At 36.5% G+C, this 57671-nt stretch carries 49 protein-coding genes (2 of these 49 cut by a window edge); 34 read left to right on the top strand and 15 right to left on the bottom strand.

The window, feature by feature from the left end:
• Positions 1-358, top strand: the 3' portion of a protein-coding gene (locus tag C8J95_RS02350) for a hypothetical protein (protein ID WP_107807450.1). Its footprint begins 119 nt before the window's first position; the window shows 358 of its 477 coding nt (coding positions 120-477); its start codon lies off the left edge, out of view; its stop codon occupies positions 356-358.
• Here the strand turns inward: C8J95_RS02350 and uvrB are convergent.
• The 6 genes from uvrB to C8J95_RS02380 form a co-directional block, all read right to left on the bottom strand.
• Positions 355-2346, bottom strand: a complete 1992-nt coding sequence (gene uvrB, locus C8J95_RS02355; protein ID WP_107807451.1) for an excinuclease ABC subunit UvrB — start codon at positions 2344-2346, stop codon at positions 355-357. The two genes, C8J95_RS02350 and uvrB, sit on opposite strands and share 4 nt — an antisense overlap.
• A 137-nt stretch (positions 2347-2483) precedes the next feature.
• Positions 2484-3968 carry a M56 family metallopeptidase gene (locus tag C8J95_RS19125; RefSeq protein WP_107807452.1) on the bottom strand — a complete coding sequence of 495 codons (1485 nt, stop codon included), beginning with the start codon at positions 3966-3968 and terminating at the stop codon, positions 2484-2486.
• The gene (locus C8J95_RS02365; RefSeq protein WP_107807453.1) at positions 3961-4347 is read right to left on the bottom strand and encodes a BlaI/MecI/CopY family transcriptional regulator; all 387 of its coding nucleotides are present in this window, start codon (positions 4345-4347) and stop codon (positions 3961-3963) included. The genes C8J95_RS19125 and C8J95_RS02365 overlap by 8 nt, the downstream gene beginning before the upstream one ends.
• Before the next feature lie 97 nt (positions 4348-4444).
• Positions 4445-5821, bottom strand: a complete 1377-nt coding sequence (locus C8J95_RS02370) for a tryptophanase (protein WP_107807454.1) — start codon at positions 5819-5821, stop codon at positions 4445-4447.
• 128 nt (positions 5822-5949) lie between these two features.
• On the bottom strand, positions 5950-6567 hold the full coding sequence (locus C8J95_RS02375) for a DUF502 domain-containing protein (RefSeq protein ID WP_107807455.1): 618 nt from the start codon (positions 6565-6567) through the stop codon (positions 5950-5952).
• A 3-nt stretch (positions 6568-6570) separates the two neighbouring features.
• Entirely contained in the window at positions 6571-7149 is a 579-nt protein-coding gene (locus C8J95_RS02380) for a tRNA-(ms[2]io[6]A)-hydroxylase (protein WP_107807456.1), read from the bottom strand.
• Positions 7150-7218: 69 nt separating this feature from the next.
• Here C8J95_RS02380 and C8J95_RS02385 point away from each other — a divergent pair, with 69 nt between their 5' ends.
• On the top strand, positions 7219-8073 hold the full coding sequence (locus C8J95_RS02385; protein WP_255412702.1) for a DUF4846 domain-containing protein: 855 nt from the start codon (positions 7219-7221) through the stop codon (positions 8071-8073).
• Positions 8074-8075: 2 nt separating this feature from the next.
• Here the strand turns inward: C8J95_RS02385 and C8J95_RS02390 are convergent, their stop codons facing one another.
• From C8J95_RS02390 to C8J95_RS02405, 4 genes are all read right to left on the bottom strand, one after another.
• The gene (locus tag C8J95_RS02390; protein ID WP_107807458.1) at positions 8076-8549 is read right to left on the bottom strand and encodes an SRPBCC family protein; all 474 of its coding nucleotides are present in this window, start codon (positions 8547-8549) and stop codon (positions 8076-8078) included.
• Entirely contained in the window at positions 8550-9644 is a 1095-nt protein-coding gene (locus tag C8J95_RS02395) for an acyltransferase family protein (protein ID WP_107807459.1), read from the bottom strand.
• 64 nt (positions 9645-9708) lie between these two features.
• The gene (locus C8J95_RS02400) at positions 9709-12105 is read right to left on the bottom strand and encodes a VWA domain-containing protein (RefSeq protein WP_107807460.1); all 2397 of its coding nucleotides are present in this window, start codon (positions 12103-12105) and stop codon (positions 9709-9711) included.
• 1 nt (position 12106) lies between these two features.
• Positions 12107-12640, bottom strand: a complete 534-nt coding sequence (locus C8J95_RS02405) for an RNA polymerase sigma factor (RefSeq protein WP_107807461.1) — start codon at positions 12638-12640, stop codon at positions 12107-12109.
• A 139-nt stretch (positions 12641-12779) separates the two neighbouring features.
• Between C8J95_RS02405 and C8J95_RS02410 the strand changes: the two genes are divergently transcribed.
• The 5 genes from C8J95_RS02410 to C8J95_RS02430 all read left to right on the top strand — a co-directional run bounded on the left by C8J95_RS02410 (position 12780) and on the right by C8J95_RS02430 (position 18701).
• On the top strand, positions 12780-14696 hold the full coding sequence (locus C8J95_RS02410) for an LTA synthase family protein (protein WP_107807462.1): 1917 nt from the start codon (positions 12780-12782) through the stop codon (positions 14694-14696).
• Positions 14697-14790: 94 nt separating this feature from the next.
• On the top strand, positions 14791-15189 hold the full coding sequence (gene rplU / locus C8J95_RS02415; RefSeq protein ID WP_045182615.1) for a 50S ribosomal protein L21: 399 nt from the start codon (positions 14791-14793) through the stop codon (positions 15187-15189).
• Positions 15190-15217: 28 nt separating this feature from the next.
• The gene (gene rpmA, locus C8J95_RS02420; RefSeq protein ID WP_016199026.1) at positions 15218-15475 is read left to right on the top strand and encodes a 50S ribosomal protein L27; all 258 of its coding nucleotides are present in this window, start codon (positions 15218-15220) and stop codon (positions 15473-15475) included.
• A 635-nt stretch (positions 15476-16110) separates the two neighbouring features.
• The gene (locus C8J95_RS02425; protein ID WP_107807463.1) at positions 16111-18228 is read left to right on the top strand and encodes a prolyl oligopeptidase family protein; all 2118 of its coding nucleotides are present in this window, start codon (positions 16111-16113) and stop codon (positions 18226-18228) included.
• A gap of 128 nt (positions 18229-18356) precedes the next feature.
• Positions 18357-18701 carry a hypothetical protein gene (locus tag C8J95_RS02430; RefSeq protein WP_107807464.1) on the top strand — a complete coding sequence of 115 codons (345 nt, stop codon included), beginning with the start codon at positions 18357-18359 and terminating at the stop codon, positions 18699-18701.
• On the opposite strand, the gene C8J95_RS02435 is transcribed toward C8J95_RS02430, so the two are convergent.
• Complete coding sequence (locus C8J95_RS02435; RefSeq protein ID WP_107807465.1) at positions 18698-20863, bottom strand: hypothetical protein; 2166 nt, start codon at positions 20861-20863, stop codon at positions 18698-18700. The two genes, C8J95_RS02430 and C8J95_RS02435, sit on opposite strands and share 4 nt — an antisense overlap.
• Before the next feature lie 20 nt (positions 20864-20883).
• Positions 20884-21675: a DUF2797 domain-containing protein gene (locus C8J95_RS02440; RefSeq protein ID WP_107807466.1), complete on the bottom strand. Its 792-nt coding sequence runs from the start codon at positions 21673-21675 to the stop codon at positions 20884-20886.
• A gap of 113 nt (positions 21676-21788) precedes the next feature.
• On the opposite strand from C8J95_RS02440, the gene C8J95_RS02445 reads away from it, so the two are divergent.
• The 11 genes from C8J95_RS02445 (at position 21789) to msrA (ending at position 37456) form a co-directional block, all read left to right on the top strand.
• A complete protein-coding gene (locus C8J95_RS02445; protein WP_107807467.1) occupies positions 21789-22832 on the top strand; it encodes a GDP-mannose 4,6-dehydratase in 1044 nt (347 codons plus the stop codon).
• A gap of 58 nt (positions 22833-22890) precedes the next feature.
• On the top strand, positions 22891-23112 hold the full coding sequence (locus tag C8J95_RS02450) for a DUF2795 domain-containing protein (RefSeq protein WP_002662059.1): 222 nt from the start codon (positions 22891-22893) through the stop codon (positions 23110-23112).
• Between the two features lie 92 nt (positions 23113-23204).
• On the top strand, positions 23205-26276 hold the full coding sequence (gene secA / locus C8J95_RS02455) for a preprotein translocase subunit SecA (RefSeq protein WP_107807468.1): 3072 nt from the start codon (positions 23205-23207) through the stop codon (positions 26274-26276).
• Positions 26277-26532: 256 nt separating this feature from the next.
• Complete coding sequence (locus C8J95_RS02460) at positions 26533-28716, top strand: TonB-dependent siderophore receptor (RefSeq protein WP_107807469.1); 2184 nt, start codon at positions 26533-26535, stop codon at positions 28714-28716.
• 82 nt (positions 28717-28798) lie between these two features.
• On the top strand, positions 28799-29059 hold the full coding sequence (locus C8J95_RS02465) for a hypothetical protein (protein ID WP_255412703.1): 261 nt from the start codon (positions 28799-28801) through the stop codon (positions 29057-29059).
• A 63-nt stretch (positions 29060-29122) separates the two neighbouring features.
• A complete protein-coding gene (locus tag C8J95_RS02470) occupies positions 29123-30319 on the top strand; it encodes a PepSY domain-containing protein (protein WP_107807470.1) in 1197 nt (398 codons plus the stop codon).
• Positions 30320-30332: 13 nt separating this feature from the next.
• Positions 30333-32450 (top strand): TonB-dependent receptor, encoded by a 2118-nt coding sequence (locus C8J95_RS02475; protein ID WP_107807471.1) that lies wholly within the window; start codon positions 30333-30335, stop codon positions 32448-32450.
• A 58-nt stretch (positions 32451-32508) separates the two neighbouring features.
• Positions 32509-33708, top strand: coding sequence for a PepSY domain-containing protein (locus C8J95_RS02480; RefSeq protein ID WP_078702264.1), 1200 nt, complete (start codon positions 32509-32511; stop codon positions 33706-33708).
• Positions 33709-33966: 258 nt separating this feature from the next.
• The gene (locus tag C8J95_RS02485; RefSeq protein WP_107807472.1) at positions 33967-36027 is read left to right on the top strand and encodes a TonB-dependent siderophore receptor; all 2061 of its coding nucleotides are present in this window, start codon (positions 33967-33969) and stop codon (positions 36025-36027) included.
• Positions 36028-36037: 10 nt separating this feature from the next.
• Positions 36038-36670 (top strand): HmuY family protein, encoded by a 633-nt coding sequence (locus C8J95_RS02490; protein ID WP_107807473.1) that lies wholly within the window; start codon positions 36038-36040, stop codon positions 36668-36670.
• 138 nt (positions 36671-36808) lie between these two features.
• A complete protein-coding gene (gene msrA, locus C8J95_RS02495; RefSeq protein WP_107807474.1) occupies positions 36809-37456 on the top strand; it encodes a peptide-methionine (S)-S-oxide reductase MsrA in 648 nt (215 codons plus the stop codon).
• A gap of 102 nt (positions 37457-37558) precedes the next feature.
• Here the strand turns inward: msrA and C8J95_RS02500 are convergent, their stop codons facing one another.
• Genes C8J95_RS02500 through C8J95_RS02510 form a run of 3 tightly spaced genes read right to left on the bottom strand, consistent with a single transcriptional unit; the run spans position 37559 to position 39396 of the window.
• Entirely contained in the window at positions 37559-38017 is a 459-nt protein-coding gene (locus C8J95_RS02500; protein WP_107807475.1) for a GNAT family N-acetyltransferase, read from the bottom strand.
• Positions 38017-38634, bottom strand: a complete 618-nt coding sequence (gene yihA, locus C8J95_RS02505) for a ribosome biogenesis GTP-binding protein YihA/YsxC (RefSeq protein WP_009090260.1) — start codon at positions 38632-38634, stop codon at positions 38017-38019. The genes C8J95_RS02500 and yihA overlap by 1 nt, the downstream gene beginning before the upstream one ends.
• Positions 38635-39396 (bottom strand): alpha/beta fold hydrolase, encoded by a 762-nt coding sequence (locus tag C8J95_RS02510; protein ID WP_107807476.1) that lies wholly within the window; start codon positions 39394-39396, stop codon positions 38635-38637. It abuts the gene before it with no gap.
• Between the two features lie 274 nt (positions 39397-39670).
• Between C8J95_RS02510 and mraZ the strand changes: the two genes are divergently transcribed.
• The 16 genes from mraZ to C8J95_RS02590 form a co-directional block, all read left to right on the top strand.
• Positions 39671-40138 carry a division/cell wall cluster transcriptional repressor MraZ gene (gene mraZ, locus C8J95_RS02515; protein ID WP_059322824.1) on the top strand — a complete coding sequence of 156 codons (468 nt, stop codon included), beginning with the start codon at positions 39671-39673 and terminating at the stop codon, positions 40136-40138.
• On the top strand, positions 40128-41021 hold the full coding sequence (rsmH, locus tag C8J95_RS02520) for a 16S rRNA (cytosine(1402)-N(4))-methyltransferase RsmH (protein WP_107807477.1): 894 nt from the start codon (positions 40128-40130) through the stop codon (positions 41019-41021). Before mraZ ends, rsmH begins: the two co-directional genes overlap by 11 nt.
• A 20-nt stretch (positions 41022-41041) precedes the next feature.
• On the top strand, positions 41042-41413 hold the full coding sequence (locus tag C8J95_RS02525) for an FtsL-like putative cell division protein (RefSeq protein ID WP_059322823.1): 372 nt from the start codon (positions 41042-41044) through the stop codon (positions 41411-41413).
• Positions 41394-43388 (top strand): penicillin-binding protein, encoded by a 1995-nt coding sequence (locus C8J95_RS02530; protein ID WP_107807478.1) that lies wholly within the window; start codon positions 41394-41396, stop codon positions 43386-43388. Before C8J95_RS02525 ends, C8J95_RS02530 begins: the two co-directional genes overlap by 20 nt.
• Positions 43388-44848 carry a UDP-N-acetylmuramoyl-L-alanyl-D-glutamate--2,6-diaminopimelate ligase gene (locus C8J95_RS02535; RefSeq protein WP_107807479.1) on the top strand — a complete coding sequence of 487 codons (1461 nt, stop codon included), beginning with the start codon at positions 43388-43390 and terminating at the stop codon, positions 44846-44848. The genes C8J95_RS02530 and C8J95_RS02535 overlap by 1 nt, the downstream gene beginning before the upstream one ends.
• Positions 44849-44855: 7 nt before the next feature.
• The gene (gene mraY, locus C8J95_RS02540) at positions 44856-46085 is read left to right on the top strand and encodes a phospho-N-acetylmuramoyl-pentapeptide-transferase (RefSeq protein WP_107807480.1); all 1230 of its coding nucleotides are present in this window, start codon (positions 44856-44858) and stop codon (positions 46083-46085) included.
• 34 nt (positions 46086-46119) lie between these two features.
• Complete coding sequence (gene murD, locus C8J95_RS02545) at positions 46120-47466, top strand: UDP-N-acetylmuramoyl-L-alanine--D-glutamate ligase (protein ID WP_185124587.1); 1347 nt, start codon at positions 46120-46122, stop codon at positions 47464-47466.
• Positions 47467-47478: 12 nt separating this feature from the next.
• The gene (locus C8J95_RS02550) at positions 47479-48705 is read left to right on the top strand and encodes an FtsW/RodA/SpoVE family cell cycle protein (protein ID WP_107807482.1); all 1227 of its coding nucleotides are present in this window, start codon (positions 47479-47481) and stop codon (positions 48703-48705) included.
• The gene (gene murG, locus C8J95_RS02555) at positions 48692-49819 is read left to right on the top strand and encodes an undecaprenyldiphospho-muramoylpentapeptide beta-N-acetylglucosaminyltransferase (RefSeq protein WP_107807483.1); all 1128 of its coding nucleotides are present in this window, start codon (positions 48692-48694) and stop codon (positions 49817-49819) included. Before C8J95_RS02550 ends, murG begins: the two co-directional genes overlap by 14 nt.
• 16 nt (positions 49820-49835) lie before the next feature.
• Complete coding sequence (gene murC / locus C8J95_RS02560) at positions 49836-51194, top strand: UDP-N-acetylmuramate--L-alanine ligase (RefSeq protein ID WP_107807484.1); 1359 nt, start codon at positions 49836-49838, stop codon at positions 51192-51194.
• 22 nt (positions 51195-51216) lie between these two features.
• Positions 51217-52116 (top strand): cell division protein FtsQ/DivIB, encoded by a 900-nt coding sequence (locus C8J95_RS02565; RefSeq protein WP_107807485.1) that lies wholly within the window; start codon positions 51217-51219, stop codon positions 52114-52116.
• A 29-nt stretch (positions 52117-52145) separates the two neighbouring features.
• The gene (gene ftsA / locus C8J95_RS02570) at positions 52146-53507 is read left to right on the top strand and encodes a cell division protein FtsA (RefSeq protein WP_107807486.1); all 1362 of its coding nucleotides are present in this window, start codon (positions 52146-52148) and stop codon (positions 53505-53507) included.
• A 63-nt stretch (positions 53508-53570) separates the two neighbouring features.
• A complete protein-coding gene (ftsZ, locus tag C8J95_RS02575) occupies positions 53571-55403 on the top strand; it encodes a cell division protein FtsZ (protein ID WP_107807487.1) in 1833 nt (610 codons plus the stop codon).
• 96 nt (positions 55404-55499) lie between these two features.
• Complete coding sequence (locus C8J95_RS02580) at positions 55500-55946, top strand: GatB/YqeY domain-containing protein (RefSeq protein ID WP_107807488.1); 447 nt, start codon at positions 55500-55502, stop codon at positions 55944-55946.
• Positions 55947-56193: 247 nt separating this feature from the next.
• Complete coding sequence (locus C8J95_RS02585; RefSeq protein ID WP_009090298.1) at positions 56194-56604, top strand: BrxA/BrxB family bacilliredoxin; 411 nt, start codon at positions 56194-56196, stop codon at positions 56602-56604.
• A 110-nt stretch (positions 56605-56714) separates the two neighbouring features.
• On the top strand, positions 56715-57671 hold the 5' portion of the coding sequence (locus C8J95_RS02590; protein WP_107807489.1) for a GH3 auxin-responsive promoter family protein. The gene runs 561 nt beyond the window's last position; only the first 957 of its 1518 coding nucleotides appear in the window; its start codon is at positions 56715-56717; its stop codon lies off the right edge, out of view.

Below are 57671 nucleotides of genomic sequence, written 5' to 3' on the forward strand. Positions count from 1 at the left end.
GAAATATATTCAAGGAGAGAATAATAAAAAACATGATAAAAAGGTAGAGGAACTGCTACAAAACGGAAAATCAATAATTATTGATCTGTCCGAAGCACTAGTTAAAATTATTGAAATAGAAAACGAAAATTATTATACTGATCCGTATGATCCGGCGGAGGACAGGATTGAAAAAAAATATCACAGCATTATTATTCTGAAATTTATAGTTGAGAAAAAAACATATATTCATGAAATCACAGTTCCTTTACGGGCTCTAATAATCCAGCATCAGTTCAAAGAACAGCAGAAAACAATCTTAATTTATGATTCTTATGATCCAAATCATTGTGTAGTAGATATTGGTTTTCTGGATTAACCTTTTAAAGCAGCTATTTCATCACGTAGTTTTGCGGCAGCAATAAAGTCTAAGTTTTTAGCGGCAAGTTCCATTTCTTTTTGTTTTTTGGAAATAATTTTTTCAATCTCATCGGATGAATAATTAGCCTGTACTTCGGCTACTTTCTGTAATATTTCTTTCTGAATATATTTTTGATCCGGGAAGTCTGGGTTACGTCTTACTAGGGATTCACTAATCTTTTTGTTAAGTGCCTGTGGTTCTTGACCATGTTCCTTATTGTAATTCATTTGCTTTTCACGGCGGTAGCTGGTTTCATCGATAGCGGCCTGCATACTTTTGGTGATTTTATCAGCATACATAATTGCTTTCCCGTTAAGGTTACGGGCTGCACGGCCAATTGTCTGTATTAGAGATCTTCTGGAACGTAACATACCCTCTTTATCAGCATCCAAAATTGCAACTAACGAAACTTCAGGAAGGTCTAATCCTTCTCTAAGAAGGTTGACACCTACTAAAACATCAAATAATCCGGCACGAAGATCCTGCATAATCTGTATTCTTTCCAGAGTTTCCACATCGGAGTGTATGTAGCGTGTACGGATCCCAAAGCGGGTAAAGTATTTGGTTAGCTCTTCTGCCATTTTTTTGGTTAGTGTTGTAACCAGTACACGTTCATCTTCTTCAGTTCTCTTCTGAATCTCTTCAATTAAATCATCAATCTGATTCTGGGTTGGTTTTATTTCGATAACAGGATCTAATAAACCTGTAGGGCGAATAATCTGCTCTACATATTCACCATCTGTTTTTTGCAGTTCATAATCTGCAGGAGTTGCACTTACATAGATCACCTGGTTCTGCAGCATTTCAAACTCTTCAAATTTTAATGGACGATTATCCATTGCTGCAGGAAGACGGAAACCGTGCTCTACCAAAACTTCTTTCCGACTTCTGTCACCACCATACATCGCATGAACCTGTGGTACTGTAACGTGGCTTTCATCAATTACCATCAGATAATCTTCTGGAAAATAATCTAAAAGGCAGAAAGATCTGGATCCGGCTTCTCTTCCGTCCATGTATCGGGAATAGTTTTCTATTCCGGAACAATAGCCTAATTCTTTTATCATTTCCAGGTCAAGCTCTGTTCGTTCCTCCAGTCTTTTGGCTTCATAAGGTTTTCCAATTTCCTGGAAAAAAGCGGTTTGTTTTACCAAGTCATCCTGAATTTCCTTGATTGCATTCTGCATTGTTTCAGGAGAGGTTACAAATAAGTTGGCAGGATAGATATTGATTTTATCAAAATTTGAAGTCACATTCCCGGAAACAGGATCAAAACTCTGAATTTTTTCGATCTGATCTCCAAAGAACTGAATACGGATAGCACTATCAGCATAAGCAGGATAGACATCGATAACATCTCCTTTTACCCGGAATGTTCCCCGAATAAATTCGTTTACACTTCTGGAGTATAATGAACTTACCAGTGTATGCAATAACTTGGTTCTGGATATAGGAACATCTACATCTAACGAAATTACTGATTTATGGAACTCAGTAGGGTTACCAATACCATAAATACATGAAACGGACGCAACAATCAGTACATCTCTTCTTCCGGAAAGCAATGAAGCTGTTGCAGAAAGACGCAGCTTTTCTACTTCCTCATTAATACTAAGATCTTTTTCAATATAAGTGTTGGTGGTAGGAATAAAGGCTTCTGGCTGATAGTAGTCATAGTAGCTTACAAAGTACTCTACGGCATTATCCGGAAAGAACTCTTTGAACTCCATGAAAAGCTGAGCTGCCAGTGTTTTATTATGTGCCAGTACCAGAGTAGGCTTTTGTATTTCCTGTACAACATTGGCAATCGTAAAGGTTTTACCGGAGCCAGTTACCCCGAGTAAGGTTTGGTATTTTTCACCCAATAAAAGACCTTTGGAAAGTTTGTCAATTGCCTGAGGCTGATCACCGGTTGGTTTGTATTCTGATTGTATCTGGAAATTCATGAGATAGGTATTCCTTACAAAAATACAAAATAGAGAAGAATATTACATAAGTTTCTGTAGTCTCTAAAATAGGTCTGTTTAGATATCTAAGATGCAAAAGCTCCGTTAGGTTTAGGAGCTTTTGTTGTATTAATTTTCTATAACTTTTTAGTTTCTTCAAAAGCCATGGTTATAGGAAAGCGAAAAAGAGAAGCAATATTTTGACCATTCAGTTGTGCCGGAATCCATTTTTTCTTTGCAACAATTGTTTCAATGGTTCTTTTTACTTCTGTATTGAAACTTTCATTAGGACCTATTGCAACTATATTTTTTACAGTTCCATCCTTATCGATAATATATGATGCAGTAGTTTTAATAATTCCTTTACCATCAATTTTACTATTATCAAAATTGTGGATGAAGAGATTCCGGAAGCCTTCGATACCATCTGGAAAGGCAGCTTCTTTATCTACTTTTGCATAAGCATCAGGTGATATCGGAGCTTTTGGTGGAGTAGGGGGAGCAGGTGGGGTTGCAGGAGGTACAGGAGGCACAGGTGGAGCAGGAGGAAAATCTGAATTTTTTAATTCCCCGGACTTATTGTACTTCTTGATAATTTCCGCCCGTTTTGTGGCTGTATCAGCATTAAGCTCTTTTATTTTTTTTGAAATAATCGCTTTTCGTTCCAGTTTTGTGGTATCGGACTTTGTAGAGGTTAACGCCAGAGTGGCGTCTGTAATTTGATCTAGTTTAGCCGTAAGAGAGGTTGTTACAGACTCTTTTTCTTTTGCATTCATACTTATTCCAAATGCGGTTGCGGCTATCAATAAAGTAGCGCCGGATAATTTTAAAAAGCGTACTTTGTTTTTGGATGTTTGCTTTGTCATCATAATGAAACGTTTTTTAGTGAGTAAAAAATTAAAATTACTTGCAAACTGGTTATGATATGGCGCCATTGTTTTTGATATAATCAATTTGCGGTAATGCTGTATATCTTTAGACAAACGAAGCGTATGCTCGTCTGCCAGAAATTCGTGATTAGCAGTAATAGATTGTTTAATAAGCCAGAAAAAAGGATTGAACCATGCGAATGCCAATACCAGCTGAATAAACATAACATCTAATGTATGTTTCTGAAAAAGATGAGCCTGCTCATGCTGTAATATTTCAGATTCGATGTTTTTGTGAAGAAAATCTTCTCCGGGAACAAATATATAATTGAGAAAACAATATGGAATTTGTTTATTGTCGAGTAGTATATAATGGATATTATCGACAGTTTTCTTTTTGTTTTTATAGACCCTGTGGGTAATTTGGAGTATACCAAGTATGAAACGAATAATAAAAAAAGCAGTTATTATGATATAACTATAAGTGACAATCTTATACCAGTTGAATGACGGCTGTGGTGCTTTACCAATGATAACTTCCTGAATATAGTAAAGGTTTACAGTTCGGGTAACCGGATTATTTTCTTGGGCAATGTCAATTTGTATAAACGGTATAACAAGACTAATAACGACAGCTCCTAAAAGAAAGAATCTGTTGAATACAAATAATTTATGATCTGCCAGTACCAATTTATAAATAAGCCAGCATAGGAATGAAATTCCTAAAAGCAGAATAATTTTAGAGCTATCCATCTTTTTGTTTTTTCTCTATTTCCAGATCTATCATATCACGCAGCTCTTTTAGCTGCTTTTCGCTAAGTTTTGCATTTGCAGTAAAGTAAGAAACAAACTGAGATACAGAGTTGTTGAAGAACTTTTTCATCATACTTTGCATTTCTCCACTGAAGTATTGTTCTTTTTTCACCAGAGAATAATACTGTCGCGAATTTCCAACTGTTTCGTATCCTATCAGGTTTTTGTCCTGCATACGTTTTAGTACAGTAGCTAAAGTTGTACTGGCTGGCTTAGGTTCGTCATAGGCCTCCATAATATCTTTCATGAAAGCTTTTTCTTTAGACCAAATGACCTCCATTATAAATTGCTCAGCTTCAGTTAATTTTATCTTCGACATTGTTTTTATTTTTAGTTGCTCTACAAATGTAGAATTTATTTTTAATATTCCAAATGAAAAATAAAAAAACTCATCTTTTCAGGATGAGTTTAAAATATTATGCTTCAGTAAGGTGAACAGTAAAGTGCCTTAGAATGTCGGGTTCCCAGGTGATTTTATAACCTTTTGTAATCTCATTTCTTCGTTCAAAAACATTTTTCAGAGCAGCGGCAATATAATCCATATGATTGTTGGTATATGTCTTTCTTGGAATTGCCAGCCTGAGGAGCTCCATTTTTGGATAGCGGTTTTCTCTGGTCTCTGGGTCTCTGTCGGCTAATAAGGTTCCTATTTCTACGCCGCGGATACCAGCTTCTTTATACAATTCTATAGCGAGAGTTTGTGCAGGAAACTCAGCTCTCGGGACATTTGGCAGGAAGGTAAGGGCATCTATAAAAACAGCGTGTCCTCCAATTGGTTTTTGAACAGGGATCCCATATTCAATGAGTTTATTTCCAAGATATTCAATCTGTGAAATTCTGCTTTCAAGATAGGTAAACTCTGTTGCTTCATCCAGTCCCTGAGCAAGAGCAGCCATATCACGGCCTGCCATTCCACCATAAGTAATAAAGCCTTCATAAATAATTGTAAAATTTGAAGCTTTCTGAAATACTTCATCATCATTAAGAGCAATAAAACCACCAATATTTACCAATCCGTCTTTTTTGGAAGACATGGTCATTCCATCCCCATAGGAGTACAATTCTCTTACAATTTCTTTAATGCTTTTATTGTGGTATGCTGCTTCTCTTTTCTTGATGAAATAAGCATTTTCTGCAAACCTTGCTGAGTCAAAGAATACCGGAATACCATATTGTTTGGACAATTCCCGAACGGCTTTTATGTTTTCCATAGAAACAGGTTGGCCTCCTGATGAATTACAGGTAATGGTAATAAGACAAAACGGTATTTTTTCTTTGCCATATTCCTGGTAAACCTTTTCCAGCTTATTGAGATCAATATTTCCCTTGAAAGGATAAAGATTATTAATGTCAAAAGCTTCGTCAATTGTACAGTCTACTGCATGGGCTTTACGAAGTTCAATATGGCCTTTGGTGGTATCGAAGTGTGAATTTCCCGGAATAACATTACCTTCTTTTACCAAAACAGAAAAAAGAACATTTTCTGCAGCACGCCCTTGGTGAGTTGGCAAAAGATGTTTGAATCCGGTAAGTTTATTAACGGTATTATAAAGTTGCTCAAAAGAACGGGAACCTGCATAACTTTCATCTCCAGTCATGAGGGCAGCCCATTGTTTGTCAGACATCGCTCCGGTGCCACTATCAGTTAGCAGATCAATAAAAACCTGTGAGCTTTTTAGGTTAAACAAGTTATAATGACTGTTTTTAATCCATTCCGCTCTCTCCTCAGGAGCAGATTGGTGGATTTCTTCTGTCATTTTTATACGATAAGGTTCAGCATAAGGAAGTTTCATGTTGATAATATTTAAGATTGAAAAGAATTTTAGAAATTGTAAACAAAGCCCCTCAAATACTATGGAAGGCAAAATGTTGCACTTGTAATACTTATACAAAAACAACAGACTCACAATTTTCTAAAGCATCATTCCGGTGCCTTAAATATATTTTCATCAGAATGGAAACCTGATACACCGCCACTAACGGCAAATTTCATGGCTTCTACAGAATTCATACCTTCAACTTCCCGTACATTATCGGGTTCGGTAAGGATTACCCAGCCAGAAATTGCATATGAATGGGGAAGGTAAACGGCAATTTTTCCGCTCAAACCTACAGGTGATAAATCGTGTTGCGTAAGGAAACCGATACGCCATACTTCCGGATTATTGTTGGTTTTTACCCATACAGGATTACTGAACTTCTTTTTATCGCCAACAAAAGAGCTCATTACATCCTTTAGTGAAGAGTAGATGTATTTAATCCCGGGAGTATGTTCCAGCAAATTATCCATAGCATCTACAAGGATACGGCCTAGTAGAAATTTGGTGCCAATAAAGCCGACAAGTGCGGTAACAATAATGACAGAAATAAATACAAGTCCGGGGAATCTCTCGGAAATGGACGGGATAATATTATCGATAGAGGAAACAAGATACCAGATCAGTCCAATGGTGGCACCAATAGGCCCAAGGATCACTAAGCCCTGTAGCAGCGATCTGAAGCATAAACCTATATAATAATTGATTCCTCTTTTTTCCATTAATTAGCCGTGGATGGTTTCTTTTTTTCCGTAAGACTGGATAATTTTGGACTCATATTCAAGCCATTCCTCCCAGCGTTGGTTTACTTTTTCAGGATCACCCAATTGTCTTGCGAATTTAATGAAAGTTGTGTAATGATTGGCCTCAGAAATCATTAAATCGTTATAAAAAACTTTTAGCTTTTCATCTTTTATATTTTCTGTCAGTACTTTGAAGCGCTCGCAGCTTCGTGCTTCAATCATTGCAGCAAATAACATTTTGTCTATAATAAGCTCGTCACGGGTACCCTGAACAATAAATTTAAAAAGATCATTTACATAATCGTCTTTGCGGGACCTGCCCAATGTAAAGCCTCTTTGTTTGATAATTTCATGTACCTGATTGAAGTGATCCAGCTCTTCCTGAGCAATAGCCAATAGTTCTGTTACTATTTCCGGATATTCCGGAAGCAGGGTGATAAGGGTAATGGCATTGGTTGCGGCCTTCTGCTCGCACCATGCATGGTCGGTTAATATTTCGCCGAGATTACTTTCTGCAATATTTGCCCAGCGTGGATCGGTTGGTAATTTTAGCCTGAACATGAATTATAATTTTTTACAAAATTAATGATTTGGAGGATGAAATCAGTTATATTTGATAAAATGAGTTCTATGAAAACAGTATTTTTATTAGGAGCCTTTGCAATACTTTCTTCCTGCCAGAAGAATGAAAACCTATCGGCAAAAGTACCCGCAGAAAATAATTCTGAAATTCAGGAGCGTTTTGTTGATGAAAAATCCAATACGCTGAAAGGCAGGCTTCTTGTTCCGAAGGGCTTTACCCGGGAAATAACAAATGAAAATACATGGGAACATTTTATTCAGAATCAGACATTGGGGAAATATGGTAGTCCGATACTGAAATATGACGGAACAAAAATATTGGATCAAAAACATCATGTTGGAACCCTGACTTATGATGTTGGAGAAAAAGATTTACAACAGTGTGCAGATGCTTTAATAAGACTCCGCGCTGAATATCTTTTTGGTCAAAAAAGATATAGTGAAATAGGGTTTAATTTTACCAGTGGAGATTACTTCTCGTGGAAAAGCTATGCAGAAGGGATGCGGCCGTTAATTAACGGAAATAATGTGAAATTCATAAAGAGAGCACCCGAGAATGCGTTAGGCTCTTACTCAGATTTTCGACAGTATTTAGATATTATATACAACTATGCAGGCACAATTTCACTTTCTAAAGAACTTAAAGATAGCAAGAGTAGTACAGAGCTAAACATTGGGGATTTGATTATAACTCCCGGAAGTCCCGGACATACGGTAATGATAGCTGACAAAACTTCTGATGGGAAAAATAAAAAATATGCATTGATAGAAGGATTTACTCCGGCACAGACTATTCATATTCTTTCCGTAAATGGAAATCCATGGTTTGATATCAGGCCTGGAGCCATTATTGAGACACCAAGATATACATTCCAGAATGCGGTTATAAAAAGATTTGAATAGGTTTACTTTAAGACCTTTTTCCACCCACCACTCTCTGCAAAATTTTTTATAATCTGATTTCTGTTCAATAAAAACTGCTTTAGATAGTTAGTTAAAACCAGCTTATTAAATAGCTTTCCTAAGATACCCAAAGGAGAATCAAACCTGAAAATATCAGTCATTATAGTCCCAGTATCTGTTTGTTCGAAATAATGATCGTGTTTGATGTATTTAAAAGCCCCTTTTAACATCTCATCCCGAAAATGAAAAGGTGGATCTAATGCAGTTATTTTTGATGTCAGAGTTTGTCTGATCCCAAAATGTGTTGCTTCCCATGTAACTGTTTCTCCATTGTTTATTAACCCCGAGGTGACTCCGGCAATAGCCTTTTCATGAGTTTTGACTGTAGAAATAGTATGCAGGTCAATACTTCTTGATAGGTCAAAGACTATCTGAATATCAGCATTTATATGGGTTTTTAACTCTATTACGGGCATTTAAACTCTTCTAGCAGTTAATTTTCTCAGTTTTTCCAAAATTCTCCAGCCTAAAGCATCTGCTTTTTTCAGTACTTCAGCAATAAGAATAGCCAGAATAACATTGATTACATATATCAGAACCATAAGTACTGCCCAATGGATATTATCTTTTAGCGGAACAACAATGAAGTATACCAAAGAAGAGCTGATACCTTGCGCAAAGTAGAAGAATATGGCATTCCGGCCAATATTATTGATGAAAGTATCTTTCGTAATTTTTAATCGGTTGTACAAAATAAAAACAGTAATCAGTGATAAGAAAGACCATACAATATAAGGGATCTGTGGTGGGAATTTCTGTTTGTTGATTTTATAATATATATCCGGTCCGTAGATGTAACCTATTATAATAATACTTATAGCTGCTAATACATATAAAACAGGAATGTAAGCTTTTTTTATAGTTTTTCCTTTTAACTGAAATCCAATAAGAAATACACCTAAATAATATACAACATAACCAACTTGTCCGGAAGGATAGTTGTTTGGATCAATATTGAAAATAAGAGTAAGGGCTACACAAAGAGCGATAAACCATAAAATGTGCTGCTTGAAAAAACGGAGAATTAGAACTCCTAAAATGGTAATAATATAATACACCTTAAGGTACCAGAAGCTACCCATAACCACAGGGAAGGTGTCGCAGTTGGTATAACTGTGCAGATACCAGTTGCCTAATTGAGCCCAGTCGATAGCAGCAGACGGGTTCTGAGGAATATATTTTCCTCCAAATGTGGAGTAGAAGCTTTTTAGCGTATCAATATCCCAAAAGGTAATAACGCCTACTTTGAAGATCCAGTCCGCAAAAAATAATCCAGTCACAAAGATCATATAGGTGATCTGTAGTTTCAGCAGACGGTAAAGAGTTTTCTCTATATTTCCTGAAGATGTAATTCCGCTTAAAGCAAAGAAAATAGGAACATCTATCAGAAGACTTAATACTCTGAACTCACTTGGAATATAAAATTGGCCGGACCAGAATGCAGTATGAATAAAAATAATACTAAGTGTAGCCAGCCCTTTGGCAAAGTCAATATAGAGATCTCGCTTCATGAATTTCTTTTTTCAAAAATAGAAAATAAAACAGCCGCTTAAAACTTTTTAAGCGGCCGCAGCATTATTTAACTAATTCTACGAGTTTTAGGAATTCATTCCGGTAGCCGTCCGGATCATATTTTATAGCTGATTTTCCAAGGTTTAAGATGCTTTTTGTTTCTTTATCTTTTAGATATTGAGAATCGCGTAATTTCATTCCGAACCATGCAACATCAGCAGCAAACCTGAAATCATCGGAAGTATTGCTTAGAGTAATATTTTTATTGTCAATATTTTTAATGATCTCAATACTTTTGTCTCCGTCAGGCTTTTTATATCGGAATTTTATGGTTGCCAATTCTTTTCCGAAACCGTTGCCTGTTTCCGTTTTTTTGGAATATTTCAGATTTATATTCTTTGGAGAAAATTCATCTTCTGTGCCTGCAGGTATAATTTCATAGAGAGCAGTAACTTGATGTCCTGCACCAATTTCTCCAGCATCTATAGCATCATTCACAAAGTCTTCATCTTTCAGCAATCTGTTTTCATATCCAATCAGTCTGTATGCCTGTATATTTTGTGGGTTGAATTCTATCTGGATTTTTACATCCTTGGCTATTGTATACATCGTTCCTGCAAATTCCTTTACCAGAAATTTATTAGCTTCCTGCAGGTTATCTATATATGCATAGTTTCCGTTTCCTGCTTTTGCAAGAGTTTCCAATGTGGAGTCTTTATAATTGCCCATACCATACCCCAGGCAGGTTAAGAAAACTCCGGATTTTCTTTCTTCTTCAATAAGACTTGTAAGATCTTTTCTGGAAGAAATCCCAACATTAAAATCTCCGTCAGTAGCTATTACTACTCTGTTATTTCCGTTTTTAATAAGATTTTCTCTTGCTATTTTATAAGCCAGCTGAATTCCGGCACCTCCAGCAGTACTTCCACCAGCAGAAAGCCTGTTGATAGCTTCAAGAATTTTCTTCTTATCACTTCCGGGAGTAGCCGGTAAAACAAGTCCTGCTGAACCTGCATAGGCTACCAAGGTTACTTTGTCCTCAGAGGTAAGTTTCTCTGTCATAAGAGCTAATGATTTTTTTAACAGAGGTAATTTGTTTTCCTGATCCATTGAGCCTGAAACATCTACTAAAAAAACCAGATTGGATTTGGGTGCCTTACCAAGGTCTAAATTTTTACCCTGTAAACCTATTTTCAAAAGTTTATGCTTCGGATTCCACGGTGCAACACTGTATTCTGTATTGATAGAGAAAGGGTGCTGATCTGTTGGCTGAGGATAGCTATAAGGGAAATAATTAATCATTTCTTCAATTCTTATAGCATCTTTAGGCACAGTTTGTCCATAATTAATCATTCTTCTGATATTGGAATAGGCAGCTTTGTCTACATCAATTGAAAAAGTTGAAAGAGGTGCTGTTGCAGGGTTCTCAAAACTATTTTCTGTGAATTCTGGATATTCCTCTTTTGAAACTTCAATTTTCGGTTGAGGAAGTGTAATTATTGGATTTTCTTTTTCTAATTTCCTCGCTTTACGCTTTATTTTTCTCAGTTCTCGTTTAGATAAATCTTTAGTTGTGATAATAATTACACCGTTTGCTGCTTTTGCACCATATAATGCCGCCGCTTTTTCACCTTTCAGGACATTTATAGATTCAATATTGTTGGGAGACAAGGCTTTTAGATAGTTATTATTTACAATTTCACCGTTCATTACATATAAAGGCTCGTTGGTTTGTGAGGGAGTAGATACTCCTCTAATAACAACATTGTTCATATCTGTATTAACTGGAGCCCTCTTGATTCCCATTGCAAGTAAAGAATTGCTTTCTTGTGAAACAATACTTTGCTTTTTTTGAGCTTTAAACCCAACAAGTGTAACTTCTTTAATTAAATTTCCATCAGCATTACTAAGCCTTTTAGCCTCTCTTCTTTCATCTTGCATGCGGGGCGCTTCTATATTTTTTCCGACTCCGGTATTAGCTGGTGGAGGTGATGAAGTATAGCTGGCAGAAGGACTTATTCCAATAGAGGGTGCTGCATAATAAGCTTCCGCTTTGGCAGGTTCCTGATATGCAATAATATCTTTAGGAGCATTTAGTTTCTTTTTCTCTTCTTTTATTTTTTCTACCTGACCCGTTGTAATATCGTTTTGTGCAATTGCTTGCGGTGGGGTAGGTTTCTTAACAGGAGAGTCTGCTACGTTTACAGATTCAGTCTTAGCCATTATCGGTGTTTGTCTGTCTGTAGGTTTGACAAACAGATAAGTAATTCCTGCAAACAGTATTACTGCAGCAGCGGCAAGCCATTTCCGATTGAGTAAAAACTCTTTTGTCTCTTTTTTAGCAGGCTGGTCCAGTTTGCTTTCCAGCATAGCCCATACCTTCTCTTTAGAAGAAAGGTCGTTAGATTCCGAATGGTCTAACTTTTTAAATATATCGTTAAGTGGATCTCTTGGGTTCATTTTAGTTGGTTTTTGAAAAGTAAAACTGATGTACCAATTTCTGTAGCTTGCTTTTTGCAAAGTTTAGTTGAGATTTTGAAGTTCCCTCACTTATTCCCAGTTGCTCAGCAATCTCTTTATGAGAATAGCCTTCAATAGCATACAGATTGAAAATGGTCTTGCTTCCCGTCGGAAGAGTGTCCATTAAGCGTAACAATTCTTCTTCATTATACGGGAAGTCCTGTATAACGGGATCCGGTATATTGAGTTCAAACTCATCAATAGAGATGGAGGCCAGCTCTTTTTTGCGTAGAAAACTAAGGCATTGATTAACTGTAATCCTTCTTGCCCAGGCATCAAATGCCAAAATTTCCTTTAGCTGTGGCAATTTGGAAAAGATACTGAAGAAGGCATCGGCCAAAACTTCTTCTATGTCTTCTTGAGACTTCAGGTATCTTTTGCAGACAAAATGCAACTTCGGATAGTAGGCATCATACAGCTTTCGCTGTGCAATACGATCGTTACCGATACATTGTTGTAGAATTTCCTCGTTCATTTTGGTGGTTTCTATTGATAAAGACTCTTTTTCTTTTCAAAAGGTTGGAAAAGATAACTAAGTTTTATCTTTTAAAAAACAGTGTCATGCTTTTCAGTATGAATTATTTGCTAATTTTGTCATTCTCTATTTACTAAAAATGATCAGGAATTTTAGAAAAAATGAATATCTGGCTTTAGCATATCGCTTATTTTTAGCCTACTTTTTTTATTTTGTAACCAGAGTTTTGTTTGCTGTTTTCAACTGGGATCTTTTAAAAATTGATTCAGTTGGAGAACTGCTGAAACTTTGTTTTCATGGGATAGCATTTGATACTACGGCAATTTTATATACCAATGCGCTGTTTATTTTGTTCTCAATATTACCCTTATTTGTCAACACAAGGAAAGGTTATCAGAAGTTCCTGATGATTCTTTATTTTGTATGTAACCTTGTAGCAATCTCTTTCAATTTTGTAGATCTTATTTACTACAAATTTACTTTCAGCAGAAGTGCAGTTAACATATTGGAAAGTGTTCAGCATGAGTCGAATAAAGGAAAGCTTTTTGCTGATTTTCTTAAAAATTATTGGTACGTATTCTTATTATACTTTGCATGTGCATTTTTATGGATTTTCCTATACACAAGAGTTAAGGTAAAAGAAAAAAAATACGAGAATAAAGGAATGTATGTGCTAACATCAATTATCGGTGTCTGCATAATCACTGTTTTGGCCGTTGGCGGAATTCGGGGAGACTTTAAAAAGAGTACAAGACCTATTAATCTGGTAGATGCCAATAAATTTGTAGATAAATATGTACAAGCCAATGTGGTTCTTAATACCCCATTTTGTATCATCAGAACAATTGGTACAACATCTTTCAAGAAGCTCACATTTATGCCTCAGGAAGAAGCTGATAAATTGGCTCACCCTGTAAAACAATATGAGAATAATGCCCCTTCTAAACCCAATATCGTAATCTTTATTCTGGAAAGTTATTCACGTGAATATATTGGTGCCTTTAATAAGAATAGCGGTATTAAGGATTATGTAAGTTATACACCATTTTTAGATTCGTTATCGCAGAAAAGTATGATTTTCACAAATGCCTATGCCAATGGCTATAAATCTATTCACGGGATGTCTTCTGTTCTGTCTGGTATTCCGTCGTTTAAAGATGCATTTACATCTTCTCCTTATCCTAATCAGACGATACAGTCTTTAGTTTCCATTTTAAACGGTGAAGGCTACGATACTTCTTTCTTTCACGGTGCTCCAAACGGATCTATGGGATTCTTAGGCTTTGGAAATATCCTGGGCTTCAAGCATTATTATGGTAAAACAGAATATAATAATGATGCAGATTTCGACGGAGTCTGGGGGATCTGGGATGAACCTTTCTTTCAGTATATGAATAAGACGCTTACTCAGAAAAAAGGACCTTTTATGTCAACAATATTCTCTGTAACCTCACATGAACCGTTCCAGGTGCCAGCTAAATTTAAAGGAAAATTCCCAATGGGTAAAGTACAGATGCACCAGGTTGTTGGTTATACGGATTATGCTTTGAAAAAGTTCTTTGAATCTGCATCGAAAGAGCCTTGGTATAAGAATACGATTTTTATTCTGACAGCTGATCACGATAATCAGAGTTACTATAAGGAATATCAGGAAGGCCTGAATAAGCAGGCGGTACCTATTATTATTTATAAACCGGACGGAAGTTTACAGGGAGTAAATGACGAATGGGCACAGCAGATAGATATCTATCCAACAGTTCTGGACATGATAGGTTATCAGAAACCTTTCCGAAGCTGGGGGGTAAGTTTGTTTGGAGATAAAAATCAGTTGCCTTTTACTGTAAACTATATGGATAATACATACCGTTATGCATCCGGAAGTTATATTTGTGTTTTCGATGGACATAAAACTTTAGGCTTTTATGATAAAAATGACAAAGGCTTGAAAAACAATCTTATCGGTCAGCGGAATGCAGAGATGAATCAATTAGAGCAGCAGTGTAAAGCATTCCTGCAAGATTATTTCCACAGAATAGTAGATAAGAAACTGAACTAATTGATTTTGTGTGCAAAAAATGTTGATAAACATATTGCTAATTGCAAAAAAATAAATATCTTTGCACCTCGAATAATTATAAAAAATATATACAATGTTTGCAATCGTAGAGATAGCAGGGCTTCAATACAAAGTTGAGCAAGACCAAAAATTGTATGTTAACCGTTTGAAAGGAGATAAAGGAAACAAAGTTTCTTTTGACAAAGTTCTTTTAACTGTTAACGGAGCAATCACTGTGGGCGCCCCAGCTGTAGAAGGAATCGCTGTAGAAGCGGAGATTATTGATCATGTTCAGGCTGATAAAGTAATCGTTTTCAAAAAGAAAAGAAGAAAAGGTTACCAGGTTAAAAACGGTCACAGACAGCAATTAACTCAAATCCAGATTACTTCAATCACAGGATTTGATGGAGCAAAGCCAGCTAAAAAAGCTGCTGCTAAAAAAACAACTAAAAAAGCTGCAGAAGAAACATCTGAAGAAGCTGCAGGAGAATAATATTTAACCCGAAAAAAGTTAAAATAAAATGGCACACAAGAAAGGGGTAGGTAGCTCCAAAAACGGTAGAGAATCACACTCTAAAAGACTAGGTGTTAAAATTTTCGGTGGTCAAGAAGCTATCGCGGGTAACATCATCGTTAGACAAAGAGGTACTCAGCACCACGCTGGAGAAAACGTAGGTATCGGTAAAGATCACACGCTTTTCGCTCTAGTTGATGGTAAAGTAGTATTTACTAAAAAGAGAGATAACAGATCTTATGTATCTGTAGCACCAGACGCTTAATTTTAGCGTTTTATAAAAATTAAAACCCCGACGAAAGTCGGGGTTTTTTGTTTTTACAGAATAATGTTATATTAGTAAAACCAAAACCTTATAAATATTACATTATGAAAAAGTTATCCAAAAGAGAACTTAAGACAGTTCATGGAGCAGCCGGCTTGTGCCCGGCACCAGCGACAACTTGTGGCGAATGGTGTGGGTGGACACCAACACAAAAAGCAAGATGCTTAAGTATGGTTGCTGAAATTTGTGAATGTTAGGACCTAGTCCCGGAACTTCTCCGGGATTTTATTTATCAATACATTAAACAATCTAAAATATTAATTATGAAGAAATTATCTAAAAAAGAGCTTCGATTTATTGAAGGAGGTTGTGGCGTAATTATTAACCCGCCAATGAATTGTGAAGAGTACTGTGACATTCAACGAAAATATGGTGGCATAGAAATATGCTATAACAATCCCCAGATTCCTTTGTCGTGTGAAGCATCATGTCAATAGATTAAAACCTCAGTATTTACTGAGGTTTTTTGTTTTAATAATCGTGAAACTGGAATAATGTTACAAGCTTTTAGAAATAGATTTAATTAGAATTCTTAGAATTAAGAAAACTTCCCTATTTTTGGTAAAACCAATTCTATGAAGTATAAAAAACTATCTGTGGCAGTTGCAGCTTTTGCTTTTGCAGCTGTTTCAGCACAAAATTCTAACTCATTGAAGTATCCTGAAACAAAGAAAGTAACTCATACCGATACCTATTTTGGTACTCAAGTAGCAGACCCATACCGTTGGCTGGAAGATGACAGAGCTGAAGACACCAAAGCATGGGTACAACAGGAGGTGAAATTTACGCAGGATTACCTTGCGCAGATTCCTTTCCGCGGACAGCTTAAAAAACAACTTTTAGATATCTGGAATTATGAAAAAATTTCAGCTCCATTCAAGAAAGGTAAATACACTTATTTCTATAAAAATGATGGGCTGCAGGCTCAGTCGGTAATCTACAGAAAAGATGTTGCTGGTAAGACAGATGTATTTTTAGATCCAAATAAATTTTCAGATAAGGGAACAACCTCTTTAGCAAGTCTTTCATTCAACAAGAAAGGATCCTTAGTAGCTTACAGCATCTCTGAAGGAGGATCCGACTGGAATAAGATTATTATTCTGGATGCGGAAACTAAAAAACAGATCGACGAAACGCTTATTGATGTGAAATTTAGCGGAATCTCCTGGTTAGGAGATGAAGGTTTTTTCTACTCCAGCTATGATAAGCCGAAAGACGGGAGTGTACTTTCCGGAATGACGGATAAGCACAAGGTATATTTTCACAAGCTTGGAACGAAACAGTCTCAGGATGAGCTGATTATTGGCGGTGATAAATTCCAGAGAAGATATTTAGGAGCATATGTTACAGATGACCAGAGGTATTTGGTAGTTTCTGCAGCTAATGCAACCAATGGAAACGAGCTTTATATTAAAGATCTTAAGAATAAAACAGACTTTATCCCAATTGTTACAGGTTTTGATAGCAATGTCGGTCTGGTTGATACAGATGGAGATACATTGTTCCTGCATACTGATAAAAATGCGCCTAATATGCGCATGGTAAAAACAACGATTCAGAATCCGAAGCCGGAAACCTGGAAAGATGTTATTGCAGAAACATCTGAGCCTATGCGTGTAAATTCTGGAGGAGGTTACTTTTTTGCAACTTATATGAAGGATGCACTTAGCCAGATTAAACAATATGACAAAACCGGAAAGCTGGTCAGAGAAATTAAGCTTCCTGGTAACGGAACTGCAGGTGGTTTTGGTGGTGAGAAAACAGAAAAAGAACTGTATTACTCATTTACCAACTATATTACGCCGCCAACAATCTTTAAGTTTAATGTAGAGTCAGGAAAATCTGAGGTTTATCAAAAGCCAAAAGTGAAATTCAATCCTGAAAACTATGTTTCGGAGCAGGTATTCTATACTTCTTCAGACGGAACCAAAGTTCCAATGATGATCAGTTATAAAAAGGGTCTTAAAAAAGATGGAAAGAACCCTACAATATTATACAGCTACGGAGGATTTAATATCAGCCTTCAACCGAGCTTTTCTGTTGTAAATGCTATCTGGATGGAGAATGGCGGAATTTATGCTGTTCCTAATATCCGTGGTGGAGGTGAATATGGAAAGAAATGGCATGATGCCGGAACAAAAATGCAGAAAAAGAATGTATTTAATGACTTTATAGCTGCCGGAGAGTATCTACAGAAAAGTGGTTATACATCTAAGGATTATATGGCGCTTTCAGGACGTTCAAATGGGGGATTGCTTGTTGGTGCAACTATGACGATGCGTCCGGATTTAGCAAAAGTAGCCTTCCCGGGTGTTGGTGTATTAGATATGCTGCGTTATAACAAGTTTACAGCCGGTGCAGGCTGGGCATATGATTATGGAACGGCAGAAGACAGTAAAGAAATGTTTGAGTACCTGAAATCTTATTCACCAGTACACAGTGTAAAAGCAGGCACATGTTATCCTTCTACAATGGTAATTACGAGTGATCATGATGACAGAGTTGTTCCTGCACATTCATTTAAATTTGGTGCAGAATTACAAGCAAAACAGGCTTGTAAGAATCCTGTTCTTATCCGTATTGAAACTAATGCTGGACACGGAGCGGGACGTTCTACCGAGCAGGTTGTTACAGAGAATGCAGATTTGCTTTCATTTGCATTATATGAAATGGGTATTAAAAACCTGAAATAGAATTTATTTTCAGTTTAGATATAAACAGACAGGCCAAAAGCTTGTCTGTTTTTTATTATGTTAAAAAGAGAACGGATAAGTCTTATTTGTTTGGAAATGCATAACTTTAGTAGACTAAATTACAGACAATGGAAAATAATGACATGACAACTCTGGTGCAGGTAATGAATACCCTGAAAAGAAGAGGTGTAGATAAGGAAATTCAGATGAATGAAAATAAAAAATTTGTTCTTCAGAATTCTGATAAAGAATACCAGCCGGAAGATCTTACAATTATTAAAGTTTATCGTTTCGAAGGCGATTCAAATCCATCTGATAATGCTGTGCTTTATTTGGTAGAAGATACTACAGGACAAAAGGCATATATTATAGATTCATATGGTGCTGAAAGTAACTATGCTGGAGCAGAATTTAATAACTTTCTTACAGGGATCGCTGTAGACGAGAGAGAGGGGAGAAATCTGAGTATTTAGTCCGTTGTTGTTTCTTTCTTTTTAAAGAGACCATTAAAAAGTCCTTTTTTAGCCTGATTCTTTTGTTTTCGGGCGTCAATCTTTTGCTTTATTTTCTCCTTTTTTTCTTTGATGTCATCTACTGTCTTTTCGATTTTGGAGGTATCACCAATCAGAGAACCTTTTAATCCGGATTCTATACCGCGCCATAATAAATTGAAAAGAGATCTTTTTTCGGTTCTGGTATAGTCTATATCAACTTGTTTAGGAGTATTACCCGTGTTATTTTTGATAAACCAGTTGGTCAGGAAACTCAGGAATTTTTTCTTTTTCTGGTTTTTCTCATCCAGAAGCTCTACCTTCAGATTGGTATTTGTCATAAGAAATGGACCTTTTATACCATATTTATTCCCTTTGAAATCAAAATCGACACTATTAATCATCCCACTGGTGCTTACATGCAAATAGGGTCTTATAAAATCATTGATTCGGGATGCATCCAGATTGATGATATTGGCTTTGAAGTTAAAGGCATCATGCGGATTTGCAACATCAAAGGTCCACAGAACTGTGGTTGGAGAAGTTCCGAAGAAACTGGTTTTTCCGTTTACGGTAACCATAGTATTCTTTCCTTTTAGTTTGGCTGTATTTATATTTTCAATGCCAACATTAAGGTTTGCAAAAGAAAGTTTTCCCGGGGCCAAAGCTCCTTTATCTGTTTCCTCATACTCCAGAAGGCTATTGATTATTTTCGTATGATGTATAGTCAATGGGAACTTAATTTTCCTGAATTTTTCTGAGAAAAAGGTTCTTGGAGTAGGATCTGGTGGCGGCAGACTACTGCTGAAAATATTCATGTACATCTGATGTACATTCAGATTGCTGACCTCTACTTGCAAATGGTTGTTTAGATTTGAGACTTTATATCCGGCGAGTTCTATTTTAGGAATCTTTACCGTATACAAATCTTCCTGTACCGGGATTGATTTGTTGAACTGAGCTCTGTTCATGGTCGGAAGAAAGCTGAAATTCGAAACAGTAATTTTATGATTGTCCAGAACAAAAGATGATAACGAGAGCTTGTAATATTTGCCAGGGTTATAGTGGAAATCATGTGTCTCGAATCTATAAGCGCCATATTTAAATGGGATTTCTCCTTTCGATGTTTCCTCATTCATCAGGATCTTATTCATATTGGCAGAAACTCTTTTTAACTGGAAATGTTGGCTCCCGTCTGGTTTCAGCATTAGGATATTTCCATTTTTTAAAGAGATGTTATCCAATTCAATATCATAAGAAAAGTTTTTCTGAGATTTAGGACTCTTCCCATTAGTTGACATAATTCTGATAACAGGGCTGTCAAACTTTACTTCTGCCAGAGAAATTTTGTTGTCTTTAAAGCTAATATCCTTAAATGTCATTTCTCTGGAGGTAACATCGAACAGATTTGTTTTATTGGGATATTTCTGGGCAAACTGCTGTTGGGTGAGTAAGGGTTTCATTTCAAAACCTTTAATACTCATCTGACCATTTTCAGTAGCAATTTTTTTTGCTTTATAATCATAGATGTTTTCGTCACGATAGATGAAGTTTTCTCCGGAAATGGAGTAGGAATCAAAAACAATAGGAAGTTTTTGTTTTACCTCCCTTTCTGTCATTCTGAAATTTGTTAATTCAAGATTCAGATTCTTTACTGTAATAAGAGAATCTTTATTAAACTTCAAAATATCAATATCTCCGTTCTGTACATGGATGTTTTTAAAAAGTATAGGCTGTTTGCTATTACTGCCAGTTTTTTCATCTTTTGCCTTTGCCAGTACAACTCTTAATTTCGGTTGTACAAATGTTACATCGTCTGTATTGATTACTTTATTGTATAAAGCGTCCCATATTCCGAGGCTGCTTATTTTTAGTTCTCCGATACTTCCGTCTAAACCTATTTCATTTTGGTTATTCGGTTTTTTATTGGAAATATTAATCTTTTTCGCGGTTATATTTCCTGTTTTAATATCTACATCCAGATGCTGGTATGTAATATTATACGGGGATCTCTTTTTAATGATCTCCGGCAGATTATTTTTTAGCCAGTAATTGAATCCATAAGAAGCAACAAAAGAAAGAATCGCTAATATACCGATACCAAAAGCAAGTATTTTTAAAAATCTTTTGTACTTTAATTTCATCCGTGTATTGTGTTTCCGGTTTATCCGGCCGAAAAATCTATTACATAGCCTTCATGACTTCGTACGTTGATAAAGTTTCCGCCTTCAAAGTAAAGATATTGGCCTTTTATACCTTTTAGTACTCCTGTAAATTCAGGTTTTTTATCTAATGTAAATACTTTTATATCCTTAGGCGCTTCATATGGATAATCCAGCCTCCAGATTTCTTCATTAGAAGAATAGAATTTTTGTGAATCTTTTGGGAAATACTCTTTTATTTTTTCTCGGAAATCAGCAAGATCAACATCCGATTCCAGTGTTTGCAGCATTTTTTTCCAGTTGGTCTTATCTGCAAGGTGATTTTTCATCTCTACCTCTATAACTCCCGCTTCATATCGGTTGTCAGTTCTTGCAATAGGAAGAGCAAATGTAGCTCCTTGATCAATCCATCGTGTCGGAACCTGAGTTTCCCTTGTTACACCAACTTTTACATCCCCGGTATAGGCCAGATATACAACATGCGGAACTAACTGAATTTCTTTTTCAACTTCCAAGTCCCTCTCTTCAATACCTAAATGGGCTGTTGACAATTCAGGGCGAAGGATTGTCTCACTGGCATACGGACTTTCAAAAAAACATTTTTTACAGAATCCCATGCGGAAAATAGGTAGATCCTGCCCGCAGGAAACGCATTGATATCCGATATGCTTTATGCTTATTTCTTTATCAAAAAGCTGATTCATACTAATTAAATCGCCCGAAAGATTAAGGTAATATTGTATTGGTTTACCATTTTCAGTGATCATTTTTAGTATTTGTCCAGAGAATTTCATTTGTATATAAATTATGTATATGTAAAAGTAAGTAATATTTCAGTAATTTATTTATTTCGAAATTAACATAAATGTCTATAGAAAAGGTTATTTTTGTTAGGAACAGGAAAAAGATGAATTATTTAGTAACAGGAGGGTCTGGTTTTATAGGATCGCATCTGGTAGAAAAATTATTGAGAGAAGGACATTCTGTCATAAATGTGGACAACTTTGATAATTTCTATGACTACCAGATAAAAGTTCAAAATACACTGGAATCAGTAGGTGATGACAGTGCTTTTGGTTTCGATCACAAGCTTACAGATATAGCTAAACTTATTGACAGAACGAAGTCCGAACAATACAGACTTTACTATCAGGATATCAGGGATAAAGACGGACTGGAAAAGATCTTTCAGATGCATTCCTTTGATATGGTAATACACCTTGCTGCATTAGCAGGAGTTCGCCCATCTATCGAAAGGCCTCTTGAATATGAGGAAGTGAATATCCGAGGTACCATGAATCTTTGGGAACTTTGTAAAGATTTTGGAATTAGCAAGTTTGTATGTGCTTCATCTTCAAGTGTTTATGGCAATAATGATAAGGTGCCATTTGCAGAAACAGATTTTGTCGACGAGCCTATATCTCCTTATGCCGCAACCAAGAAATGTGGTGAAATACTAGGGCATGTATATCATAGTCTGTATAAAATTGATATGATCCAATTGCGTTTCTTTACAGTATACGGGCCAAGGCAAAGACCGGATCTTGCGATTCATAAATTTGCTGATTTACTGCATCTTAACGAAAAAATTCCTTTTTACGGAGATGGTACTACTGCCAGAGATTATACTTTTATAGATGATATTATAGACGGTATTACCAAATCAATTAGTTATCTTCATAATCATGAAGATATTTATGAGATACTAAACCTGGGGGAGAGTGATGTAATAACCCTGCAGGAGATGGTTTCGATACTATCAGAAGAGTTAAATACAGTCCCTGTTCTTCACCGGTTGCCTATGCAGGCCGGAGATGTACAGAGAACAAATGCTGACATCCTGAAAGCAAAAACTTTAATAGGCTATCAGCCAAAGACTAAGTTCCAAAATGGCATAAAAATATTTGTGGAATGGTTTTTGAGAAAAAAAAACAAAAAAATAGTGAGTTAGAGGTGGAAAATTAATTAATATCCCACCTAATTTTTTACATTTGCAAAAAATTCAAAATATGTACTGGACATTAGAATTAGCTTCATATCTTAGTGATGCACCATGGCCAATGACTAAGGCAGAATTAATCGATTATGCTATTAGAACAGGCGCACCGATGGAGGTTGTGGAAAACCTTCAGGCTATTGAAGATGAAGGTGAAATTTATGAAAGTATCGAGGAAGTTTGGTCAGATTACCCGACCGATGAGGATTTCCTTTGGAACGAGGACGAATATTAATAAAACGTTTGGCTGATTGCATGGAGCTATCGGCTTTTTTTAATGATTAACTAATGCAATTAGCCAAATGCTATTTGCCAAATGCGATATAAATGGGTTTTTTAGACACGATTCTCAAGGGTTTTTTAGGTAACAAAAACGAAAAAGACCTGAAGGAAGTAAAAAAAGTAGTAGAAAAGATAAAAAAAACTGAGCCGGCTATTGGACAGCTTTCCGATGATGGGCTTAGAGAAAAGACCAGAGAATTTCAACAAAAAATTCAGGATGCTGCAGCTAATGTGCGTAAGCAGATAGAGGATATCCAAAGCAAAATTGAGACAACAGATAATGTTGACGAGAAAGAAGCGCTTTACGGGCAGGTAGCAGATCTTAATAAAGTTGCATATCAGCACGAAGAGAAAGTTTTAGGAGATCTTCTTCCGGAAGCTTTTGCATTGCTGAAAGAAACTGCAAGAAGATGGGCACAGAATGGTGAAATCCGAGTAACTGCCTCAAACAGAGACCGTGAACTGGCTGCAACAAAAGATTTTGTTGTAATAGAAGGGGATCAGGCGATCTGGAAGAGCGAGTGGGATGCTGCCGGTACTGCTGTGAAGTGGGATATGGTACATTACGACGTTCAGTTTATCGGGGGAACAATACTTCACCAAGGTAAAATTGCCGAGATGGCAACTGGTGAAGGTAAAACATTAGTAGGAACATTACCTATTTTCCTTAATGCCCTTCCGGGCCGAGGTGTACACGTTGTAACAGTAAATGATTACCTGGCAAAACGTGACTCGGCATGGATGGCTCCTATCTTCGAATTCCATGGACTTTCTGTAGATTGTATCGACAATCACCAACCAAACTCCGAGAGCAGAAGAAAAGCATACAAATCCAGTATTACATACGGAACCAATAACGAATTTGGTTTTGACTACCTGAGAGATAACATGGTAAACAGTCCTGAGGAATTAGTTCAGGGTGAGCTAAACTATGCGATTGTGGATGAGGTAGACTCCGTATTAGTAGATGATGCAAGAACTCCGCTTATTATCTCCGGTCCCGTTCCACAAGGAGACAGACAGGAATTCGACCTGCTAAAGCCAAGTGTTGACCGTATTGTAGAGGTACAGAAAAAGACCATTACGGGTATCTTTGGTGAGGCAAAAAAACTTATCGCAGCTGGAAACAAAAAAGAAGGCGGATTCAAACTTCTTCAGGCTTTCAGAGGATTGCCTAAGAACAGACAATTAATTAAATTCCTTTCTGAGGAGGGAAACAGGGCGCTTCTACAGAAGACTGAGGCGCAATATATGGCGGATAACAACCGCGAAATGCCAAAGGTAGATAAAGACCTTTATTTCGTTATCGACGAGAAAAACAATCAGGTAGACCTTACCGATAAAGGAGTAGAATATATGTCTCAGGGTAACTCAGATCCTAGCTTCTTCGTTCTTCCTGATATTGCAACTGAAATTGCAGAACTAGAAAAGCAAAACCTTCTTAAAGAAGAAGAATTTGCTGCTAAAGAAGAATTATACCGTGATTTTGCTGTAAAATCTGAACGTGTACACACTTTAAGCCAGTTACTAAAAGCTTATTCATTATTCGAGAAAGATGATGAATATGTAGTAATTGACGGTGAAGTTAAGATCGTTGACGAACAGACAGGTCGTATTATGGAAGGAAGACGTTACTCAGATGGTCTTCACCAGGCGATTGAAGCAAAAGAGAATGTGAAAATTGAAGCAGCAACCCAAACCTTTGCAACGATTACATTACAGAACTATTTCCGTATGTACAACAAGCTTGCGGGGATGACGGGTACTGCTGAAACAGAAGCTGGCGAACTTTGGGAAATCTACAAATTGGACGTAGTGGTAATCCCTACCAACAGACCAATCCAGAGACACGATAAACATGATTTGGTATACAAAACCAACCGTGAGAAATATAACGCAGTAATTGAAGAAATTGAGAAACTTACAGCTGCCGGAAGACCTGTATTGGTCGGTACGACTTCAGTAGAGATTTCTCAGTTATTATCAAAAGCACTTCAATTAAGAAAAATACAACACCAGGTACTTAATGCTAAGCTTCACAAGAAGGAAGCTGAAATTGTTGCCGGAGCCGGACAACCAGGAGTTGTGACTATTGCTACTAACATGGCAGGTCGTGGTACCGATATCAAACTTTCTAAAGAAGTAAAAGATGCAGGCGGTTTAGCAATTATTGGTACAGAAAGACATGATTCCAGACGTGTAGACAGACAGTTAAGAGGTCGTGCAGGACGTCAGGGAGATCCAGGTAGCTCTCAGTTCTATGTTTCTTTGGAAGATAACTTGATGCGTCTTTTCGGTTCAGAAAGAATTGCGAAAATGATGGATAAGATGGGGCATAAAGACGGAGATGTGATTCAGCACTCTATGATCAGCCGTTCCATCGAAAGAGCTCAGAAGAAAGTAGAAGAGAATAACTTTGGTATTCGTAAGAGATTATTGGAGTATGATGATGTAATGAACAAACAACGTGATGTTATCTATAAGCGTAGAAAAAATGCTTTATTTGGAGAGCATCTGAAGTTTGATATTATGAACATGATCTATGAAACAGCAGGATCTATTGTTAACCAAACAAAGGCAGATAATAATTTCAAAGAATTTGAATTCGAAATTATTAAAAACTTTACAATGGATGCTCCGGTTTCTGAATCCGAATTCAAAAATATGCAGGCACCCGCATTAATAGATAAAGTATACAATACAGCTGTAGAAGACTACAAGCAGAAGTTAGCTTTATTGAAAGAAAAAGCTTTCCCTATTATCGAGAACGTATACCAGAACCAAGGTAGTATGTTCAAAATGATTCAGGTTCCTTTCAGCGATGGTCACAGAACACTAACGATTGTTACTGACCTTCAGAAGGCTTATGAAACACATTGTGAGTCTTTGATTACAGATTTCGAAAAGAATATTTCTTTAGGTATTATCGACGAAAACTGGAAGAATCACCTTCGTGAAATGGATGACCTTAGAAGATCTTCTCAGGGAGCTGTTTACGAACAAAAAGATCCGTTAGTAATCTACAAGCAAGAATCTTTCTTCTTATTTAGTGAGATGGTAGATAAAATTAATAAAGAGATCGTTTCTTTCCTTTACAAAGGAGAGATCCCAGCTTAATAATCTTTAATTTAAATATTGTTGAAAACCGTCAGCCTTAGGCTGGCGGTTTTTTTTGTATCACATTACGGCATTAAAATATATGATAAATAATAGCTTTATGCATATGATCAGTATTTCACCTATTAGTGATGGTCTTTTATGACTAAGATCGCTCCATGTTATTTATATTTATAATAAATAAAAGAAATTTGATAGAAAAATAAAATTTATTTAGAATTGTTAAAGATAATATATTTGCAAAAAATTTGTTTACATGAAAAAAGCACTATTATGTGCCTCTCTATTAGGTTCCGTATTGGTTTTTGCACAGGAAAAAGACTCACTTAAGTCAAAAAGTATTAATGAAGTTATTATCAACACCTATATTAAGAAGGATAGTAACTATTCTAATAAAATGCCTTTGAAAGGAATTGAAAATCCACAAGTCTATTCTTCTATTGATAAAACTATCTTAGAAAACCAAGGAGTATATACTGTCGATGATGCTTTCAAAAATATCACAGGCTTACAACCTATGTGGGGAGCAAACGGAAGAGCAGGAGATGGAGGTGCCTATGTAAACTTAAGAGGATTTGTTGCGGCAAACTCCTTAAGAAATGGTGTGTTAGGAGCTGTAACAGGAACTATTGATGCTATTAATCTGGAAAAAGTAGAAGTACTGAAGGGACCTTCAGGAACCTTGTTCGGAAGCTTGCTAACAAGTTATGGTGGTGTGATTAACAGGGTAACGAAAAAGCCCAATGAGGTCTTTGGAGGCTTCGTTAATTTATCAGGAGGTAGCTATGATACTTATAGAGCCGCAGTAGATATAAATACACCTCTTACAAAAGATAAAAAATTATTATTCAGGCTGAATTCTGCTTATACTCATGAAGGTACTTTTCAGACAGAAGGTTATAAAAAGAATCTGGCAATTGCACCCAGTATTACTTATAACCCAACAGATAGATTAAATATCAACTTTGATATGGAATTATTCGACATGAAAAGTATGGGAGATCAAACCTTTTTTATGTACTCAGGTAATTACCTTAAGAAAGTTAATAATATTAGAGACCTGAATTTAGATTATAAAAACTCCTATTTAGGTAAGGGCTTAACAAATACAGGAAGAAGTATTAATTTTTTTGGACAGGTAAACTACAAAATATCGAATACAATCACGTCTTCTACTAATTTTAGTACATCCTCTAGTTATTCTGATGGGTTTATGCCTTACTTATATTTCTCGGGTGATGATCCGTCCAGTATGTACAGAAGTGATCAGTCAACCAGAGATAGCAGAAAAAGGTCACTCAATTTTCAACAAAATTTCAATGGAGATTTCCGTATCGGAGGTTTGAGAAACCGTGTTGTTTTAGGTTTCGACTATTTAAGAGTAAACAATAATCAGAACTTTTATGATGTTAATGGTTTTGACAGAGCTCCTGATGGTACTTCGATTCCGGTACCATTACACCAGCCTGGTTTTGATTATACCAACTTTAATGGTCCGGCATTACAGGCAAAATATAATGCAATGGCAGGTAACGAGACTCCGTATTTAGTAAAAGGAATACAGGATAATTATGCAGTGTATCTTTCAAACGTTTTAAATGTAACAGATAACCTGAATGTTCTTATGGCACTAAGAGTAGATAATTTTATTAATAAACCGGGAGTTACAGGAGCAGCAGATTCAGAAGCAAACAAAAAGTTAAATCAAACATTTTTTTCTCCAAAGCTTGGAATCGTTTATGAAGTCGTAAAAGATAAGGTTTCATTTTTTGGAAACTATCAGAATAGCTTTAAAAATCTTAATTACTATACAGATGCTACTGGTACAGCAAAGACTCCTGTACCGGAGCAGGCTAACCAGATGGAAGGAGGAATCAAAACAAGCCTGCTTAATGGTAAGATATCCTCTACACTAAGTTATTACAATATAAAAGTAAAAGATGTTCTTAGGAGTATGCCTAGTCCGGGAAATCCTAATGCACAGATACAGGACGGAACTATTGTAAGTAAAGGTATGGAACTGGAGGTCAATGCATATTTAGTAAAAGGTTTTACTGCTGTTGTTGGCTTTAGCTATAATGATTCAAAGTATACAAAAGCAGATAAATCTGTTTTGGACAGAAGGCCCAATACATCAGGTTCTCCTTATTTAGGCAATTTTTATACAAGCTATCAATTCTTGGATGGGAAGTTAAAAGGTTTAGGCTTTGGTATTGGTGGTAATTATGCAAGTGAGAATAAAATATATAATGCTGAAGATGGTGTTTTCTCCTTACCATCCTACTTTGTACTAAATGCCAATGTATACTATGATGCTAAGAAATTTAGAATTGGAGTTAAGGTTGATAATCTAACGAATCAGCATTACTGGATTGGCTACACCACAGCAAATCCTCAGAGATTATTAAATGCGGTTGGAAGCATTTCGTATAAATTCTAGATCAAAAAAAAATAATAAACACACTATAAAAAACAATGAAGATGCTAACACTTGGCTAAGTTATAGATTTGGAAATGGATTTTTGAAAAGATTTGGTCTTTCAGCAGACTATCAATACCAAGGAGGAAGACAATCCTGGTTTGAGTCTAATACACAATACGATCAGAGATTATCAGACTATTTTGATACTAACTTCGGAATCTCTTATGTGGCCAAAAAATTTGATGCTAACTTATTGCTGAACAATACGCTCAACAGAAAACTTTATAGTGGATACAGAGGAGGACAAGGAGAATATGCATGGACCTATAATGCTCCAAGAAACTTTAGAGATTATCAATAGGATATAAATTTTAAATAATGAAGAGATTAACCGGTGAAACTCCGCCGGTTAACTTTTTTTAGAATGAAGAAGAAACATCATCATAAAAAGAAGCCTGGATTTTTTAAAACATGGTCTGCCAAATTACATCTTTGGCTGGGGCTATCCGTTGGGTTTATTGTTTTCATAGTGTCCTTATCAGGGACTTTATTTGTTTTTAAAGACGAGGTACAGAACGTTCTCCGAAAAGAGGCTATTTATGTAAAACCACAGACTGTAAAGGCACAGGCTTTACCCATAGAGGTACTCCGTAAAAAGGTAATGACTCATGTTCCGGAGAAATATCCCGTGAGCGCTGTAGAAATCCCGTTAGATAAAAATAAATCCTATATGTTTTCTTACTATGAGAAGAGTAAGAAAGGATGGAATTACTTCGGTCAGGTAAAGGTCAATAAACTGATTTATGTGAATCAGTACACAGGGGATATACAAGCAGTATATAATGAGAAGTATGATTTTTTCATGCTAATGAAATATCTTCACTGGAGTCTTTTACTGAATTCTGAATGGGGAGCATATGTTATCGGAATTCCTGTTGTACTTTTTATTTTTATGCTGATTACCGGAATTGTATTATGGTGGCCCAAGAATAAAAAAGCAAGAAAAGGACGATTTAGCTTCGACTGGAAGAATGTGAAAACCTGGAAACGTAAAAACTATGATCTTCACAATATTTTAGGCTTCTATGCTTCATTTATTGGTTTAATAATGGCTGTTACCGGAATCTATTTCACTTACCCATATGTGAAGAATGTATTCAATTATACTTTGTCTGGATCCGCAGAGCTAAAAAAGGAGAAAGATATTAAATCACCAGATTCACTTACTATAAAGAACAGTTCTGTGTATGATCTTACAGCGCAGCAGACAAGGTTGCATTATCCCGGATCATCGAGTTTCAGAATTCCCTTAAGCGGAAAGAATAAGAAAGGAAAAGAACTGAAAAATATCCCCGTAACGGTCTATCAGAAGGAGGGTAGGTACAGTGATAGACATCAGATTATTTTTGATAAATATTCAGGGAAAATCCTTCTGAACAAATCTCATGAAAGCTTAAATGCAGCAGAGAAATATTCTAATGCCAATTATGATATTCATACCGGATCCTATTTTGGACTGTTTGGAAAGATCATCTGGTTTATTACAGGGCTTATATGCACATCTTTACCTGTAACAGGATTTTTGGTATGGTGGGGAAAACAGAAGAAAAAGAAAATATAAGCACACATTAAAAATGAATAAGGTCATACTAACCGCAGCATGCCTGGCTGCAATCAATATATTTGGGCAAAAAAATGACAGTCTAAATACCAAAAGTGTAGACGAGGTTATACTTACAGCTTCAAGAAAAAAAGAGAATATAAAGGAAGTACCAAGTTCCGTTACTATTGTAGGAGAAAAGCAGGTACAATCTCAGCTAACTGTAAACTCTGATATTACAAGTATCTTACAATATACGGTTCCCAGCTTAGGGCCTAGTGCCGGACAAACCTCCAATACAGGGCAAACCCTTAGAGGGCGCCAAGTGCTGGTTCTGATAGATGGTGTACCACAATCGACACCTTTGAGAAATGGAGGAAGAGATATCAGGGTAATAGATCCCTCTTCAATAGAGCGTATAGAAGTTATTAAAGGGGCATCCGCCATCTACGGAAACGGAGCAGACGGAGGTATCATTAACTATATCACGAGAAGAGGCAAATCGGACAAGAAAATATCTGGAATTTCTCAGGTTGGTTTTACAGGTCAGCCTTATGGCGGAACGCTTGGAGTAAGAGCAAGCCAGCTGCTTTCAGGTAAACTATCGGATAAATTCGATTATGTTGCCTCATTAGCCTATGAAAGAACGGGATATATGAAAGATGCTAATGGTGTAAATCTTAGCCCTTCTTATAGCACAGCAAAAATGGATAACTACAATGGGATGCTGAAGCTAGGTTATAATATTAATGAAAATCAGCGAATAGAAGCCTCTTATATTGGTTATGCCTCAAAATCCGATTTGAATTTGGGATTAAAAACCGGTAAATATGGTATTACTCCAACCATAGGAGAGGGTAAAGGTCTTGGATTGGAGACAACTCCACAAGGGACACCAAGAAATCACAACTATAAATTGAGTTACGATAACAGAAACCTCTTCAATGGTACTTCCCTGAATGTAAATCTTTATTATCAAGATTTCAGAACTGTTTACGGGTATAGTGATACTTTTCTGAATGGTGGACAATCCAATGTAATTTCAAAGAAAAAAGGTGCAAGAATAAATCTGGATACACAGTTATGGAATGCAGCAAATTCTCAGGCTGAAATTATCTATGGAGTAGATATTCTAAATGATCAGACGGTTCAGAAGCTAGAAGACGGACGCTATTGGACTCCGGATATGGATATGACAAACGTAGCCCCCTTTGCATTAATAAAAATAGATTTATTAAAAAAGCTGACGATAAAAGGAGGACTACGCTATGAAAATATGAAAGTAAAAGTAGGGGACTTTAATACCTTGTCTACACTTAAAAACGATGGTACCTTTACCAATAGTATATTTGTAAAAGGTGGAAATCTGGAATATAATGCACTTGTTGGGAATATAGGTGTACGTTATAATGTTCAGCCGTATATCAATTTATTTGGTAGCTTCTCACAGGCTTATTCTATAAATGAATTGGGCAGGATATTAAGAACATCCACAGCCAGTACAATTGCCAATCTTGAAACCAAACCAATTATTGTAAACAACTACGAGTTTGGTGCAACAGGACAACTTGCTAAGTGGATTAACTATGAAATTACATCTTATGTAAGTACTTCCAAACTGGGTGCAACATTTGTACAAAGTCCGGACAGGTCTCTTACCATACTCAGAGCACCGGAAGTAGTATATGGAGTAGAAGGATTCCTTCACTTTACACCAGCCCGATGGATCAACTTCGGAACCAGCTATAGCTGGATGGAAGGTATTACTTCTCTGAAAGATGATGGTGATTATTCTGCAAAGATTAATAACAGCAGAATCTCCGCACCCAAAGTTTTAGCTTATGTACAGGTTAGACCGATTCAGGCACTTTCTGTAGGGTTAGATATGATGCACTCATTTAAACAGGATCGTTTCCAACCAAACCCTAAAACAGGTCAATTTACATACGGCGAAGGTTTTGTTCCGGAATATACCATCTTCAATTTAAAGTCAAGTTATGAGGTAAATAAGAACTGGAAACTGTCATTAGGTATTGAGAATCTTTTTGATAAACTTTACCAGCCGGCGGTTGCTTGGTGGAATGCACGGGACAATGAATTTGTCAATTCTATGGGGATGAGAGGTACTTTTATGATTGAATATAAATTTTAATTAATCTAAATAAAAAAAGAAGCTTATCTTTGGGCGAATTTATTTTCACTGACAGGATATGAAAAAACATCATCATAAAAAGAAGCCGGGATTCTTCAAAAAATGGTCCGGAAAGCTGCACCTTTGGTTTGGTCTTTCTATTGGCTTTCTCATATTTATTATTTCTATAACCGGGGCTTTATATGTCTTCAAAGATGAGGTTGAAAACTATACCCGAAAAGATGTAATCTACCACAACGAACAGAATATTGAAAATAAGCAGATCCTTCCGATAAAGGTTATGGAAAAGCTGGTGGTAGAGCAGGTGAAAGAAAAGTATCCCGTTCACTGGGTAAATATCCCGATAGATAAGAAGCAATCTTACATGTTTTTCTGGTACGAGCACAATCCGAAGGCATGGAACTATTTTGATGAATTTCCTGTTTACAAGCAAGCTTATGTAAATCCATATACCGGTAAAGTTTTGAGGGTATATGATGAGAAAAACGGGTTTTTCAATATTGTAAAGATGATCCACTGGAGTTTCCTGCTAAAACAGGAATGGGGTTCTTATGTGGTAGGTATTCCCGTGATTATTTTTATGGTTATGCTAATTACAGGAATTGTCCTTTGGTGGCCTAAAAATAAAGCAGCAAGAAAACAACGGTTTTCCTTTAAATGGAAAAACATTAAAAGCTGGAAAAGGAAAAACTATGACCTTCATAATGTTCTGGGTTTCTATGCCTCTATATTTGCTCTGATCTTCTCCATTACAGGTTTGTTTTATGCGTTTTTCGTTGTTCAGGCAATGATCTATGTTGTTTTCTCCGGAGGAAATACAAAATATCCGGATTTTACACATATTAAAACCAAAGCTCCTGTTGAAATGAGAACAGACAGAACACTGGATAAGATCATTAATACTGTTAAAGAAAAGTACCCTGAGTCTTATGGTTTTGCATTAGATCTTGGACACGAGCACATGGACGATCATGAACATGCCAACTTTGAAGTTTATGTAAAGCATTTATCCTATTCTTATCATAAAAACAGCAGTCTTATTTTCGATGAAAATTCAGGTGAGTTACTTCATACACATGATCCTAAAGACAAAAACTTTGGAGAGAAGGTTGTGGGAGCTAATTATGATATCCATGTAGGAGCTATTCTAGGGTTGCCTACTAAGATTATAGCCTTTATTGTGAGTTTAATCTGTGCATCATTACCCGTAACCGGATTTATGATCTGGTGGGGCAGAAGAAAGAAAAAGAAAGCCTAAATTTTCAAAAGATTATAATAATTGACGAAGCCGGGACCTAAGTTCCGGCTTCTGTATTTCAGTATAGGATCATTGTTTACTGAATGTATATGCTTGTTTTGAATCAGTTTACTACTCAATTAAGTAGCCTGAATATAAACTATTTGTCTTCTTGAATTTTCATATATCAAAGTTATTTAAATTTAGTCTAAATAAAATATGATTAATTTCATGTCTTAATTTAGAATAAATAAATATAATTTTGCACAAAAGAAGATTATGAAAAAAGCTGTCTTGTTTTTCTGTCTTTCAGCTTCTACGGCTGTGGGTGCTCAACAACAATCTGAGAAAGAAAAAGAGATTGAAGAAGTTGTGGTATCCGGAAATACTTTCGAGCAGAAGGTAAAGGAAGTTCCTATTCCCATAAAGGTTATAGATAAAAAACAGATTCAGCAGTCAGGAAGTGTACGATTAAGTGATATTCTTGCGGAGCAAACAGGTCTTATTATTACTCCAAACCATGGTACAAGTCTGCAAATGCAGGGGATGACCGGTGAATATACGCTAATACTGATAAATGGAGAGCCTTTGGTCGGAAGAACTGCGGGAACACTGGATCTTTCCAGAATTACTGTAAATAATATTAAGAGAATAGAAATTATAAAGGGACCAAGTTCTTCACTCTATGGATCGGATGCTTTAGCTGGAGTGGTTAATATCATCACCGAGACAGCAACCAAAGATTCAGGAAGCTTAAGCTTGCGATACGGAACCAATACCAATATAGATTTTGGTGGAGACATCAACATCCGAAGAGATAAATTTTCAGTAAACCTATCTGCCAATCGTTATAGCTCCGAAGGCTACAGCCTGAACCCCGGAGCAGACAGCTATGGGAAAACAGTGAATCCATTTGAAAACTTCACTTATTCCACTAATATCAACTTTACACCTAATAGTAAATGGAAATTTGGGTTGTATGCAAGATATTATTATGACGATCAGGATGGGAAAATGCTTAGCCAGGGGCAAAAAGTTGATGGTTACTCTAAAAACAAAGACTACAACATTGCCCCACAGGCTACATGGACACCAAACGATAAAGTGACTTCCAGGTTAAGGCTTTATATGTCGGCATCGAACAATGATTCTCAGTATAAGTTTGTAGATGGCGGACAGGTGATGGATGAAACCTACTTTAGAGAGCGTTATGCTAAAGCTGAAAACTTTACAGACATCAAGTGGAGCAAAAAATGGCAGACAACTTTAGGTGCAGGTATTATCTATCAGGATATTGAGGCCAACAGATATAATGAGAGGAAATCCTCTAATCAGTTTTATGGTCTAGGGCAGATTGCGTATACACCCATGCAGGGTTGGAATATTCAAGCCGGATTCCGATATGATAACAACAGTGTATTCGGATCTCAGTTTAGTCCAAAGCTGGCAACAGATATACAGGTCTTTAAATTTCTAAGTATTCAGGCTTCTGCAGGACGCGGATTTAAAGCTCCGGACTTCAGACAGCTCTATCTTAACTTCACCAATAATTTAGTAGGTTATTCTGTATTAGGAACACAAGAAGTTGGTGTAGAGCTGGCCAAAATGATAGCTCAGGGAATTGTAAAACAGGAAAATGTCCTTATAGATCCTTCAAAAATTAGTGAGCTAAAACCTGAAAGTTCATGGGCCTATAATTTAGGAGCAACATTAAAACCGGCTAAAGGAGTAGTTGCCAAAGTGAATATATTCCGTAATGATATTGACAATCTTATTCAGACAGTTCCTATTGCCAGAAAAGAAAACGGACAGAGTGTTTTCTCTTATCAGAATTTTAACAAAGTCTTTACTCAGGGAATAGAAACAGAGTTGTCTGTAAGTTTCCTGAACAATTTTACGTTTGCAGGAGGCTATCAATACCTTGAGGCAAAAGATAAAGATGTATTAGACCGTATAAAAGCCGGACAATTAGGTGGGAATAATGACAGAGGAAACTATATCATATTAGGCCCCGGAGATTACTATGGCATTCCGGGAAGAAGTAAACACACTTTTAATGCTAAGCTATTTTATGAGGACAAAAATGGCTGGTTCTTCAATGTAAGAGGAATTTATAGAGGCGAATATGGTTTTGCAGATACAGATGGGAATGGAATTATTAATAATAAATCCGAAATGGCACCAGGTTATTTCTTACTCAACGCCTCGCTAGGAAAGAAGATTTTCAAAAACTATCATATCAGCATAGGTTCTGATAATATCACGAATTTCAAAAATATACAATTTAACCCAGAGTTTGCCGGAAGATTACTATGGGTGAGCTTTAAGATAACTTATTAATATATTATATATGAAAAAATTACTTTTTACAACAGCAATCGGATTACTATCACTGGCATCATGTTCCAGTAATGACAGAGGCTCTGAACCAGCACCAGTAAACCCATCAGCAACCGTTAAGACACAAGATGTGAAAGACGTTGATGGTGCTACAGTTGCAACAGATAAATTTACATTATACAGCCTTCGTGAAAATAAAGTTATTGCTTCTACAGAACAGGAAACAGATAAGTGGGATATAGGTTTTAATAAAACAAAAATTATTATTAACGGGGGAACCGCAAGAAAAGGAAAAGGAGCTGCAACAATTGTGAAAGGAACTTCTTTTGATGCTATAAAAACAGCACCGGAAGATGCTGCCTTTAAAACAGACAGCGGTAATAGCGGGGATGGATTGGCAATTACAACCGGAACAGGGAAAGGATGGTATTCTTATGATCCTGTAAAACATCTTATTACCCCAATAGCAGGGAACATTATTGTTATTAAAACAGGAGATGGTAAGTATGCCAAAATTCAGATAACAAATTATTATAAAGGAGCTCCAGCTACAATTTCAGATCAAGCTGCCTTAAATGACTCTGGATATTACAACTTTAAATTTGCTTTACAAACAGACGGAAGCAAAACTTTCAGCAAATAATAAATACACCATAAATTAAATAGTTTGTTTTTTTACTTTACTTTTGGCCAGCCGGATTCCGGTTGGCTTTTTTTGATAAAGCAATTGATAAAAACTAATAGATAATAATCTGAGAAATAACTAACTTCGTATAAGATTATGAAAAAAGTCTTTTTCCTTATTCTTAGTTTACTATTAGTTTCCTGTCAGGGGCAGGAGAAGAGGAAGAGCACAGTTAAGCAAAATAAAATGGAGAATAAATTAGCGTATGCAACCATTGGAGGTGGTTGCTTTTGGTGTGTTGAATCATGCTTTAATATGTTAAAAGGGGTAGATTCTGTTGTTTCAGGTTATTCCGGAGGACATAAAGCGAATCCTACCTATGAAGAAGTTTGTACCGGAGATACAGGACATGCTGAGGTTGTACAGATAGCCTACGATCCTGCAGTAATCAGTTACAAGCAACTGATGGAGGTATTCTTATTTCTTCACGATCCTACACAGCTAAACAGACAAGGGAATGATATAGGAACACAGTACAGATCTGTTGTATTCTATAACAGTGAAGAACAGAAAAAAGAAACTGAGGAAGCTTTAGAAGAATCTGAGGCTAAACAACAATGGAACGGTAAATATGTAACGCAGATTGTTCCGTTTGAAAAATTCTGGCCGGCAGAAGCTTACCATCAGGGCTATTATAAAGAGAATCCAAATCAGCCTTACTGTAGTGCTGTTGTAGGTCCTAAAATTCAGAAGTTCAAAAAATATTTTGGGGAAAAGGGTTGGTTGAAATCCGAAGAAAACTAAGTATTTATTAACAATAAAAAAAAACAGTAAGAAACAAAATGCTTCTTACTGTTTTTTTATGTCTATAGAGAGATTAAAATCTTCACTTTTTTAGATGCAAAACTATAAAGAATGCTTTCTTAGCATTTCGGTATGTGGAATGTTATCTTCAAGATAACTTTCTCCCACAGGTTCGAAGCCAAGACTTCCGTAGAATTTTAATAGATAATTTTGTGCACTGATTCTGATATCAGGATTAGCGTATCTGTTTTTAATGGTTTCCAGAGTCAGATTTAGCATCGGTCTTCCTAGCTTATAACTACGATATTCCGGATGAGTAACAACTCTGCCGATACTGCTTTCAGGATATTTTATTCCCTGATCGAACATTCTGCAATAAGCAACAACTTTACCTCCCATTTCTGCCCACAAATGCAGTGCTTTCTGATCTGCATTATCTACATCCTGATACGGGCAATTCTGTTCCACAACAAAAACTTCCGCTCTCAGCAGAAGGACTTGATATAGTTCGGTTGTTGTAAGCTCTTCAAAAGCTTTTACTTTCCATACAGGTGTTTCCATTAAAACTTCACTTTATTTTTTTCTAAAATAATATTAGTTTCTCCAATGAAATCAAGAATAGCATCTCCACCTTCTTTTTTCTCAGCAGAAGTGATATAAGATTGTGGCAGCTCTTCCCAGAATTGCAAAAGCTCATCATGATATGCTTTTACATGGTTTTCAATCGCTTTAGGCTTTAGTTTGTCTGCCTTTGTAAATATGATAGAAAACGGAATTCCGGATTCACCACACCATTGCATAAATTCGATGTCAATTTTCTGTGGAGCATGACGGATGTCTACCAACACAAATAGATTCACCAAATTATTTCGGTTTAGGATATAATTGGTGATTAGCTTTTCAAAACTTTTACGAAGAGTCTTCGATACTTTTGCATATCCATAACCAGGTAAATCGGTAAGATACCAAGTCTCATTTACCAGAAAATGATTGATAAGCTGTGTTTTTCCGGGAGTCTGTGAGGTTTTAGCAAGGTCCTTTCTGTCCATCATCGCATTGATGAGAGAAGATTTTCCCACATTGGATCTTCCGATAAAAGCGTATTCCGGAAGATTAGCTTCAGGACATTCCTGCCATTTGCTGCTACTTTTTACAAACTCAACTGATTTTATCAGCATTTATATTTTATCTTTTAACCAGTTATACAATATATCACTAAACTCTTTTGGCTTTTCCATCATGGCAGCATGGCCACATTCTTCAATCCAGAAAAGATCAGAGTTTGGTATTTCTTTATGCATTTCTTCTGCTACTTCAGGTGGAGTAACATTGTCCTGCTTACCCCAGATAATACATGTTGGACATTTAATATCCGGAAGATCATTCTGCATATTGTGTTTGATGGCACTTCTGGCAAGCATAACTGTTTTTATGCCTTTCATTCTGTCATTCACCACTGCAAAAACTTCGTCTACAAGTTCATCTGTTGCTACTTCAGGGTTGAAGAATACTTCTTCTGTTTTTCTTTTGATATAAGCTTTATCGCTTTTTCTTGGAAAAGAATCACCAAAAGTACGCTCATATAATCCTGAACTCCCTGTAAGAACAAGATGTTTAACAAGATCTGGTCTTGCTAGTGCTGTTATAAGTCCTACATGTCCGCCCATAGAATTCCCCACAAGAGTTACCGGGGCTTTAATATGTTCTTCTATAAAACGGATTACATATTTAGATATACTTGTAAGATTAGTATTTAAAACAGGCAAATCATAAATAGGAAGTTGTGGTACGAATACTTTAAATCCTTTTTCCGAGAAGTATGCTGACATTTCATCGAAATTACTCAAACCACCCATTAATCCGTGCAATAGCACCATAGGATGTCCTTCTCCTGCTTCCATATAGGTGAATTTCTTCTCTTTTTTTGTTTTAAAAATCATAATTATATGTTGCCTAAACCCTGCAAAAATACGAAAAAATCAAGTCTTGATTAGAGGTAAAGTTGATTAATATGTCAGAAATTACAAAATTTTAATATCAATCAGATCTCTTTTTAAGAAAAAAAATAAAAATATATGATAAACAGTTATAAACCAAAATATTAGAAAACACAGGAGATTCGTTAAAATTTTGAAAATCAAAAGTTATCCACAATAAACAAAATAGTGGTACGAAGTGGTAAAAAGTGGAAATATTTGTATAAATTTGTCCCAAATGAATAATTTCATCGGGACATATGAGTGTAAAATTGACGATAAAGGCCGCTTGAAAGTACCTGCGTCGCTGGTGAAGCAAATGGAGAATTTTGCTGACCAGCCGTTTGTTGTTAAGCGATCTGTTTTTCAGTCATGTCTTGAAGTGTATCCGATGAGTGGTTGGGAAAAATTAATGCACAAAATTAATGGTCTTAACCGATTTGTAAAGAAAAACGCAGATTTTATCAGAATGTTTACGGCTGGTGTAAAAACAGTGGAGGTGGATAATGCAGGCAGGTTGCAGATTTCTAAAGACTTGGTACAATATTCAGGTCTTAAGAAAGATGTTGTGGTTACGAGTGCCGGAGAGCTTTTCGAGATTTGGGACAAAGAAACGTATGAGCAGGTAATTTCAACAAATGATGTTGATTTTGCTGCATTAGCGGAAGAAGTAATGGGATCAATAAATCCAGAAGATGTATCATAACCCAGTATTATTAGATGAAAGTGTCAGTGGCCTTATTACTAATCCGGACGGAATCTATGTAGATTGTACTTTTGGAGGAGGAGGTCATTCAAGGGAGATTCTTTCCAGACTTTCCGACAAAGGACGTTTGTTTTCCTTTGATCAGGATCTGGATGCTCTTGAGAATAAAATAAATGATGAAAGATTTACACTGGTAAATCAAAATTTTCGTTTCCTCGAGAATAGTTTGTTAATGTATGGTGTAAGCCAGGTTGACGGTGTTTTAGCGGATCTAGGTGTTTCTTCTCATCAGTTTGATGAGGCGGACAGAGGATTCTCTATACGGACAGACGGACCTTTGGATATGAGAATGAATACCATGCAAGGGCTAGACGCCAAGAAAGTGGTGAACGAATATGAAGAGGAGCAGTTGGCGGATATTTTTTATCTCTACGGAGAATTGCGTGACGCCAGAAAACTTGCAAGAGAACTGGTGGCGGCTCGTAAAAAAGGAGAGATTAAAACAACGGAAGATCTGAAGAAAGTCTTCTTTTATATCCCGACACATAAGAGCAATAAATTTTTTGCTCAAATTTTTCAGGCTATAAGAATAGAAGTGAATCAGGAGCTGGAGGTGCTGAAAGAGATGTTGGAGCAATCTTACAGGGTTTTGAAGCCAGAAGGCAGACTTTCGGTAATATCTTATCATTCACTGGAAGACAGACTTGTAAAACGTTTTCTGAAAAATGGAATGTTTGAAGGGGAGCCTGAAAGAGATATTTACGGAAATTATAAAAAATCTTTCGAACTTCTGAAGAATAAAGCAATTGTTCCGACAGAAGAAGAGGTTGAAGAAAACTCTCGTGCGAGAAGTGCAAAACTGAGAATAGGAGCTAAGGTTTAAGATAAAAAAACACAAAATTAATGGCTAAAAAAGCTTCAACGCCTAAGCAAAGGAAACGATTAACCTTCATAGATGTTGTGAAGGGGAATTTTCTTAATAGGGATGAAGTAAAAGAACATTATAAATATTTTACACTGGTTTTTATACTGATGATGGTAATGATTTATTCTAACCACTTGGTAAGCCAGAAAATAGAAATTGTTAACGGCCTTAAAGAACAAAGTGAAGAATACAAATCCAGGAATGCTTATGCGCAGAGCAGACTAATCCATATCAAAATGGAATCTGAGCTTAGCAAAGAAATGGGAAAGGATTCATTAATGACGTTGGAGAGTCATCCGACTAAACTTTTAATAAAAATGGATTCAATTGATGGTAAGAAAAGGAAGTGAATACAATGAAAAAAGAAGCAAGATGCTTTTTTGGGGATATGCCTTTGTTGGTGTAGCCTTATTGACTTTTGTTGTATTTGTTGCCCGGATTATCATTCTTCAGAATACAAATGTTGAAGAGTATAAAGACAACATTATTAATAAGAATTACCGGGAAACAACACTAAAGGCGGCTCGGGGAAATCTTTTTGCCTCGGATGGTTCTATTCTGGCGACAACAGTAATGCGCTATGATATTTATCTTGACTTCAAAACCATGCGGGATACCATTTATAAAAATAACGCAGGTAAATTGTCGGATTCTTTGGGCGCCATGTTTGGTAAGCCCGCTTCTTATTTTAGGCAAAGACTGGATCAGCAGAAAAAATCCGAAAATCAGTATTATCCTTTGGCAAAAGGGCTTGATTTCGATCAATATGACAGAATTCGCAAGTTTCCGATCTTTAATAAGGGAAAAAATAAAGGAGGATTTATTGTAGACCGCGAATACCGCAGAGAGATTGCTACAGCTCAAATTGGATCTGGGACTATAGGAATGGATCGCGACGGAGCAAAATCAGGATTTGAAGGAGCTTTTAGCAAATTCCTTACAGGTACAGACGGAACACGTTTAGAACAAAGAATTAATTCCACCCAGTGGAAGCCAATTGACTTCTGGAAGGTAAAAGAGCCTGTAAACGGAATGGATGTTTATACAACATTAGATCTTCGGGTACAGGATATTGCACATTCGGCATTAGAAAAACAATTGGTAGAATTTGATGCGGATCATGGTAGTGTTATTGTAATGGAGACTGAAACAGGTAAGGTGAGAGCGATGGTAAACCTTCGCAGAACAGAACCTGGTATGTATGTAGATGCCTATAATTATGCAATAAAAGATGCTACAGAGCCTGGATCTATTTGGAAGACAGTGACATTACTGGCGGCAATGGATGATGGATTTGTAGATGAGAATACAAAAATAAATATTGGAGGTATAGAGTGGACTTATGCCGGGCAAAGGATTACAGATAGCCATTCTGGTGGTGTTTATGATATCAGTGATATTATGGCGCAGTCTAGTAATATCGGAGCAGCAAAAGTGATTACTTCTCATTATGCAGATAATCCTCAGATTTTATTTGATCATCTTAAAAAATGGAAGCTGTACGAAAAAATGAATATTGAGCTTCCAGGTGTAACAAGACCTCGGGTTCTTACACCTGCTAACAAAAGATGGTCAAAAGGAGCTTTGGCTTCTATTGCCTTCGGATATGGTGTTAATGTAAACCAGTTACAGCTTACAACTTTTTATAATGGTGTTGCCAATAAAGGAAAGATGGTAAAACCTTTATTCATTGATAAGATCATGAAAGAAGGTAAAGTTGTTTATGAGGCTAAACCAGAAATAATGGTTCAGAAAATGGCTTCTGATAAGGCGATAGAAATGATGACACATTCTTTGACAAAAGCTGTAGAAAAAGGTACTGCAAAAAGTATCTATACGCCGAATTTAAAGATTGCCGGAAAAACAGGTACTGCTCGTTTTGAATACTGGAAGCCGGGACCAATGAAGTATATAGCATCATTTGCCGGATATTTCCCTGCAGATAATCCTAAATATACATGTATTGTGGTGATTAATCAACCGGACAACTCAAAAGGCTTTTATGGAGCCAGAGTGGCAGCTCCTGCTTTTAAAGAAATTGCAGGAAAAATATTCCTTAAAACACCTCTGAATGTGAACAAGGAAATGTTGGTGAACAAGAAGGTGGATATGAGCAAAATGATTGAGCCAACACGAAAAGTAAGTGTAGATAGTAACAAGATGCCAAATTTGGTAGGATTGATGGGTCGGAATGTAATCCCGCAATTGGAAAATTTAGGTTATCGTGTTGAATATAAAGGTGCTGGAAAAGTATTAGAACAATTTCCGGCAGAAGGAACAAAGATTAACGGGAATCAGAAAATTTATTTAAGTCTTCAGAATTAATGTTATTAGAAAAAGTATTACATAGAATATCCGTTTTAAATTCTCAGGGAGAACTTTCCCGCGAGGTTTCAAAGATTGTTTTCGATTCAAGAAAAGCAATAGATAGTGCTATGTATGTAGCAATGAAGGGGGTAGTAGTGGACGGACACCAGTTTATAAATGCTGCAATAGAGAAAGGAGCTAACGTTATTGTTTGTGAAGAAATTCCTTCTGATAAGAAAGAAAATGTAACCTATATTCAGGTTAAGGATACAGCCGTTGCTTTAGGGCATTTGGCAAGCAATTTTTATGGTAATCCATCGGAGAAATTAAACCTTATTGGAGTTACCGGAACCAATGGAAAGACTTCTGTAACAACATTGTTATTCGATGTGTTTACTCAGCTAGGGCACAAATGTGCGCTGATATCGACTGTTGAGAACCGTATTGGAGAAAAGATTATCCCGTCTACTCATACGACACCAGATGTGATAACGCTGAACGAACTTTTGTCAGAAGCTGTATATGAAGATTGTGAATATGCTTTTATGGAAGTAAGTTCACATGGTATTCACCAGCACAGAACAGAAGGACTGCATTTTAAAATTGCAGGATTTACCAATATTAGTCATGATCATTTAGATTACCACAAGACTTTTCTGGAATATCTGAATGTGAAGAAATCATATTTCGATAACCTTCCGGATACAGCTATTGCTATTACCAATATAGACGATAAGAATGGGATGGTAATGTTACAGAATACTAAAGCAAAGAAGAAAACTTATGCTTTGAAAACAATTGCAGATTACCACGGGAAAATTCTCGAATCCGACTTTAACGGAATGTTGTTGAACTTCAACGGTAAAGAGTTCTGGACAAGTCTTACAGGAAGGTTTAATGTATATAACCTTTTATTGGTATTCGGAATTGCTGTTGAATTGGGTATTGAAGAAGATGAAGTACTAAGAGTAGTAAGTTTACTGAAAAGAGTAAAGGGGCGCTTTGAAACCCTGAAATCCAGAACAGGAATCTTCTTTGTAGTAGATTATGCACATACTCCGGATGCACTTGAAAATGTTTTGAATACCATTAACGATATCAGAACTAAAAATGAAAGACTGATTTGCGTTTTTGGTTGTGGTGGAGACAGAGATCATTCCAAAAGACCAGAAATGGGTGATATAGCATCAAAAAATGCAACATTGGCTATTATTACATCAGATAATCCGAGAACAGAAGATCCGTTAGCTATTATCAAAGAAATAGAAGCCGGAGTTCAGCCACAGAACTATAGCAAATATCTTTCGGTTCCGGATAGAAAAGAAGCGATTAAAATGTCCATAAAATTTGCTGAAGGCGGAGATATTGTGCTGGTAGCAGGAAAAGGACATGAAGATTATCAAGAGATTAATGGTATAAAACATCATTTTGACGATAAAGAGACGATACAGGAATTACTAACCATAATGGGAAAATAGAAAACCTATGTTATACTATCTATACGAATACTTAACCGCACACGGAATTCACATTCCAGGTATGAATTTGCTGAAGTATATTTCCTTCAGAGCAGGGTTATCTATTTTAATGTCCCTGGCGATAGCTATGATCTACGGAAAAAGAATCATTAACTTTTTACGCAGAAAGCAAATGGGGGAATTGGTAAGAGACTTAGGACTGGAAGGGCAGAAACAGAAAGAAGGAACCCCTACTATGGGAGGACTCATTATAATTCTGGCCACTATTGTTCCTGTATTATTGTTTACACGTGTATGGAATGTGTACATTGTTTTGCTTATTGTTTCTATGGTTTGGATGGGAGCAATTGGTTTCCTGGATGATTATTTGAAAAAAGTAAAGAAAAATAAAGATGGACTTCGAGGTATTTTCAAAGTAATAGGACAGGTAGGACTTGGCCTTATTGTAGGAGTTACCATGTATTTCCACTCAGATATTACTGTTCAGCGTAAATATGCCAATGCATCACCGGAGAACAGACAAAATATCGAAAAGAACTTTGCGCCACCAGAAAAGGCAGTTGTATCTACAGTACCATTTGCAAAAAATAATGAGTTTGATTACAGCAAAATTTTATTCTGGATGGACGATGCTCAGGCACAGGAATGGGCATGGATTATTTTCATTCCGGTGGTTATCTTTATTGTAACAGCAGTATCTAATGGAGCCAACATTACGGATGGTATAGACGGGCTTGCTGCTGGAACCAGTGCTATAATATTAGCTACACTGGCATTCTTTGCCTACTTGTCGGGGAATATTATTTTCGCCGATTATCTCAATATTATGTTCCTTCCAAATATGGGAGAAACAACCATATTTGCGATTGCAATGGTAGGAGCCGTTATTGGTTTCTACTGGTATAATACATATCCGGCTCAGGTTTTTATGGGAGATACGGGAAGTCTTATGTTGGGTGGCGTAATTGCAGTACTGGCTATTATTCTAAGAAAAGAATTATTAATCCCTGTGCTTTGCGGAGTGTTCTTAATAGAACTTGTGTCTGTAATGCTTCAGGTAGCTTATTTTAAATATACGAAGAAGAAATTTGGAGAAGGAAAAAGAATTTTCCTGATGTCTCCATTACATCACCATTATCAAAAAAAATCTTATCACGAATCTAAAATTGTGAACAGATTTATGATTATAGGAATTATGCTGGCGGTTATTTGTCTAATTACACTAAAAGTAAGATAAAATGGAAAAGCATGCAGAGATCCAGAGCGGAAGGATGAAAGTTGTTATCCTGGGTGGCGGTGAAAGCGGCGTTGGTGCTGCCTTTCTGGCTAAGAAAAAGGGCCTGGATGTTTTTTTATCAGATCAAGGATCTATAAGAGATAATTATAAGAAGATACTTCTCGATAATGCAATAGATTTCGAGGAGGGAAGTCATGATGAAGATCGGATATTACAGGCAGACTGGATTATTAAAAGTCCGGGAATACCTAAGAAAGCAGAAATCGTAGGTAGAATTCATCAGAAAGGTATTAGGCTTTCTTCAGAGTTGGAGTTTGCTTATCACTTCACCGATGCTAAAATAATTGCAGTTACCGGAAGTAATGGTAAAACTACTACTACCTCACTAATCTATCATATCCTGAAAAATGATGGATATAATGTAGGACTAGGCGGAAATATTGGAAAAAGCTTTGCTTATCAGGTAGCAACTGAGGATTTTGACTATTATGTACTTGAAGTAAGTAGCTTCCAGTTAGATGATATTCAGAATTTCAGACCATATATTAGTTTACTTCTGAACCTGTCTCAGGATCATTTAGACCAGTATAACTACAATTATGAAGAATATGCTTTAGCAAAATTCAGAATTGCAGAAAATCAGGAAAATGACAACTATTTCATCTACAATAAAGATGATGAAATGAGCCAGAAAATTCTTCAGTCTCTGGAGATTAATGCGACAATGATTCCTTTCTCTATGAAAGAGAAACTAAGTGAAGGTGGTTATTCTGTTGATAATGAATTAGTAGTTAAACTTCAGGACGACTTCAGAATGAAAATTTCTGATCTTTCGCTTGTAGGAAATCATAATGTTGCCAATAGTTTAGCGGCAAGTATAGCAGGTAAACTGCTAAATATTAGTAATGAAAGTATCCGCAATAGTCTGATGACATTTCAGGCTGTTCCACACAGGTTGGAGCAGGTTGCTGTTATTAATGATGTGAAATACATCAATGACAGTAAAGCAACCAATGTAAATGCTGCATATTATGCACTGGAAAGCGTGAAATACCCTGCAATATGGATTGTAGGCGGAATAGATAAAGGAAATGATTATACAGAAATTGAAGATCTGGTAAAGAAGAAAGTTCGTGCTATTGTATGCCTGGGACTTGATAATGAAAAGATCATTCAATTCTTCAGAAACAAAAAAGATTTGATTTTTGAGACCTCTAGCATGGAAGAATGCGTAAAGCTTTGCAAAAGCATTGCCGAACCGGGAGATACTGTATTACTGGCACCATGTTGTTCTAGCTTCGATTTATTCAAGAGCTACGAAGATCGCGGGGATCAGTTCAAAAAGTATGTATTAGAAGGAGAAGAAGTAAAAGAAGATTAAGCAAACGTAAAAATGGAAAATAGTAACGATAACAAATTTGAATTTCTGAAGGGAGATAAAGTCCTTTGGATGGTTATCATTTTGATTTCCATTTTTTCCATATTTCCGGTATATTCTGCCAGCTCTAACCTGGAATATATTGTAAATAATGGTACCACAACAGGTCACGTAATCAAGCATATTTTCTTTGTACTTCTGGGGTTAGGTATTATGCGCCTTGTAGGGGTTGTTAAGTATGAGTACATCGGAAAGCTGAGCAGTATTTTACTCGGAGTTACCGTTTTTCTATTGTTACTAACCACATTTACGGGGCAGAAAATTGATGGAGCCAGTGCATCTCGTTGGCTAAAGATACCTGGTACACCAATATCTTTCCAGCCGTCTACATTTGCTTATTTAATGTTGATTATTTACATCTGTAGATATCTGACAAAAAAGATCACCAGAGAAAGATTGCCAATAGAGAATATTATTTACTTATTTGGCCCTACACTATTAGTGTTTGGTCTTGTAGCAAAGGATAATGGTTCCACAGCATTAATGATCATGTTTGTATCTTTAATAGTAATGGCACTGGGAAGACTTCCGCTGAAGTATATTATAGGCTTCTCCGGGGCAATGGGAATATTTGCAGGAATCTTCCTTGTAGTTGCTCTCAATACTAATCTTATTGGCGGAAACCGTGTACATACTTGGAAAAGCCGTATTGAGGCATTCAGCAAGAAAAAAGATGAAGCTTTAACCGAAGAGGATAAAGCAAAAAACTATCAGGTAATGCAGGCAAAAGCTGCGATAGTACATGGTGGGGCTATAGGAATGGGACCTGGTAAAAGTGCATTAAAACAAACTTTGCCACAGTCAGTATCCGATTTTATTTTTGCAATTATTGTAGAAGAGTATGGCGCTATTGGGGCAACAATACTTATTACATTATATTTCATTATGATCGTAAGAATTGTAATGATTGCCAGTAAGATTCCAATGTTCTTTGGTTCTTTGCTGGTATTGGCATTAGGAGTTATGATTTTTGTACAGCTATCCGTAAATATAGCAGTGGCAGTTAATCTTATTCCGGTTACAGGGCAGCCATTGCCACTGATTAGCTACGGAGGTACATCTATGTTGGTGACCTATCTGCAGTTAGGAATTATATTAAGTGTAAGCTCAAGAATTCTGACCAACGAAGAAGAAGGAATGGGTAAAAAACAAACAGTAGAAGAAATAAATGACATCGCCTAGAGTATTATTAAGCGGAGGAGGAACCGGAGGGCATATTTTTCCGGCGGTTTCTATTGCTCAGGAAATTCAAAAAAGATTTCCGGATGCAGAGTTTATGTTTATCGGAGCTTTGGGAAAGATGGAAATGGAAAAAGTTCCACAGGCCGGATTTAAAATTGAAGGACTGGATATTGCAGGATTCGACAGAGGTAATATTTTATCAAACTTTAAACTGCCATTCAGATTACTGAGCAGTATTTCTAAAGCAAAGAAAATTATCAGAAACTTCAAACCCGATTTTGCTGTCGGAACCGGAGGTTTTGCCAGTGGACCGGCTTTATGGGCTGCATCTCAGTTAGGAGTTCCTACATTTATTCAGGAGCAAAACTCTTTTCCCGGGGTTACCAATAAAATCCTGTCGAAAAAGGCTAAAGCAGTATTTACCGCTTATCCGGGAATGGAAAGTTTTTTTCCAAATACAGAAGTTAAATTTCTTGGAAATCCAATACGTCAGAATATTATAGATGACAAGTTGGCTCCGGAAGTAGCAAAAGAAAAATTAGGATTACAGAATAAATTAACTATACTTTCCGTAGGAGGAAGTCAGGGTTCCAGAACACTGAATAACGGATGGAAAGATAATCTGGATAAGTTGACTGAAAAAGGCTATCAGTTGATATGGCAGACAGGAAAACTTGATTATGAAGCACTAAATAAAAATCAGGAAATTCAAAACCTGAGTAGTGCTGAAGGTCAGATTTCACTGAATGAGTTTATTAAAGATATGGGAACAGCTTATTCTGCAGCAGATGTTATTGTTTCCCGTGCAGGGGCAATCGCTATTTCTGAACTTGCGGTAGCAGTAAAGCCTATTTTACTAATCCCGTTACCAACTGCAGCAGAAGACCATCAGACCAAAAATGCTCAAAGTCTGGTTGATCAAAATGCAGCCTTTATGGTTAAGGATATAGAAATGAAAGACAAATTCTGGAATACGCTGGAGCAGATTTGTGAAAATGAAGCGCTGAGAAAAGAAATGATGGTAAATCTGGAGAAATTTGGAAAACCAGAAGCTACAAAACAAATTGTAGATGAAATATTGAATAAAACAGGATTTAACCACAATAAAAATTAAAAAAACAAGAAGTCAGATGGCTGATGTTAATACATACGAAAACTATTATTTTATAGGAATTGGAGGAATCGGAATGAGTACGCTGGCGCGTTACTTCCATTCTGTAGGCAAAAAGGTGGTGGGTTATGATAAAACGCATACCAAACTTACCAATGCCCTTCAGACAGAAGGAATAACAATAAATTTCGATGATATATTAACTGATGTAGAAGAGAACCTGACTCCTGAAAATACATTAATTGTTTTTACACCAGCAATTAAGAATCTTAAAATTTTAGACTACTTTACAGAGAAGGGCTTTACCATAATGAAGAGAGCTAAAGTTTTGGGAATTCTTACTGAAACTACAGAATGTGTAGCTGTAGCCGGGACACATGGGAAAACTACAACTTCTACGCTGATTACACACCTGTGTAAAGTTGCGAATCTTCCTTTCTCAGGTTTTTTAGGAGGTATTGCAGAAAATTATGGATCTAATTTCATTTTCAATGGTACAGATATATCCGTTGTAGAAGCTGATGAATATGATCGTTCTTTCATGAACCTTCGCCCAAAGTGGGCAGTTGTAACCTCAATGGATGCAGATCATTTAGATATTTATGGTGATAAAAATACAATAGAGGAATCATTCAGAGATTTTGCAGGATTGGTTCCTGATGGTCAGCAGCTATTTGTCCGTAAAGGACTTGATATTGGCAGAGATGCAGTATCCTATGCTGTAAATGAAGAAGCTGACTATTACTCCGATCATATCCGTATGGAAGGCGGAACACTTCGATTTGATTTTCATGCCGGGGATGAAACTATTGAGGATTTTGAATGGCACTTACCGGGGATTCATAATGTAGAAAACGCGACTGTAGCAATAGCAATTGTACACCAGCTGGGAGCAAGCTATGAAGACCTTAAAAAAGGAATTAAATCTTTTAAAGGGATTAAAAGAAGATATACCAAGCATTTCTTTGAGAACGGGAAAATATATATTGATGACTATGCACATCACCCAACTGAACTAAATGCTGTAATTGGTTCAATAAAAACCTTTTATCCCGATAAAAAGCTATTAATAGTTTTTCAGCCACACTTATTTACCAGAACAAGAGATTTCGTAGATGGTTTTGCTGAAAGTTTAAGCAAAGGAGAAGAGCTGATCTTATTAGATATATATCCGGCTCGTGAATTACCAATAGAAGGCGTAACTTCTGATTGGTTATTAGAAAAAGTAAAAAGTGAAAAGAAAGAAATAAGCAGCCTTCAGGATGCATTTGAAAAAATTAAAAATAAAGAATTTGATATTCTTCTAACAGTCGGAGCAGGAAATATAGATACCCTGTACGATCCGATTATGGAATGGATGGGAAAAGAAAAAGAATAGGAGCAGTGCGTTTCAAAAGAATATGAAAAATAAATACAGAATATTAAAAATCTTCGTAGTAATAGTGCTTTTGGCATTTTTACTCAATTTTTCATTGAAACGATTCAGTACCAAAGAGCAGAAGCTAAAAATAGACTTAACACAGGAAACACCTGTATATTTTATAGATGAAGCAACCGTAAAAAGTATTGTAAAGAAAAGTAACCCTTCAGGGAAGGTAGGAACCTTAGATATACCCGCACTTGAAAAAAAATTGAATGCTCTTAAAGCAGTAGACAGCGCAAATGTGTATCTTAACCTGAATGGAGTACTAAATGTAGATGTAAAGCAAAGAGTACCGTTTATGAGAATAAACGATGGTGCGAAGCAATATTATGTGGATAGCAATGGTGAAGAATTTCCTCTTTCAGATAAATTTTCATACCCGTGTATGTTAGTTTCCGGGGATATTCCAAAAGAAGATTATAAAGCACTGTCAGAGCTTATTGCTAAAATAGGAAAAGATGATTTCAACAAAAGATATTTTGTAGGAATAAATAAAGAAGGGGGAAATTATGAGTTGCTTACTGATGAAGGAAACTTCAAGGTGCAATTGGGAGATCTGGAAAATATAGACTTTAAACTAAAAGGCTTTAAAACTTTTGCTGAAAAGTATCTTATCTACCAGGATCCAATGAAGTACAGACAAGTATCGGTAAAGTATAATAACCAGATTGTAACAACATTACGAAAGGGCTTTAAATCAGATGCTGACAGCCTTTTAACTCAGAAATTACCAAATAATATTATTGCAAGACCAGTATTGGTCTCGGATAAAAAAGCTCCGGAAAAGAAGAAAGCTCCTCCCGAGAAAAAGCCCGAGCACAAAAAAGAAAAGGGCAAAAAGACACAAGCTAAAGATAAAAAGAAAGAAAAAAAATAATAAATCAAACTGAATAATTAGAGATAGTGATGGAAACAAACGAATTTGCAGTAGGGCTCGACATTGGGACTACCAAGATTGTAGCCATTGTGGGCAGAAAAAATGCTCATGGAAAAATTGAAATAATGGGCGTAGGACGAAGTAAAAGTCTTGGCGTTCATAAGGGCATTGTTAACAATATTTCACAAACGATAAGCTCTATTCAGGCAGCTGTTTCCGAAGCTGAGAAAAGTGCGGGAGTGAAAATAAAGAATGTTACAGTAGGTATTGCCGGTAAGCACATCCGAAGCTTACAGCATTCCGATTATATAATGCGAGAGCATCCGGATAGATATATTACTGAAGACGATATAGAACAACTTAAAAACCAGGTGAAAAAGCTGGTAATGCTTCCAGGTGAAGAAATTATCCATGTATTACCTCAGGAATACAAAGTAGATTCTGAAGGAGAGATTCAGGAACCTATAGGAATGCACGGAAAGAGACTGGAAGCCAACTTCCACGTTGTTGTTGGGCAGATGGGATCTATCCGTAATATTGCACGTTGTGTAAAAGAAGCCGGATTAGATATGGAAGCTCTTACGCTAGAGCCATTAGCATCTTCCGAAGCAGTTCTTACAAAAGAAGAAAAAGAAGCAGGTGTTGCAATCGTAGATATCGGAGGAGGTACTACTGATGTCGCAATATTTAAAGACAATATTATCCGTCATACATGCGTTATTCCTTATGGCGGAGGAATTATTACAGATGATATTAAAGAAGGATGTTCTATCATCGAGAACCATGCAGAAAAACTAAAAGTAAAATTTGGTTCTGCTGTTCCCGAATTAGAAAAAGATTCAACTTTTGTTACCATTCCTGGACTTCATGGAAGACCAGACAAAGAGATCTCCTTAAAAACTTTGGCGCAAATTATTAATGCGAGAGTAGAAGAGATTCTGGAAATGGTAAATAATGAACTAAAAGGTTATGGTGCATACGAGCAAAAGAAAAAACTTATTGCAGGTATTGTACTTACAGGAGGCGGATCTAATCTTAGACACCTTCGTCAGCTTTCCAATTATATAACCGGATTTGATGCCAGAATTGGTTATGCAAACGAATATGTAGCGAATGATAAGAACCAGTTTTTAAAAGGTCCTGAATTTGCTACTTCTATCGGACTTCTTATGGAGAGCTTAAAAATTAGAGATAAGAGAGCTTTTGAGGAACCTGAGATTGTTGAACAGGTAACCGAAACAGTTACTGATAAGAAAGAAACTGTAACCGAAAATACAACAGAAGTTATAGCACAAACTCCGGTAGCAGAGGCGAGTAAGAATAAGATGAAGCCTACTCTGGGACAGTCTATTATGGAGAAAGTTCGAAAATTTTTCGAAGAAGTTGAATAATTTTTTTTAAATATCATTAAAGTTTGCTAAATTTTGCAGACCGTTATATAAACGAAACAAAGAATGGAAAATATAAGTGTACAAGGATTTCAGTTTGATTTGCCAAAAGGAAATTCATCAATTATAAAAGTTATCGGTGTTGGAGGAGGTGGTAACAACGCACTGAAGCACATGTACGAGAGAGGGATTCATGGAGTAGATTTCGTCATTTGTAATACCGATGCGCAGACATTAGACAATAACCCTGTTGCCAACAAAGTACAGTTGGGTGTAACCATGACCGAAGGTCTTGGTGCCGGAGCAGATCCTGAGGTTGGAGAAAAGGCAGCTATTGAAAGTATCGACGATATCAAAGCCTCTATGGGACAAAATACCAAAATGGTATTTATCACTGCCGGAATGGGAGGTGGTACTGGTACCGGTGCGGCCCCAGTAATTGCTAAAGTTGCAAAAGAAATGGGTATCCTTACCGTAGGTATTGTAACTATTCCGTTTAGCTTCGAAGGGAAAAGAAGATTAGAACAAGCTGAACTTGGTCTTGAAAAGCTGCGCAATAATGTCGATTCATTAATTGTTATTAATAACGATAAGCTTCGTCAACAATTTGGTAACCTTGGTTTCAAATCAGGTTTCTCAAAAGCCGATGAGGTTTTAACCAATGCTGCAAAAGGGATGGCCGAGGTTATTACCGGTTATTTTGATGTAAACATTGACTTCCGTGATGCTAAATCTGTACTTCAGAATAGTGGTACAGCATTAATGTCTAACGGTATTGCTTCCGGTGAGAACAAAGCAGAAGATGCTGTTAAGAAGGCATTAGATTCTCCATTGTTGAATGATAATAAAATTACAGGAGCAAAGAATGTTTTGCTATTGATCAGAAGTGGAAACGAAGAAGTTACCATGGACGAAATCGGTATCATTATGGACCACATCCAAAAAGAAGCAGGACATACAGCGGATATCATTTTCGGGGTTGGCTCCGATGAAGAATTAGGAGATTCTGTAAGCGTACTTGTTATTGCTACAGGATTTGCAAAAGAGCATCAAAAATATTCAGGACCTACGGAAAAAATTGTACACAGCCTTTCCGAAGATAAATCTGCACCTCAGATAAAAAGAGAATCCCCATTCAAAACTTCCGAAGAGCAAGTTGTTACTTCAGGAAAAGATTTATTTCGTTTAGATGATGAGGATGATGCTCCAAGACCCGAATTTCCAGTTAATTCTATAGAAAAAAGTGCAGACAGAGCACAATTTTTTGTAGAAGAAACGCCTACTGAAATTCAGTTTTTAGATAAAGAGGAAGAAGGTTTTGGTGATCAGAACTGGAAACTAGAGAATGATAGTAATGAGTTCAATTTATTTTCTTTTACCGGAGAACCTCAGGCAAAAGAAGATCAGGCTCAGGATTTCCAATTTAACGGAGAATTATTCGAAGAAGAAGAAAAGCCGGTAGCTTTTACATTCAACTTTGCAGATGATAGAGTTGAGGTACAGGAACCTGCAAACAGAATAGAAGAAACACAGGTTAATGAAGTTGTAGAAGCTGAGGTTACGCAAACACCAGTAGAAAACCCTTCAGAAGTAACAATAGAAAATATTACTATTGTTGAAAAGCCATACGAAGAAGAAATCAGTATTGTAAACAAAGCTCCTTTAAATGAAAATCAATTAAAGATTGAAGAGCGTCGTAATAAACTGAAAGAGTTTAACTCCAGATTCGTTAATACAGAAGCTGAAAATGCTTTTGAAACGATTCCTGCATTCAAGAGAAAGAATATTAATATCGACGGAGAAAATGCTTCCGATCATACTATTAATTCATTCTTTTCCGAAGACAAAGGACAGATGAATCTTCGTGAAAACCGTTTTTTAAATAAAGACGTAGACTAAATTATAACAATGTAAAAATGTATCAATATAACAACCTCCCTCTGAGCAATTATTGGTAAACTGTTATATTGATACATTGTTAAATCTTAAAATAAGATGAGCTTAGAAGTAAAAGTAATGGACGCAATGAAGACAGCCATGAAGGAGAAAGACAAAGTCGCTCTGGATGCATTGCGTGCTATTAAAGCCCAAATAATATTAGTGAAAACTGACGGAAAAGGAGCAGATGTTACACCAGAGCAAGAAATTGCAATTCTACAGAGAATGGTGAAGCAGCGTAAAGACTCTATGGAGCAATTCAATGCTCAGAATCGTCAGGACCTTGCTGAGGTAGAAGAAGCTCAGACAAAGGTTATAGAAAAATTCTTACCTGCACAGTTAAGCACAGAAGAACTGGAAGCTGAAATAAAGAAAATTATTGAAGAATCCGGAGCTGAAGGAGCAAAAGACTTAGGTAAAGTAATGGGGGTAGCCTCCAAAGCATTAGCCGGAAAATCCGATGGGAAAAGTATTTCGGAAATGGCTAAAAAGCTATTGAGTTAGATATGAAAGAAAGGAGGAAAGAAATCTATTCTTTCTTCTGAATTCATACGCTAGCATTTAATTTGAGATATCATTAATCTGTATATCGGTTTGATTTAAACCCGGAACTACGAGTTGGTTCTGGGTTTTTTGTCATAATGTCCGATTACTATTGAACATATTTTTCATAGATGTAGTATATTGATACATCTGTAAAATATGTTTACTTTTGTATGAGATATTTCAATTATTATAAAAAAATTAAATTATGTATCCATCAGATTTAGTATTGCCTATGAAGGCAGAACTTACCAGCAACGGATTCGAAGATCTTACTACTCCTGAGGCAGTAGACGAGGCTATAAAACAACAAGGAACAACCCTGTTAGTAATTAACTCTGTATGTGGTTGTGCAGCAGGTGCAGCAAGACCAGGTGTTATAGCATCTTTATTAGGTGATAAAAAACCAGATCATCTTACAACTGCTTTTGCAGGATATGATACCGAAGCGGTAGCAGAAGCTAGAAAGCTTTTAGCTCCGTTCCCACCTTCTTCTCCGGCAGTAGCATTATTTAAAGATGGTGAGTTAGTACACATGCTAGAGCGTCACCACATCGAAGGTAACCCTGCAGGAGCTATAGCAGCTAACCTTCAGGCAGCTTACAACGAATATTGCTAATTAGCTATTTGTAATGATAAATTTAAGCCATCTTTTTAAGGATGGCTTTTTCTTTGTCAAAAAATCTTTACAAAAGCTAAAAAACATTATATTTGTTTTTTAGGCATTTTATGGCAACAAAAGCGCTTTTCAATTCTGTGGTAAACTGGTTTATTGGGAGAAGAATAGACCAGATTGAGCGCTTCATTGCTCATCCCTACGAAACGCAAAAAGGGGTCCTCTTTTCTCAACTTTTTCTCGCAGAGGATACTGAATACGGACTAAAATATGGTTTCAAAAGTATTTCCAGCATTAGCGATTTTCAAAATAGAATCCCTATTGTTAGCTACGAAGATTTTGAACCTTATATAGAAAAGGCCCGTCAGGGCGAATCAGATATTATCTGGCCCGGACAAATTAAGCGTTTCGCTAAATCCTCGGGCACAACTAATGCCAAGAGTAAGTTTATTCCAATTACAGAAGAAAGTCTTGAGGACTGCCATTATAAAGCAGGAAAAGACCTTATCGCACTCTATGTGAATAACCATCCTGAATCCGAACTCTTTCAGCATAAAAACCTTCGCTTGGGGGGAAGTTCAGAAATGTATCAGGATTTCAATACCAAGTTTGGAGACCTGTCGGCAATACTTATTGAGAATCTTCCGTATTGGGTAGAAGTCATTAATACTCCGAGCAGAAAGGTCTCATTAATGGGAGAGTGGGAGAGTAAACTAAAAGCAATAACTGCTGAGGTTAAAAGCCAGGATGTTGGCAGCCTAACCGGAGTGCCAAGCTGGATGATGGTTTTACTTCTAAGATTACTGAAAGAAACCAATGCAGATAATATAGGACAACTCTGGCCAAATCTTGAAGTATTTTTCCATGGTGGTATAAGCTTTATCCCTTACAAAGATCAATATAAGCAGTTGATGGGTAAGGATATCAATTACTACGAGATTTATAATGCATCAGAAGGATTCTTTGGTATTCAGGACAGGTCTGGAGCGGACGATATGCTCTTGATGCTGGACTACGGAATTTTCTATGAATTTATCCCGATGGAACACTTCGGAGAATCTCACCCTAAA

Source organism: Elizabethkingia sp. YR214, from assembly GCF_003058195.1.
Lineage (GTDB): Bacteria > Bacteroidota > Bacteroidia > Flavobacteriales > Weeksellaceae > Elizabethkingia.

Bases quoted from the DNA above. Each gene is read 5' to 3' on its own strand.
- uvrB (WP_107807451.1), bottom strand. From the start codon at position 2,346: ATGAATTTCCAGATACAATCAGAATACAAACCAACCGGTGATCAGCCT.
- C8J95_RS19125 (WP_107807452.1), bottom strand. From the start codon at position 3,968: ATGGATAGCTCTAAAATTATTCTGCTTTTAGGAATTTCATTCCTATGC.
- C8J95_RS02365 (WP_107807453.1), bottom strand. From the start codon at position 4,347: ATGTCGAAGATAAAATTAACTGAAGCTGAGCAATTTATAATGGAGGTC.
- C8J95_RS02370 (WP_107807454.1), bottom strand. From the start codon at position 5,821: ATGAAACTTCCTTATGCTGAACCTTATCGTATAAAAATGACAGAAGAA.
- C8J95_RS02375 (WP_107807455.1), bottom strand. From the start codon at position 6,567: ATGGAAAAAAGAGGAATCAATTATTATATAGGTTTATGCTTCAGATCG.
- C8J95_RS02380 (WP_107807456.1), bottom strand. From the start codon at position 7,149: ATGTTCAGGCTAAAATTACCAACCGATCCACGCTGGGCAAATATTGCA.
- C8J95_RS02385 (WP_255412702.1), top strand. From the start codon at position 7,219: ATGAAAACAGTATTTTTATTAGGAGCCTTTGCAATACTTTCTTCCTGC.
- C8J95_RS02390 (WP_107807458.1), bottom strand. From the start codon at position 8,549: ATGCCCGTAATAGAGTTAAAAACCCATATAAATGCTGATATTCAGATA.
- C8J95_RS02395 (WP_107807459.1), bottom strand. From the start codon at position 9,644: ATGAAGCGAGATCTCTATATTGACTTTGCCAAAGGGCTGGCTACACTT.
- C8J95_RS02400 (WP_107807460.1), bottom strand. From the start codon at position 12,105: ATGAACCCAAGAGATCCACTTAACGATATATTTAAAAAGTTAGACCAT.
- C8J95_RS02405 (WP_107807461.1), bottom strand. From the start codon at position 12,640: ATGAACGAGGAAATTCTACAACAATGTATCGGTAACGATCGTATTGCA.
- C8J95_RS02410 (WP_107807462.1), top strand. From the start codon at position 12,780: ATGATCAGGAATTTTAGAAAAAATGAATATCTGGCTTTAGCATATCGC.
- rplU (WP_045182615.1), top strand. From the start codon at position 14,791: ATGTTTGCAATCGTAGAGATAGCAGGGCTTCAATACAAAGTTGAGCAA.
- rpmA (WP_016199026.1), top strand. From the start codon at position 15,218: ATGGCACACAAGAAAGGGGTAGGTAGCTCCAAAAACGGTAGAGAATCA.
- C8J95_RS02425 (WP_107807463.1), top strand. From the start codon at position 16,111: ATGAAGTATAAAAAACTATCTGTGGCAGTTGCAGCTTTTGCTTTTGCA.
- C8J95_RS02430 (WP_107807464.1), top strand. From the start codon at position 18,357: ATGGAAAATAATGACATGACAACTCTGGTGCAGGTAATGAATACCCTG.
- C8J95_RS02435 (WP_107807465.1), bottom strand. From the start codon at position 20,863: ATGAAATTAAAGTACAAAAGATTTTTAAAAATACTTGCTTTTGGTATC.
- C8J95_RS02440 (WP_107807466.1), bottom strand. From the start codon at position 21,675: ATGAAATTCTCTGGACAAATACTAAAAATGATCACTGAAAATGGTAAA.
- C8J95_RS02445 (WP_107807467.1), top strand. From the start codon at position 21,789: ATGAATTATTTAGTAACAGGAGGGTCTGGTTTTATAGGATCGCATCTG.
- C8J95_RS02450 (WP_002662059.1), top strand. From the start codon at position 22,891: ATGTACTGGACATTAGAATTAGCTTCATATCTTAGTGATGCACCATGG.
- secA (WP_107807468.1), top strand. From the start codon at position 23,205: ATGGGTTTTTTAGACACGATTCTCAAGGGTTTTTTAGGTAACAAAAAC.
- C8J95_RS02460 (WP_107807469.1), top strand. From the start codon at position 26,533: ATGAAAAAAGCACTATTATGTGCCTCTCTATTAGGTTCCGTATTGGTT.
- C8J95_RS02470 (WP_107807470.1), top strand. From the start codon at position 29,123: ATGAAGAAGAAACATCATCATAAAAAGAAGCCTGGATTTTTTAAAACA.
- C8J95_RS02475 (WP_107807471.1), top strand. From the start codon at position 30,333: ATGAATAAGGTCATACTAACCGCAGCATGCCTGGCTGCAATCAATATA.
- C8J95_RS02480 (WP_078702264.1), top strand. From the start codon at position 32,509: ATGAAAAAACATCATCATAAAAAGAAGCCGGGATTCTTCAAAAAATGG.
- C8J95_RS02485 (WP_107807472.1), top strand. From the start codon at position 33,967: ATGAAAAAAGCTGTCTTGTTTTTCTGTCTTTCAGCTTCTACGGCTGTG.
- C8J95_RS02490 (WP_107807473.1), top strand. From the start codon at position 36,038: ATGAAAAAATTACTTTTTACAACAGCAATCGGATTACTATCACTGGCA.
- msrA (WP_107807474.1), top strand. From the start codon at position 36,809: ATGAAAAAAGTCTTTTTCCTTATTCTTAGTTTACTATTAGTTTCCTGT.
- C8J95_RS02500 (WP_107807475.1), bottom strand. From the start codon at position 38,017: ATGGAAACACCTGTATGGAAAGTAAAAGCTTTTGAAGAGCTTACAACA.
- yihA (WP_009090260.1), bottom strand. From the start codon at position 38,634: ATGCTGATAAAATCAGTTGAGTTTGTAAAAAGTAGCAGCAAATGGCAG.
- C8J95_RS02510 (WP_107807476.1), bottom strand. From the start codon at position 39,396: ATGATTTTTAAAACAAAAAAAGAGAAGAAATTCACCTATATGGAAGCA.
- mraZ (WP_059322824.1), top strand. From the start codon at position 39,671: ATGAATAATTTCATCGGGACATATGAGTGTAAAATTGACGATAAAGGC.
- rsmH (WP_107807477.1), top strand. From the start codon at position 40,128: ATGTATCATAACCCAGTATTATTAGATGAAAGTGTCAGTGGCCTTATT.
- C8J95_RS02525 (WP_059322823.1), top strand. From the start codon at position 41,042: ATGGCTAAAAAAGCTTCAACGCCTAAGCAAAGGAAACGATTAACCTTC.
- C8J95_RS02530 (WP_107807478.1), top strand. From the start codon at position 41,394: ATGGTAAGAAAAGGAAGTGAATACAATGAAAAAAGAAGCAAGATGCTT.
- C8J95_RS02535 (WP_107807479.1), top strand. From the start codon at position 43,388: ATGTTATTAGAAAAAGTATTACATAGAATATCCGTTTTAAATTCTCAG.
- mraY (WP_107807480.1), top strand. From the start codon at position 44,856: ATGTTATACTATCTATACGAATACTTAACCGCACACGGAATTCACATT.
- murD (WP_185124587.1), top strand. From the start codon at position 46,120: ATGAAAGTTGTTATCCTGGGTGGCGGTGAAAGCGGCGTTGGTGCTGCC.
- C8J95_RS02550 (WP_107807482.1), top strand. From the start codon at position 47,479: ATGGAAAATAGTAACGATAACAAATTTGAATTTCTGAAGGGAGATAAA.
- murG (WP_107807483.1), top strand. From the start codon at position 48,692: ATGACATCGCCTAGAGTATTATTAAGCGGAGGAGGAACCGGAGGGCAT.
- murC (WP_107807484.1), top strand. From the start codon at position 49,836: ATGGCTGATGTTAATACATACGAAAACTATTATTTTATAGGAATTGGA.
- C8J95_RS02565 (WP_107807485.1), top strand. From the start codon at position 51,217: ATGAAAAATAAATACAGAATATTAAAAATCTTCGTAGTAATAGTGCTT.
- ftsA (WP_107807486.1), top strand. From the start codon at position 52,146: ATGGAAACAAACGAATTTGCAGTAGGGCTCGACATTGGGACTACCAAG.
- ftsZ (WP_107807487.1), top strand. From the start codon at position 53,571: ATGGAAAATATAAGTGTACAAGGATTTCAGTTTGATTTGCCAAAAGGA.
- C8J95_RS02580 (WP_107807488.1), top strand. From the start codon at position 55,500: ATGAGCTTAGAAGTAAAAGTAATGGACGCAATGAAGACAGCCATGAAG.
- C8J95_RS02585 (WP_009090298.1), top strand. From the start codon at position 56,194: ATGTATCCATCAGATTTAGTATTGCCTATGAAGGCAGAACTTACCAGC.